The sequence below is a fragment of the Actinokineospora sp. PR83 genome (assembly GCF_021056305.1).
Lineage (GTDB): Bacteria > Actinomycetota > Actinomycetes > Mycobacteriales > Pseudonocardiaceae > Actinokineospora > Actinokineospora spheciospongiae.
On record NZ_JAJCXD010000038.1, the window covers coordinates 1 to 55,798 of the forward strand.

56 protein-coding genes and 3 pseudogenes (1 of these 59 cut by a window edge) are annotated in these 55,798 nt (G+C 72.7%); 36 read left to right on the forward strand and 23 right to left on the reverse strand.

What is annotated here, in order from left to right:
- The 6 genes from pssA to glp all read right to left on the reverse strand — a co-directional run.
- The coding region (gene pssA / locus L6E12_RS12985) for a CDP-diacylglycerol--serine O-phosphatidyltransferase (RefSeq protein WP_374201867.1) at positions 1-821 on the reverse strand (821 nt) is incomplete at its 3' end.
- Positions 822-877: 56 nt separating this feature from the next.
- A complete protein-coding gene (locus L6E12_RS12990) occupies positions 878-1,579 on the reverse strand; it encodes a phosphatidylserine decarboxylase (protein WP_236228159.1) in 702 nt (233 codons plus the stop codon).
- An 80-nt stretch (positions 1,580-1,659) separates the two neighbouring features.
- Positions 1,660-1,872, reverse strand: coding sequence for a hypothetical protein (locus L6E12_RS12995; protein ID WP_236228160.1), 213 nt, complete (start codon positions 1,870-1,872; stop codon positions 1,660-1,662).
- Positions 1,869-2,498: a DUF433 domain-containing protein gene (locus L6E12_RS13000; RefSeq protein ID WP_308074809.1), complete on the reverse strand. Its 630-nt coding sequence runs from the start codon at positions 2,496-2,498 to the stop codon at positions 1,869-1,871. The genes L6E12_RS12995 and L6E12_RS13000 overlap by 4 nt, the downstream gene beginning before the upstream one ends.
- A gap of 92 nt (positions 2,499-2,590) precedes the next feature.
- Positions 2,591-2,872 (reverse strand): GlsB/YeaQ/YmgE family stress response membrane protein, encoded by a 282-nt coding sequence (locus L6E12_RS13010; RefSeq protein WP_035286792.1) that lies wholly within the window; start codon positions 2,870-2,872, stop codon positions 2,591-2,593.
- A gap of 16 nt (positions 2,873-2,888) precedes the next feature.
- Positions 2,889-4,085 (reverse strand): gephyrin-like molybdotransferase Glp, encoded by a 1,197-nt coding sequence (glp, locus tag L6E12_RS13015; protein ID WP_374201865.1) that lies wholly within the window; start codon positions 4,083-4,085, stop codon positions 2,889-2,891.
- Positions 4,086-4,173: 88 nt separating this feature from the next.
- On the opposite strand from glp, the gene L6E12_RS13020 reads away from it, so the two are divergent.
- The 6 genes from L6E12_RS13020 to L6E12_RS13045 all read left to right on the forward strand — a co-directional run bounded on the left by L6E12_RS13020 (position 4,174) and on the right by L6E12_RS13045 (position 11,318).
- The gene (locus L6E12_RS13020; protein WP_110079137.1) at positions 4,174-4,803 is read left to right on the forward strand and encodes an AIM24 family protein; all 630 of its coding nucleotides are present in this window, start codon (positions 4,174-4,176) and stop codon (positions 4,801-4,803) included.
- Between the two features lie 86 nt (positions 4,804-4,889).
- Positions 4,890-6,158 carry a serine/threonine-protein kinase gene (locus L6E12_RS13025; RefSeq protein WP_236228162.1) on the forward strand — a complete coding sequence of 423 codons (1,269 nt, stop codon included), beginning with the start codon at positions 4,890-4,892 and terminating at the stop codon, positions 6,156-6,158.
- 197 nt (positions 6,159-6,355) lie between these two features.
- Entirely contained in the window at positions 6,356-7,978 is a 1,623-nt protein-coding gene (gene groL / locus L6E12_RS13030; RefSeq protein WP_236228163.1) for a chaperonin GroEL, read from the forward strand.
- A 225-nt stretch (positions 7,979-8,203) separates the two neighbouring features.
- The gene (locus L6E12_RS13035) at positions 8,204-8,725 is read left to right on the forward strand and encodes a hypothetical protein (protein WP_236228164.1); all 522 of its coding nucleotides are present in this window, start codon (positions 8,204-8,206) and stop codon (positions 8,723-8,725) included.
- Complete coding sequence (locus L6E12_RS13040) at positions 8,722-8,925, forward strand: hypothetical protein (protein WP_236228165.1); 204 nt, start codon at positions 8,722-8,724, stop codon at positions 8,923-8,925. Before L6E12_RS13035 ends, L6E12_RS13040 begins: the two co-directional genes overlap by 4 nt.
- Positions 8,926-9,116: 191 nt before the next feature.
- Entirely contained in the window at positions 9,117-11,318 is a 2,202-nt protein-coding gene (locus L6E12_RS13045) for an ATP-binding domain-containing protein (protein ID WP_236228216.1), read from the forward strand.
- A gap of 36 nt (positions 11,319-11,354) precedes the next feature.
- Here the strand turns inward: L6E12_RS13045 and L6E12_RS13050 are convergent, their stop codons facing one another.
- Both L6E12_RS13050 and L6E12_RS13055 read right to left on the reverse strand, forming a co-directional pair.
- Positions 11,355-11,840 carry an SRPBCC family protein gene (locus tag L6E12_RS13050; protein ID WP_236228166.1) on the reverse strand — a complete coding sequence of 162 codons (486 nt, stop codon included), beginning with the start codon at positions 11,838-11,840 and terminating at the stop codon, positions 11,355-11,357.
- Positions 11,824-12,177 carry a helix-turn-helix transcriptional regulator gene (locus L6E12_RS13055; RefSeq protein ID WP_236228167.1) on the reverse strand — a complete coding sequence of 118 codons (354 nt, stop codon included), beginning with the start codon at positions 12,175-12,177 and terminating at the stop codon, positions 11,824-11,826. Before L6E12_RS13055 ends, L6E12_RS13050 begins: the two co-directional genes overlap by 17 nt.
- 114 nt (positions 12,178-12,291) lie before the next feature.
- Here L6E12_RS13055 and L6E12_RS13060 point away from each other — a divergent pair, with 114 nt between their 5' ends.
- From L6E12_RS13060 to L6E12_RS13090, 7 genes are all read left to right on the forward strand, one after another.
- Positions 12,292-12,519: a PspC domain-containing protein gene (locus tag L6E12_RS13060; protein ID WP_236228168.1), complete on the forward strand. Its 228-nt coding sequence runs from the start codon at positions 12,292-12,294 to the stop codon at positions 12,517-12,519.
- A 105-nt stretch (positions 12,520-12,624) separates the two neighbouring features.
- Positions 12,625-12,942: a hypothetical protein gene (locus L6E12_RS13065; protein WP_236228169.1), complete on the forward strand. Its 318-nt coding sequence runs from the start codon at positions 12,625-12,627 to the stop codon at positions 12,940-12,942.
- Positions 12,943-13,017: 75 nt separating this feature from the next.
- Entirely contained in the window at positions 13,018-13,311 is a 294-nt protein-coding gene (locus L6E12_RS13070; RefSeq protein ID WP_236228170.1) for a protease inhibitor I42 family protein, read from the forward strand.
- Positions 13,312-13,451: 140 nt separating this feature from the next.
- The gene (locus L6E12_RS13075; RefSeq protein ID WP_236228217.1) at positions 13,452-14,048 is read left to right on the forward strand and encodes an RNA polymerase sigma factor; all 597 of its coding nucleotides are present in this window, start codon (positions 13,452-13,454) and stop codon (positions 14,046-14,048) included.
- Between the two features lie 5 nt (positions 14,049-14,053).
- Complete coding sequence (locus L6E12_RS13080; protein WP_236228218.1) at positions 14,054-14,530, forward strand: carboxypeptidase regulatory-like domain-containing protein; 477 nt, start codon at positions 14,054-14,056, stop codon at positions 14,528-14,530.
- 215 nt (positions 14,531-14,745) lie between these two features.
- The gene (locus L6E12_RS13085; RefSeq protein WP_236228219.1) at positions 14,746-15,186 is read left to right on the forward strand and encodes a helix-turn-helix domain-containing protein; all 441 of its coding nucleotides are present in this window, start codon (positions 14,746-14,748) and stop codon (positions 15,184-15,186) included.
- Between the two features lie 75 nt (positions 15,187-15,261).
- Complete coding sequence (locus tag L6E12_RS13090) at positions 15,262-15,849, forward strand: PIN domain-containing protein (protein WP_236228171.1); 588 nt, start codon at positions 15,262-15,264, stop codon at positions 15,847-15,849.
- Between the two features lie 127 nt (positions 15,850-15,976).
- Here L6E12_RS13090 and L6E12_RS13095 read toward each other — a convergent pair whose 3' ends face one another.
- Together L6E12_RS13095 and L6E12_RS13100 are read right to left on the reverse strand one after the other, a co-directional pair.
- Positions 15,977-17,293, reverse strand: coding sequence for a M1 family metallopeptidase (locus L6E12_RS13095; protein WP_236228172.1), 1,317 nt, complete (start codon positions 17,291-17,293; stop codon positions 15,977-15,979).
- Between the two features lie 12 nt (positions 17,294-17,305).
- Positions 17,306-21,190, reverse strand: a complete 3,885-nt coding sequence (locus tag L6E12_RS13100) for a Pls/PosA family non-ribosomal peptide synthetase (RefSeq protein WP_236228173.1) — start codon at positions 21,188-21,190, stop codon at positions 17,306-17,308.
- Positions 21,191-21,447: 257 nt separating this feature from the next.
- Between L6E12_RS13100 and L6E12_RS13105 the strand changes: the two genes are divergently transcribed.
- Positions 21,448-21,753 carry a PadR family transcriptional regulator gene (locus tag L6E12_RS13105; RefSeq protein WP_236228174.1) on the forward strand — a complete coding sequence of 102 codons (306 nt, stop codon included), beginning with the start codon at positions 21,448-21,450 and terminating at the stop codon, positions 21,751-21,753.
- 23 nt (positions 21,754-21,776) lie between these two features.
- On the opposite strand, the gene L6E12_RS13110 is transcribed toward L6E12_RS13105, so the two are convergent.
- Positions 21,777-22,454: a Crp/Fnr family transcriptional regulator gene (locus L6E12_RS13110; RefSeq protein ID WP_236228175.1), complete on the reverse strand. Its 678-nt coding sequence runs from the start codon at positions 22,452-22,454 to the stop codon at positions 21,777-21,779.
- Between the two features lie 443 nt (positions 22,455-22,897).
- Here L6E12_RS13110 and L6E12_RS13115 point away from each other — a divergent pair, with 443 nt between their 5' ends.
- Both L6E12_RS13115 and L6E12_RS13120 read left to right on the forward strand, forming a co-directional pair.
- Entirely contained in the window at positions 22,898-24,004 is a 1,107-nt protein-coding gene (locus tag L6E12_RS13115) for an XdhC/CoxI family protein (RefSeq protein ID WP_236228176.1), read from the forward strand.
- A gap of 730 nt (positions 24,005-24,734) precedes the next feature.
- Complete coding sequence (locus tag L6E12_RS13120) at positions 24,735-25,760, forward strand: CapA family protein (protein WP_236228220.1); 1,026 nt, start codon at positions 24,735-24,737, stop codon at positions 25,758-25,760.
- On the opposite strand, the gene L6E12_RS13125 is transcribed toward L6E12_RS13120, so the two are convergent.
- Complete coding sequence (locus L6E12_RS13125) at positions 25,747-26,688, reverse strand: o-succinylbenzoate synthase (protein ID WP_308074797.1); 942 nt, start codon at positions 26,686-26,688, stop codon at positions 25,747-25,749. The two genes, L6E12_RS13120 and L6E12_RS13125, sit on opposite strands and share 14 nt — an antisense overlap.
- Before the next feature lie 51 nt (positions 26,689-26,739).
- On the opposite strand from L6E12_RS13125, the gene L6E12_RS13130 reads away from it, so the two are divergent.
- A complete protein-coding gene (locus tag L6E12_RS13130) occupies positions 26,740-27,171 on the forward strand; it encodes a PPOX class F420-dependent oxidoreductase (RefSeq protein ID WP_236228222.1) in 432 nt (143 codons plus the stop codon).
- A 55-nt stretch (positions 27,172-27,226) separates the two neighbouring features.
- Positions 27,227-28,027 carry a serine hydrolase gene (locus L6E12_RS13135; protein WP_236228177.1) on the forward strand — a complete coding sequence of 267 codons (801 nt, stop codon included), beginning with the start codon at positions 27,227-27,229 and terminating at the stop codon, positions 28,025-28,027.
- 23 nt (positions 28,028-28,050) lie between these two features.
- On the opposite strand, the gene L6E12_RS13140 is transcribed toward L6E12_RS13135, so the two are convergent.
- Positions 28,051-28,224, reverse strand: a complete 174-nt coding sequence (locus tag L6E12_RS13140) for a hypothetical protein (protein ID WP_236228178.1) — start codon at positions 28,222-28,224, stop codon at positions 28,051-28,053.
- Between the two features lie 37 nt (positions 28,225-28,261).
- Positions 28,262-29,923, reverse strand: coding sequence for a DNA repair helicase XPB (locus L6E12_RS13145; RefSeq protein ID WP_236228179.1), 1,662 nt, complete (start codon positions 29,921-29,923; stop codon positions 28,262-28,264).
- Positions 29,924-30,044: 121 nt separating this feature from the next.
- Between L6E12_RS13145 and L6E12_RS13150 the strand changes: the two genes are divergently transcribed.
- Positions 30,045-30,632, forward strand: a complete 588-nt coding sequence (locus L6E12_RS13150) for a hypothetical protein (protein ID WP_236228180.1) — start codon at positions 30,045-30,047, stop codon at positions 30,630-30,632.
- A gap of 180 nt (positions 30,633-30,812) precedes the next feature.
- Entirely contained in the window at positions 30,813-31,718 is a 906-nt protein-coding gene (locus tag L6E12_RS13155; RefSeq protein ID WP_236228181.1) for a hypothetical protein, read from the forward strand.
- Positions 31,719-31,797: 79 nt separating this feature from the next.
- On the opposite strand, the gene L6E12_RS13160 is transcribed toward L6E12_RS13155, so the two are convergent.
- Genes L6E12_RS13160 through L6E12_RS13175 form a run of 4 tightly spaced genes read right to left on the reverse strand, consistent with a single transcriptional unit; the run spans position 31,798 to position 35,181 of the window.
- Positions 31,798-32,574 carry an ABC transporter ATP-binding protein gene (locus L6E12_RS13160; RefSeq protein ID WP_236228223.1) on the reverse strand — a complete coding sequence of 259 codons (777 nt, stop codon included), beginning with the start codon at positions 32,572-32,574 and terminating at the stop codon, positions 31,798-31,800.
- 14 nt (positions 32,575-32,588) lie between these two features.
- Entirely contained in the window at positions 32,589-33,371 is a 783-nt protein-coding gene (locus L6E12_RS13165; protein WP_236228182.1) for an ABC transporter permease, read from the reverse strand.
- Positions 33,368-34,150, reverse strand: a complete 783-nt coding sequence (locus L6E12_RS13170; protein ID WP_236228183.1) for an ABC transporter permease — start codon at positions 34,148-34,150, stop codon at positions 33,368-33,370. Before L6E12_RS13170 ends, L6E12_RS13165 begins: the two co-directional genes overlap by 4 nt.
- Positions 34,147-35,181: an ABC transporter substrate-binding protein gene (locus L6E12_RS13175; protein WP_236228184.1), complete on the reverse strand. Its 1,035-nt coding sequence runs from the start codon at positions 35,179-35,181 to the stop codon at positions 34,147-34,149. Before L6E12_RS13175 ends, L6E12_RS13170 begins: the two co-directional genes overlap by 4 nt.
- A gap of 578 nt (positions 35,182-35,759) precedes the next feature.
- Here L6E12_RS13175 and L6E12_RS13180 point away from each other — a divergent pair.
- Genes L6E12_RS13180 through L6E12_RS13195 form a run of 4 tightly spaced genes read left to right on the forward strand, consistent with a single transcriptional unit; the run spans position 35,760 to position 40,762 of the window.
- Positions 35,760-38,936: a nitrate- and nitrite sensing domain-containing protein gene (locus L6E12_RS13180; protein ID WP_236228185.1), complete on the forward strand. Its 3,177-nt coding sequence runs from the start codon at positions 35,760-35,762 to the stop codon at positions 38,934-38,936.
- Entirely contained in the window at positions 38,933-39,358 is a 426-nt protein-coding gene (locus tag L6E12_RS13185) for a roadblock/LC7 domain-containing protein (protein WP_035289023.1), read from the forward strand. Before L6E12_RS13180 ends, L6E12_RS13185 begins: the two co-directional genes overlap by 4 nt.
- Before the next feature lie 59 nt (positions 39,359-39,417).
- Entirely contained in the window at positions 39,418-40,173 is a 756-nt protein-coding gene (locus tag L6E12_RS13190) for a DUF742 domain-containing protein (protein ID WP_236228186.1), read from the forward strand.
- On the forward strand, positions 40,154-40,762 hold the full coding sequence (locus tag L6E12_RS13195) for an ATP/GTP-binding protein (protein ID WP_035289027.1): 609 nt from the start codon (positions 40,154-40,156) through the stop codon (positions 40,760-40,762). The genes L6E12_RS13190 and L6E12_RS13195 overlap by 20 nt, the downstream gene beginning before the upstream one ends.
- 411 nt (positions 40,763-41,173) lie before the next feature.
- Here the strand turns inward: L6E12_RS13195 and L6E12_RS13200 are convergent, their stop codons facing one another.
- On the reverse strand, positions 41,174-43,441 hold the full coding sequence (locus L6E12_RS13200) for a helicase-associated domain-containing protein (protein ID WP_236228187.1): 2,268 nt from the start codon (positions 43,439-43,441) through the stop codon (positions 41,174-41,176).
- A 77-nt stretch (positions 43,442-43,518) separates the two neighbouring features.
- Between L6E12_RS13200 and L6E12_RS13205 the strand changes: the two genes are divergently transcribed.
- From L6E12_RS13205 to L6E12_RS35695, 5 genes and pseudogenes are all read left to right on the forward strand, one after another.
- Complete coding sequence (locus L6E12_RS13205; RefSeq protein WP_236228188.1) at positions 43,519-43,722, forward strand: hypothetical protein; 204 nt, start codon at positions 43,519-43,521, stop codon at positions 43,720-43,722.
- 105 nt (positions 43,723-43,827) lie between these two features.
- Positions 43,828-45,234 (forward strand): NAD-dependent malic enzyme, encoded by a 1,407-nt coding sequence (locus tag L6E12_RS13210; protein ID WP_236228189.1) that lies wholly within the window; start codon positions 43,828-43,830, stop codon positions 45,232-45,234.
- Between the two features lie 62 nt (positions 45,235-45,296).
- Positions 45,297-45,773, forward strand: a complete 477-nt coding sequence (gene moaC / locus L6E12_RS13215; protein WP_236228190.1) for a cyclic pyranopterin monophosphate synthase MoaC — start codon at positions 45,297-45,299, stop codon at positions 45,771-45,773.
- A pseudogene (locus tag L6E12_RS35690) lies at positions 45,770-46,258 on the forward strand (molybdenum cofactor biosynthesis protein B); the annotation flags it as partial. The gene moaC and the pseudogene L6E12_RS35690, both read left to right, overlap by 4 nt.
- A gap of 435 nt (positions 46,259-46,693) precedes the next feature.
- Positions 46,694-47,074 (forward strand): annotated as a pseudogene (locus L6E12_RS35695) (molybdenum cofactor biosynthesis protein MoaE); the annotation flags it as partial.
- 219 nt (positions 47,075-47,293) lie between these two features.
- On the opposite strand, the gene L6E12_RS35095 reads toward L6E12_RS35695, so the two are convergent.
- The 3 genes from L6E12_RS35095 to moaA all read right to left on the reverse strand — a co-directional run bounded on the left by L6E12_RS35095 (position 47,294) and on the right by moaA (position 49,735).
- The gene (locus L6E12_RS35095) at positions 47,294-47,974 is read right to left on the reverse strand and encodes a transglycosylase family protein (protein WP_304523880.1); all 681 of its coding nucleotides are present in this window, start codon (positions 47,972-47,974) and stop codon (positions 47,294-47,296) included.
- A gap of 453 nt (positions 47,975-48,427) precedes the next feature.
- Positions 48,428-48,688: a MoaD/ThiS family protein gene (locus L6E12_RS13235; protein ID WP_236228191.1), complete on the reverse strand. Its 261-nt coding sequence runs from the start codon at positions 48,686-48,688 to the stop codon at positions 48,428-48,430.
- A 3-nt stretch (positions 48,689-48,691) separates the two neighbouring features.
- Positions 48,692-49,735 carry a GTP 3',8-cyclase MoaA gene (gene moaA / locus L6E12_RS13240; protein WP_236228226.1) on the reverse strand — a complete coding sequence of 348 codons (1,044 nt, stop codon included), beginning with the start codon at positions 49,733-49,735 and terminating at the stop codon, positions 48,692-48,694.
- A 112-nt stretch (positions 49,736-49,847) separates the two neighbouring features.
- Between moaA and L6E12_RS13245 the strand changes: the two genes are divergently transcribed.
- The 6 genes and pseudogenes from L6E12_RS13245 to L6E12_RS13270 all read left to right on the forward strand — a co-directional run.
- The gene (locus tag L6E12_RS13245) at positions 49,848-50,240 is read left to right on the forward strand and encodes a molybdopterin-binding protein (RefSeq protein ID WP_236228192.1); all 393 of its coding nucleotides are present in this window, start codon (positions 49,848-49,850) and stop codon (positions 50,238-50,240) included.
- Positions 50,241-50,261: 21 nt separating this feature from the next.
- Positions 50,262-51,002: a molybdate ABC transporter substrate-binding protein gene (modA, locus tag L6E12_RS13250; protein WP_236228193.1), complete on the forward strand. Its 741-nt coding sequence runs from the start codon at positions 50,262-50,264 to the stop codon at positions 51,000-51,002.
- Positions 51,003-51,031: 29 nt separating this feature from the next.
- Entirely contained in the window at positions 51,032-51,796 is a 765-nt protein-coding gene (locus L6E12_RS13255) for an ABC transporter permease (RefSeq protein WP_236228227.1), read from the forward strand.
- Positions 51,793-52,890 (forward strand): sulfate/molybdate ABC transporter ATP-binding protein, encoded by a 1,098-nt coding sequence (locus L6E12_RS13260; RefSeq protein WP_236228194.1) that lies wholly within the window; start codon positions 51,793-51,795, stop codon positions 52,888-52,890. Before L6E12_RS13255 ends, L6E12_RS13260 begins: the two co-directional genes overlap by 4 nt.
- A 10-nt stretch (positions 52,891-52,900) precedes the next feature.
- Positions 52,901-53,686 (forward strand): HAD-IIA family hydrolase, encoded by a 786-nt coding sequence (locus tag L6E12_RS13265; protein ID WP_236228195.1) that lies wholly within the window; start codon positions 52,901-52,903, stop codon positions 53,684-53,686.
- 66 nt (positions 53,687-53,752) lie between these two features.
- A pseudogene (locus L6E12_RS13270) lies at positions 53,753-54,556 on the forward strand (metallophosphoesterase family protein); the annotation flags it as partial.
- 325 nt (positions 54,557-54,881) lie between these two features.
- On the opposite strand, the gene L6E12_RS13275 reads toward L6E12_RS13270, so the two are convergent.
- Positions 54,882-55,286 (reverse strand): YccF domain-containing protein, encoded by a 405-nt coding sequence (locus L6E12_RS13275; protein WP_236228196.1) that lies wholly within the window; start codon positions 55,284-55,286, stop codon positions 54,882-54,884.
- Positions 55,287-55,379: 93 nt separating this feature from the next.
- Here L6E12_RS13275 and L6E12_RS13280 point away from each other — a divergent pair, with 93 nt between their 5' ends.
- A protein-coding gene (locus tag L6E12_RS13280; protein ID WP_236228197.1) for an AMP-binding protein crosses the window boundary here: on the forward strand, positions 55,380-55,798 show its 5' portion. It continues 1,222 nt past the right edge of the window; only the first 419 of its 1,641 coding nucleotides appear in the window; the start codon lies at positions 55,380-55,382; its stop codon lies off the right edge, out of view.

Genomic DNA, 55,798 nt, shown 5'->3' on the forward strand with positions numbered 1-55,798 from the left:
CCCGCGCGCAGCGGCCTGCGCACCGCGCGCCGCGCCGCCCCGGCGACCCGGCGCAGCGGCGGCCGCAGCCCCAGCCTGCGCCGGTAGCCGCCGCCGTGCGCCCGGCGGATCGCCCGGCGCTCCTTGGCGGGCACGTCCCACGCCTCCGGGTGGTCGGCCAGCCAGCGCTTGCGCCGCACCGCGTACGGGATGTGCGCGAGGTAGAGGACCAGCAGGACCGCCAGCGCCACCATCGGGTAGGTGATCACCACGGCGGCCAGCAGGCCCACCCCGACCAGCAGCGGCGCCACCATCCGCGCGGGCACCCGCACGGTCTTCACCGACAGCGTCGGGATGCGGCTGATCAGCAGCGCGGCCATCAGGATGGTCCACACCATCACCACCGGCTGCGACTGCCACCAGTGGCCGTTGTCGCCGTACTCGATGGTCAGGATCATCGGCAGCAGCGCCAGCAGGCCACCCGCGGGCGCGGGCACGCCGACGAAGAACTCCTTGGCGTACACCGGTTGGTCGGTGTCGTCGAGCAGGGTGTTGAACCGCGCCAGCCGCAGCACGATGCACACGGCGAAGATCAGCGACACCACCCAGCCGACCCGGTCACCGCCGAAGCGCCAGGTGTAGAGCACCAGCGCGGGCGCCACGCCGAAGGAGATGGCGTCGGCGAGCGAGTCCAGCTCGGCGCCCATCTTGCTGGTCGCGTCGAGCATCCGGGCGATGCGCCCGTCGAGGCTGTCGAGCACCGCCGCCACCGCGATGGCCGCGATGGCCGCCGCGAGCTGGCCCTTGAGGGTGAACTGCACCGCCGACAGGCCCGCGCACATGGCCAGGACGGTGATCGCGTTCGGCAGCAGCCGCACGCCCGGCGCGGTCGCCACGGTCAGGCTCCCGGCAACTCGGCCAGGACGGTCTCGCCGCCGATGGTCCGCTGCCCCGGCTCCACCAGCACCCGGCTGCCGAGCGGCACGTACAGGTCCACCCGCGACCCGAAGCGGATCAACCCGTAGGTCTTGCCCGCCTCGACCTCGTCCCCGTCGGACACGTCGCAGAAGATGCGCCGCGCCACCAGACCGGCGATCTGCACCACGGCCAGGTCGTGCCCGTCGCGGGTCCGCAGGTGCACGCTGTTGCGCTCGTTGACCTCACTGGCCGCGTCCAGGTCGGCGGAGAGGAACTGCCCGGCCTGGTGCACGGCCTTCACGACCCGCCCCGGCGCGGGAATCCGCTGCACGTGCACGTCGAACACGGACAGGAAGGCGCTGACCCGCAGCATCGGCTCCCCACCCAACCCCAACTCGGCGGGCGGCACGGCCTCCACCACGTGCGACACGGTCCCGTCGGCGGGCGCGGTGGCGATCCCCGGCCGCTGCGGCGTCACCCGCTGCGGCTCCCGGAAGAACCAGGCCAGCCACGCGGTCAGGATCCCGCCGCCGACCCCCACCCGCTTGGAGAACCGCCGCACCAGCAGCGTGGCGCCGAGTCCGGCCAGGACGAACGGGCGCCCCCCCGGGTGCACCGGCGGGATGATGCTCCTCGTCAGCTCGACGAGGTGCTTGAGCGTGGACTGCGGGGCGGCGCTCATCGGTTGGCTGTTTCCTCGCGTCTCGACCGGATTTGCGGCACACGGTACGCGAACCGGCTCGCTCACCGGCGTGGCGCTGGTCAGACGAGCCGCAGCGGGATCGGCCTGACGCGCTGTTCCCGCTGGTGGGGAACGGCCTTGAACAAGTACGCGCACTGCGTTCGCGACACCAGGGCGGGCAGGATGAATTGCCAGACCTTCATCCTCACGCACGAGAACGCGTGCTCGCGGTTGAGTGCGGCAACGTCGGGGATCAGCCTCGGGCTGAGGTTGTGGTCGATGAAGAACCTCATGCCGAGTCGCGGACCAACCGGTCGAAGTCGACGGCGTCCCGAGCTGCGGCTGCTGACACGCCCGGGTAGAAGTACGCCACGCGCTCCAGCGACACATCGCCACCGGAGACCAGGGACGCGACCGTGTCGTAGCCGATGCGGGTGTCGGCGATGGTCGGCCAGCCGCCCAGCCTGCCCGCTCGGACCTCCAGGTGGCTGCGCGGACGCAGGAAGTCGACCACCTGCTCGCCACGGCGGTTCTCGAACGCCCCGAATATCTCGGCGAGGCTGAGCACCTCGTACTGCCCCGGCTTCCCGACGAGGTCCACGGCGTTGCCTGCCTCGTCGATCAACCCGATCGTCCTCCCGTCGGTGCCGAAGCGGTACCTGGACGGGTGCTCGGTGAGGTCGAGCGCGGGCATGTTCTCGAACGCCCGGCGGATGTTCTGCAGCGATGTGCTCGCCCGCAGCCGCACCACTGTGCGCAGCGCGACGACATCGCGGAAGGAGTAGAGCAGACGGGGCTCGGTGGCGATCTCCGGTGAGAACAGGCCGGTCGAGTGCCAGTGGCGGAGCCGGTCACGCGAACGAGACAGGAACGGGGCACCCGGCCGACGCCTGCGTCCCCCGACGACGCAGGCGTCGATCGGATGCCCCGTTCTGGAGCGGTTTGAAGTCTACGTGTCGGGCGTCCGGTCGGGCAATGGAGTACGAACGGTCCTGCATGGTGGGAAATTCTCTATCTGCGACCACGTCGGGTCGGGCGGCCCTGGACGGCGCGCAGGACCGCCAGCAGCACGACCGCGCCCAGGGCGGCGACGCCGAGGCTGGGGAAGTCGAACTCGAAGGTCATCTCGCGGCCGGTGAGCAGCCGGTGCAGCAGGCCGCCGAGGGCGGCGCCCACGACCCCCACCAGCACGCTGACCAGGCAGCCCTGCCGCCGCCGGTCGCGCCCGCCGACCACCAGGTTGGCCGCCCAGCCCGCGATCGCGCCGAACACGACCCACGCGAAGAAGCCCATGCGGCCAGCGTACGGGTCAGTCGAGCAGGACCACGTCCACCTCGGCCCCCTCGGCCACCTCCGTGACGTCCTCGGGGATCTCGATCAGGCAGTTGGACGCGGCGAACGAGGCCAGCAGGTGCGAGCCGGGCCCACCCACCGGGACGACCGCCACGCTCCCCGAGTCGTGCCTGCCCCGCCGGTACTGCACGCGGCCCGCTGGCGAGGTCATGGCCGCCGCCGCCCGCGCCGTGGCCCGGGGGCGGTCGACGGTCCGGTGGCCCAGGGCGCCGAGCAGCGCCGGGCGCAGGAACAGCTCGAACGACAGCGCCGCGCTCACCGGGTTGCCGGGGAACGTCACCACCGGCAGCCCGTCCACCCGCCCGAGGCCCTGCGGCCCACCCGGCTGCACCAGCACCCGCACGAACTCCACCCCGTGCCCGGTGAGGGCGTCCTTGACCACCTCGTACGCCCCCGCGCTCACCCCGCCCGAGGTGACCAGCACGTCCGCGGACCCCGCCCGCGCCGCCACCACCGACCGGAACTCCTCGACGTCGTCCGGCACGAACCGCAGCACCTCCGCGACCCCGCCGACCTCCTCGACCCCCGCGGCGATCAGCACGCTGTTGGACTCGTAGATCTGCCCGAACTCCAGCTCCCGCCCCGGTTCCACCAGCTCCGACCCGGTGGACAGCACCAGCACCCGGGGTCGGCGGCGCACCGGCAGCGCCGCGGCGCCGACCGCCGCGGCCAAGCCCAGTTGCGGCGGGCCCAGCACCGTCCCGGCGCTCAGCACGACCGTCCCGGCCACCACGTCCTCACCGACCAACCGCAGGTGCCTGCCCGCGGGCACGGCCGAGCTGACGGCGACGACCCCGGTCCCCCCGTCGGTCAGTTCCACCTGGACCACCGCGTCCGCGCCCGGCGGCAGCGGTGCCCCGGTCATGATCCGGTGCGCCGTGCCCGGTTCCAGCGGTCGCACGTCGGTGCGCCCGGCCGGGATGTCGTCGGCCACCGGCAGCACCACCGGGGCACCCGCGACGTCGGCGGCGCGCACCGCGTAACCGTCCATCGCGGAGTTGTCGAACGGCGGCAGCGACACCGCCGCCACCAGGTCCTCGGCCAGCACCAGCCCCCGGCACCCGGCGAGCGGTGTCACCTCCACCGGCAGCGCGGGCAGCAGCGCCGCCACCTCGGCCTGGTACTCCCGCACGCTGTAGGTCCGTTTCGCCACGGTCCCATCCTGCCCTGCCGCCGCCGTGCCAGACTGCCACCCTGTCCCGGCCGGACGAGCCGGCCAGGGCGGGAGGAAGGGGACGCGCGTGCAGGTCCGCACCCGGCACACCCCCGCGTTCGGGGTGGCCCGTCTGCTGCTGGCCCCGGGCGAGGCGGTGCAGGCGGAGTCCTCGGCGATGCTGGCGACCAGCTACGGCGTCCACGTCGAACCCAAGGGCCGCGCGGGCCGCGGCCGGTCGGTGCCCGCCGTGTTCACCGCGGGCACCGAGGGCGGCTGGGTCGACATCGCCCCCGCCTTCCCCGGCGACGTCCACACCATCGACCTCGACGGCACCGCGGGCTGGTGCGTCTCCCGCGGCAGTTGGCTGGCGGTCACGGCGACCCTGCGCGCGGACGCCCAGTGGCCCGGCTTCCACTCCCTCTTCGGCGCCGAGCACGGCTTCCTCGAACACGCCACCGGCACCGGCTCCCTCGTCCTGGCCTGCTGCGGCGCCCTGGACACGGTCACCCTGGCGGCGGGCGAGTTCATCACCGTCGACCCCGCCCACCTCCTCGCCTACAGCGACGAGACCCAGGCCCGCCTCCGCGCCGTCTCCCAGTCCGGCCCGCAGTCGGTCCGCACCGGCGAGGGCCTGATCCTCGACTTCGCGGGCCCGGGGACACTCCTCACCCAAACCCGCACCCCCCGCGCCATGGCGGCCTGGCTGGGCCGCTAGTCCGAGGCCACCCCCCAGAGAGGTGAAACGCGCCGGTTGCGGTGACCGGGCGCGGAACCCGCAGCGCGGGCGTTAGGCTCGCCAGCGTGTCGGAGGACCTCACCGGGCGTCGCCTAGGCCATTACCGCATCGACGGGGTGCTGGGTAAGGGCGGGATGAGCGTCATGTACCGGGCCACCGACGTCAGGCTCGGGCGCCGGGTGGCGCTGAAGGTCATCGCCGAGCACCTCACCGAGGACCCGGAGTTCCGCGAGCGCTTCGTCGACGAGGCGCGCAACACCTCCGCCATCGACCACGCGAACGTCGTCCCGCTCTACGACTTCGGCGAGGTCGACGGGCTGCTCTACATCGCCATGCGGCTGGTGGACGGCTCGGACATGGCGGGCCTGGTCAAGGAGGGGGCGATGGCCCCGCAGCGGGCGCTGAGCCTGCTCGGCCAGGTCGCCGAGGCGCTGGACAACCTGCACGAGCGCGGCCTGGTGCACCTCGACGTGAAACCGGCGAACGTGCTGGTCACCACGCGCGAGTCGGCCGGGGAGCACATCTACCTCGCCGACTTCGGCCTGACCCGGCGCGGGGCCACCGGCCACCGCACCCGCGGCGGGGACTTCCTCGGCTCGCCGACCTACGCCGCCCCCGAGCACCTGCGCGGCGAGCCGGTCGACGGCCGCACCGACCAGTACTCGCTTGCCTGCGTGCTGTTCGCCTGCCTGTCGGGCCGCCCGCCGTTCCAGGGGCAGGTGCCCGAGGTCATCCAGGGCCACCTGAACCGGGAGCCACCCGCGGTCACCGAGCACGTGCAGCTCCCGCCCGCGATCGACGACGTGATCCGGCGCGGCATGGCGAAGTCGCCGACCCAGCGCTACGCGACCTGCCGCGAGTTGGTGGCCGCCGCGCGCGCCGCGCTGACCAACGTGCCGCGCAGGCCACCGCCGCCGCGCGGTCCGCAGGGCACGATGATGGGTCCCGCGGGCGGTCAGCCCCCCGGTCAGCAGCGCCCGCCGCAGCAGCAGCGGCCCCAGCAGTACCAGCCGGGCGGACCCCGGTCGCTGCCCTCGCAGGCCGAGCCGGTGCGGCTGCGCCCGCCGGTGCCCGCGGGCAGCACGGCCTTCGGCGCGGAGAAGTCGGGCAACCGGTGGATCGCACCGGTGCTGGTGGGCGCGGTGGCGATCGCCGCGATCGTGCTGGCCGTCGTCTTCCTGACCGGTGACTCCGGCGGTGGGAGCGGCACGCCGGAGCCGACCGCCCCGTCGATCCAGGTGGGTCCGGAGGAGACCGGCGGCGGGTCGACGACCGCGCCGTCGAGCACCCGCCGGACGCTGCCGCCGTCGATCTCCATCGTCCCGGCACCCTGATCGGGGACGTCACCGGCTGTTCCGACCTGCTCTTCTTGCACTCGACCCCGTCGAGTGCTAAACACGTATTGGCACTCGGGGTCCCCGAGTGCCAGCGACAGAGGTCGGGACAGGTGAGGCCGGCAGGATGCCGGTCGTCCGTCGCGGGCACCGCCTGGCCGTAGGTGTTTCCAATCAAGCCGGAGGACCACACCGCAATGGCCAAGTTGATCGCGTTCGACGAGGAAGCGCGTCGCGGCCTCGAGCGCGGACTGAACATCCTCGCCGACGCCGTGAAGGTGACGCTGGGCCCGCGTGGCCGCAACGTCGTGCTCGAGAAGAAGTGGGGCGCGCCCACCATCACCAACGATGGTGTGTCGATCGCCAAGGAGATCGAGCTCGAGGACCCCTGGGAGAAGATCGGGGCCGAGCTGGTCAAGGAGGTCGCCAAGAAGACCGACGACGTCGCCGGTGACGGCACCACCACCGCCACCGTGCTGGCGCAGGCGCTCGTCCGCGAGGGCCTCCGCAACGTCGCCGCAGGCGCCGACCCGCTGTCGCTCAAGCGCGGCATCGAGCAGGCCGTCGAGGCCGTGATCGAGCAGCTGCACAAGCAGGCCAAGGAGGTCGAGACCAAGGAGCAGATCGCCGCCACGGCGTCCATCTCCGCGGGCGACACCACCATCGGCGAGCTGATCGCCGAGGCGCTCGACAAGGTCGGCAAGGAAGGCGTCATCACCGTCGAGGAGAGCAACGCCCTCGGCATGGAGCTCGAGCTCACCGAGGGCATGCGCTTCGACAAGGGCTACATCTCCGGTTACTTCGTGACCGACCCCGAGCGCCAGGAAGCGGTCCTCGAGGACCCGTACATCCTGCTGTTCGGCTCCAAGATCTCCTCGGTCAAGGACCTGCTCCCGCTGCTGGAGAAGGTCATGCAGTCCGGCAAGCCGCTGCTGATCATCTCCGAGGACGTCGAGGGCGAGGCCCTGGCCACCCTGGTCGTCAACAAGATCCGCGGCACCTTCAAGTCCGTCGCGGTCAAGGCGCCCGGCTTCGGCGACCGCCGCAAGGCGATCCTGCAGGACATCGCGATCCTGACCGGCGGCCAGGTCATCTCCGAGGACGTGGGCCTCAAGCTGGACAACGCGGGCATCGAGCTGCTGGGCAAGGCCCGCAAGGTCGTCGTCACCAAGGACGAGACCACCGTCGTCGAGGGTTCGGGTGACGCCGAGCAGATCCAGGGCCGCGTCAACCAGATCCGCGCCGAGATCGAGAAGTCGGACTCCGACTACGACCGCGAGAAGCTCCAGGAGCGCCTGGCCAAGCTCGCGGGCGGTGTCGCGGTCATCAAGGCCGGTGCCGCCACCGAGGTCGAGCTCAAGGAGCGCAAGCACCGCATCGAGGACGCGGTGCGCAACGCCAAGGCCGCCGTCGAGGAGGGCATCGTCGCCGGTGGTGGCGTCGCGCTGCTCCAGGCCGCCGAGGCCGCCTTCGCGGGCCTGAAGCTGACCGGCGACGAGGCCACCGGTGCCAACATCGTCAAGGTCGCCGTCGAGGCCCCGCTCAAGCAGATCGCGATCAACGCCGGTCTCGAGGGTGGCGTCGTGGTGGAGAAGGTCAAGGGCCTGCCCCAGGGCCACGGCCTCAACGCCGCCACCGGCGAGTACGAGGACCTGCTCGCCGCGGGCGTGCCGGACCCGACCAAGGTGACCCGCTCGGCCCTGCAGAACGCCGCGTCCATCGCCGCGCTGTTCCTCACCACCGAGGCCGTCGTCGCCGACAAGCCGGAGAAGGCCGGTGCCGCCCCCGCGGGCGACCCGACCGGTGGCATGGACTTCTGATCCACGCCAGCTCCACTGCTTTTCCCGGAAGGCCCGGGCCGCGATTCGCGGCCCGGGTCTTTTGTTTCCCGGTTTGAAATGCCCATTTCATTGTTTGAAATAAGGGGTCGCCCATTCGTGGAAAGCGGCCGAACGTATGTTTGCCCGGTGAAATCAAATGCCCTCACCGTGTGGCGGGGGGACCGTTCCCGTAGGCTCGACCGCCTCGTGGCCGCGCATCATCGAATGCTCGAAGCCGAGGCCCTCGACGAGCGGGAAGCGGATGAACTCGCCCACGTCGTACTCCTCCGCTTGGCGGCGGAGTTCCAAGGCTTCTGCCGAGACCTGCACAACGAGTGCATCGATGTGATCTTCGGGGAGTTCGCGGCCCCCAACCGGCGGCTCGAACTCCTCGTCAGCAACCAGAACATGAGGTACGGGCGGCGCCTGGACACCGGCAACGCCACCAAGGACGGCATCGGCAGCGACTTCCTCAGGCTGGGCCTGCGGATGTGGGTGGTGCTGGAATCCGCCTTACGCGATCAGGTGCAGGAGTGGTTGCTGACCGTGCACCTGCTCAACGCCGCGCGGAACGCGATCGCGCACAACGTGGACGCCAAGCTCGACCAGCTGCGGCAGGACGGTCATTCCCTGTCGCTGTCCACAGCGCTGCGGTGGCGTTCTTCGCTGGACGCGCTCGCCGTCGGGATGGACACTGTGTGCAACGCGCACCTGCGGTTCTTGCTGCCGGAGGTGACGCCGTGGTGAAGGGAGTCGGTATGGCCGAGGACATCAGGGTGGGCGACCGGGTCGTGGCACCACTGGGGGTGGACGAGGTCGAGGGGGTGGTGCTCCGGGTCTCTTCGCCCGGAGTCCGCCCGATGCTCACCGTGCAGCTGGACCTCGCGGAACTGGACGAGCCCTTCGTGACCTCGTTCCCGACGGAGGTCGTACGGCTCGCCGCCTGAGCCCACTGAGCCGGGGGAGTGCGTCCACCGCGATGCGCTCCCCCGCTGTTTCGCCCTGCGCCCGTTCAACGCTATATTGGGAGGTCCTTGCGCACAAAAAAAGACGCCGTTGTCGGCGTCGTGTAAACGATTTTACGCCACGTGGAGGGCGATTGTCAACCGAGATCGGCGTCGAGCAGGAATACGTCTCGATGTTGTACGCGCGGCTCGACGGGTTGCGCGCGGACAGCGGGGCGCGGTTGGCCCGGACGCTGCGGGAGACCAGCAGCAGCCCCACCGCCATGACCCACCGGGACGCCGAGACCGCGCACCACAGCGCGGCGCTGGCGCAGTACGGGGCGGTGGAGAACGGGTTGTGCTTCGGCAGGCTCGACTTCGCCGACGGCGGGCGCGGCTACATCGGCAGGCTCGGGCTGTTCGACGAGTCCGGCGACCACGAACCGCTGCTGATGGACTGGCGGGCCCCCGCCAGCAGGCCCTTCTACCTGGCCACCGCCGCCTCCCCGGACGGGGTGCGCAGGCGCAGGCACATCCGCACCTCCCGGCGCCGGGTCACCGCCGTCGACGACGAGGTGCTCGACCTCACCGCCGGGCGGGACGCGCACGAGGGTGTGACCGGTGAGGCCGCGCTCCTCTCCGCGCTGAACGCCTCCCGCACCGGCCGCATGTCCGACATCGTCGAGACCATCCAGGCCGAGCAGGACGAGATCATCCGCTCCGGCCTCAACGGCGTCCTGGTGGTCCAGGGCGGTCCCGGCACCGGCAAGACCGCCGTGGCCCTGCACCGCGCCGCCTTCCTGCTCTACACCCACCGCGAGCAGTTGTCGCGGCGCGGTGTGCTGGTGATCGGGCCGAACGCGACGTTCCTCAAGTACATCGGGCAGGTGCTGCCCTCCCTCGGGGAGACCGGTGTGCTGTTGCAGACCGTGGGGGAGCTGTACCCGGGTGAGCGCGGCGTGCGGCCCGAGCCCGCGCGGGCGGCGGAGATCAAGGGCCGCCTGGACGCGGTGGACGCGCTGCGCCGCGCGGTCCGCGACCGGCAGGTGGTGCCGGACGAGCCGATGACGCTCGTGGTGGAGCGCGAGGAGCTGACCCTGGACGGGCCGACCGTGCTGGCCGCGCAGGAACGGGCGCGGCGCTCGCGCAAGCCGCACAACGCCGCCCGCCCGCTGTTCGCCGAGGCCGTCGTGGCCGCCCTGACCCGGCAGGAGGCCGAGCGCCTGGGCGCGGACTTCCTGGAGGAGGGCGACCTGGCCGACATCCGCCGCGAACTGGCCGCCGACGACGAGGTGCGGGCGGCCATCGAGGAGCTGTGGCCGCTGCTGACCCCGCAGGCCCTGCTGTCGGACCTCTACGCCAGCCCCGACCGCCTGGAGGTGGCGTTCCCGGACCTGTGCGAGGACGAGCGGGCGCTGCTGCTGCGCTCCCCCCGCCTCGGCTGGACCGCCGCCGACGCCCCCCTCCTGGACGAGGCGGCCGAACTCCTGGGCGTCGACGACCGCCTGGAGCGCGCCAGGGCCGACCAGCGCAGGCGCGACGAGCAGGACTACGCCCAGGGCGTCCTCGACATCCTGCAGTTGGAGGACGAGGCCGACCCCGACATCCTCACCGCCTACGACCTGATCGACGCGAGCCGCCTCGCCGAGCGCAACGACGAGGAGGACCACCGCACCGCCGCCGAGCGCGCCGCCGCCGACCGGGACTGGACCTTCGGCCACGTCATCGTCGACGAGGCCCAGGAGCTGTCCGCCATGGCCTGGCGCGTCCTCATGCGCCGCTGCCCCTCCCGGTCCATGACCCTGGTCGGGGACGTGGCGCAGACCGGTGACCTGGCGGGGGCCACGGCGTGGTCGGACGTCCTCGGCCCCTACGTCGAGGACCGCTGGCGCCAGACCGAGCTGACGGTCAACTACCGCACCCCGGCGGAGATCATGGCGGTGGCCGCGTCCGTCCTGGCGGAACTGGGGACCGAGCTGACCCCGCCGTCCTCGGTCCGGGAGACCGGTGAGGACCCGTGGCGGGTGCGGACGACCGACCTGGCGGGGACGGTCGCCGCGCTGGCCGCCGAGGGGTCCGCGCACCCGGGCACCCTGGCGGTCCTGGTGCCGGAGTCCCTCGTGGACCAGGTGGGCAAGGCCGTCGCCGCCCGGTTGCCCGACGCGGCGATCGGCGAACACCCGGAATTGGAGAGCGAGGTGGCGGTGTTGACCGTCCGCCAGTCCAAGGGCCTGGAGTTCGACGGGGTGCTGCTGGTCGAGCCCGCGCGGGTGGTGGCCGAGTCCCCGCGCGGCCGCAACGACCTGTACGTGGCGCTGACCCGGGCGACCCAGCGGCTCGGGATCGTGCACACCGAGCCCGTGCCGGAGGCCCTGGGCGGCATCGCGGAGCGGTGATCCTCCGGCGCTGCCAACGGTGTCGGCGCCGAAGGGTCAGAGCAGGGACAGAGAGACCTCGTCGAGGTGGTTCATGGAGGTCTGCATGCCGACCTCCATGCCCGAGTCCACGTGCGCGTCCCGGTGCTCCTTGCAACTGTGCTGCACCAGGACGCTCAGCGTGGTGCGGCCGCCCTGCTCGGTCAGCGTCAGCGTGTTGACCGCCTCGCCGTCGGGGGCGCCCTCGTAGACCTCGGTGGCGACGATGCGCTCGTTCTCGGTGATCTCGCGGTACTCGCCGTGGAAGCCGACCTCGAAGTCGCCGTCGGCCACCATGACGTAGCGCCAGGTGCCGCCCACGCGCAGGTCGACCTCGACGGACTTGACCTCGCCCATGTCGCCCGCCCACCAGCGCTTGATCAGCTCGGGGGTCGTCCACGCCTTGTAGACGAGGTGCTTGGGGGCGTCGAACTCGCGGGTGATCAGGATCTGGGTGTCGCTGGGGAGCGTCACGACCGCGGTGCCCTTAGTCGCCAGTGCCATTGTCTTCTTCCTCCTGCTTGAGTTCTTCGAGGACGTCGTCGAGCGCGTCGAAGCGGCTCGACCACGTGCGTTCGTACTGCCTGACCCAGTCGTGGATCGGTTTGAGCGGTTCGCCGTTGAGGCGGTAGAGCCGTTGTCGCCCTTCCTCGCGGACCTCGACCAGGCCCACTTCGCGGAGCACCCGCAGGTGCTTGGACACCAGCGGCTGCACCACCCCGAGCGCCTCGACGAGGTCGGTCACGGACCGCTCCCCGACCGCCAGCAGGTCCAGGATCTGCCTGCGCCGGGGTTCGGCCACCGCGTTGAACGCGTCCGTCGTGGTCGCTGCCCTCGCCATGCCGAGAAGATTACATACCCATATGGGTATGCGTCAATCCCGGGGTTGACCCTGAGCCGGTTTTCCGGGTCGATCCCCGATGTCAGACCGGCGCTGACCAGCCAAAGTAGGGGCATGACGAACTTCGGAGAGACCGAGACCAAGGTCCGCAAGCTGCGCCGCAGCCGCACCGACAAGATGCTCTCGGGTGTCTGCGGCGGCATCGCCAAGGCGATCGGCGTCGACGCCGCGCTGGTGCGCATCGGCCTGGTGGCCGCCACCCTGCTCGGGTTCGGCGCGGGCGCGCTGATCTACGTGGCCTGCTGGATCCTGATGCCGGAGGAGGACGCGCCCGCTTACTAGGGGGACATCGGCGGGACTGGTCGTCGGCGGGGTGGCGCAACGCTGCCAAGGCGTAAATTCGCCGAAACGTGGACGTATCCCTGGTGGCGGGTCGGGCTCTTACAGATGTCCGGAACAACCGACCACCCGGGGGAGGAAGCCATGTGCGTCAGCACCTCGACGCCCGATTTGACGGTGCGGGTGCGGGACGTGGCGGTTGCCGGGCCCGGTCGGTGGGTGCGGGGGCGCACGGTCGCGCGGCTCTGGTCGCACGACGCGTCGACCGGGGTGTGGGTGTGGGTCGAGGGGGTCGGCTGGAAGCGGCTGGCCCCGGGGGTGGGGCACACCCGCCTGACCGCTTCGGCGGTGGAGGCCGTGCACGGCGGCCGTCCGGTGGACTACCGCGAGGACGCGGTGGGCCGTATCGAACAGATCCTGGTGTGAGCGCGGGGGTCGGCGGTGGCGGAACGGGCGCAGGGGAGCCGTTCCGCCACCTTCCGCCGGGTGGAGGAGCGGGTGATGGCGTTGGTGAGGCTGTCGGTGGCGGACGCCGCCGGGCTGACCGGGCTGTGCAGCGGGGACACCGTCGAACTCCGGTTGCCGGAGTCCCCGACGACGACTGCCGGTTACCGGTGGCGGTGGCTGCTGCCCGAGGCGCTGCGGATGGTCGCGGACGTGCCGGGCGCGGGCGGGGGGCACACCCTGACCTTCGACGTCACCGCGTGCGGCAGGCACGAGCTGCGGGCGGAGCTGGCCAGGCCGTGGGAGGAGCAGGCCCGGCAGGCGTTCACTTTCGTTCTGGACGCGTCCTAGGGACACTCAGGGGGGACAGCCGGTTCGGCGGTCCGGGCACGATGGGCCGCGCGGGGGCGCGGCCGGTCCGCCCGGGCCGGTGCACCGGGTACCACCAGGGAGAACGACCCCGGACGACGAAGAGTGGGGTGGAAGCGGTGATCCGCACGGTTGGGACCAATCCGCCATGGGAGGGCCTGCAGGGCGCCGATCGCCACGCGGCGTGCGTGCTCGCGGCCAGAGCGGGCGACAAGTCCGCCCTCGACGTGATCGTGGCGGAGCTGTCCCCGCTGGTGTGGCACATCTCGCGCGGCGTCGGCCTCGACCGCACCGCCGCCGAGGACGTGGTGCAGACGGTGTGGCTGGCGCTGCTGCGCAACCTCGACAAGGTCGCCGAGCCCAAGGCGCTCGTCGGCTGGCTGGTGATCACGACCAAGCGCGAGGCGGTGCGCACCCGCAGGCGCGGAACCGCCCAGGGCGACCTCCCGCAGGAGGCCGCCGAGCACGTGCACAGCACCGAACCGATGCCGGAGGCGGAGGTCCTGCGCGACGAGCGGGACCACCGGCTGTGGAGCGCGTTCCACCGGCTGCCCGCGCGCTGCCAGGAACTGCTGCGGCTGACCGTGCTGCAGGGCCGCGCGAACTACCAGATCGTCGCCGAGGCGATGGAGATGCCACGCGGCAGCATCGGCCCGACCCGCGGCCGGTGCCTGCAGAACCTGCGCGACCTGTACGAAGATGGGGAGGGTGGCAGATGAGGACCATGGACGGACACGAGATGGAACCCGCCGAGCACGACTACTGGATGGGCGAGGTCGCCCGGCTCATGGACGAGCTGGACCCGGTGCCCGAGGGCCTGGTCGAGCGTGCCCGGTTCGCCCTCGCCATCGAGGACATCGACGCCGAGGTCGAGCTGGAGGCCGCCCGCTGGGCCGACCAGCGCGCCCTCGCGGGTGTCCGCGGCGGCGGCACCGGCACCATGACCTTCTTCGTCGGCGACCTCACGGTCATGGTCAACGTGACCCGCACCGGGGAGCGCCAGCGCATCGACGGCTGGCTCGTCCCGGCGGGTGAGCACGGCGTCGAGGTCCGCGTCGCCGACCACGACACGGCCAAGACCGTCGCGGACGAGGGTGGCCGGTTCGTGCTCACCGAGGTCCCCCGGGGCACCACCCAGATCTGCGTCCGGATGAACGGCGGCAAACCGCGCACCGTGGTCACCCCGACCGTCGACCTCTGACCACTTCTCCCCCTCGCGGTGAGGCTTGCAGCCTGACGCCGGATCCACCGATCGCCGCAGCGTCCACGCCGCGCTCAGCATGCCCAGCCCGCCGATGGTGTGATGCGCACCTTGAGAGTGAATCCACTCGACCGGTATGGCTCCATCGACTAAGGTTGCACATATAGGTGAAAGCTGGTTCAGTTGCAACTGTAAGTGTTGGGGAGGGAGTGGTGATGGTGTCGAGGCTGGTGGCCAGGAGTGATCGTGATGTCCTGTTGGCGGACGAACGCGATCAGCGGCAGGCGCAGGCGTTGATGAACTCGCTGCCCTCACACGGCGCCCGGTTCACCGCCGAGGTCGAGGGAGAAGGCTCCGCGGTTCGAGTGCCGGATGAGTTGTCGGCGATGATCGCTCAGGTTGTCCACGCTGTGGCGCGTGGGCATGCGGTCACCATCAGCTCGATGCCCGAAGAACTGACGACCACTGCGGCCGCTCAACTGCTGGGCGTGTCCCGACCCACGTTGATGCGCAAGGTCAACTCCGGTGAGATCCCCTCGCGCAAAGTCGGCTCGCACACCCGCCTGCGCACAGTTGACGTGCTGCGCGAACAACACGCCCGCAGGCAACGTCAACTGGCGGCGTTCAACGAACTGCGGGCATTGGAAGACGACTGATTCGGCTCGTCATGTCCACCGGCCGGTCTTGGACGGCTGTGCCAAGCCGGTGGATACCCTCTCGCGGTGGTCTCAATGAGAGTGTTCACCGACGCGAACGTGTTCTACTCCCGCACCCTGAGGGATTGGCTCGCGTTGTTGCAGCTCCAGGGCGGCACGTACACGGTCTACTGGACTGAGGACGTACTCGCGGAGACGGTATACCGCCTGCGGCGGAGACACCCGGACTGGAATGGTGCGAAGATCACCGCGATACGGGATCGGATCGCGGGAACCTTTGAAGGGGGGCGAGTCGATGACTTCACCATCGACGGCTCGTTCCCCGGCGGTGACGTCGACGACCAGCACGTGCATGCCGCGGCTCTGGCCTGTCAGGCAGATTTCATCTTGACCTGCGACAACGGCTTTATTGTCGCAGGTCAAGATGTCGATTCGATGCCTTACGAGGTTTACCGACCTGATGACTTCTTCGTGTTGGTCGATGACAGCGCACCCCACGTTGTGCGACAGGTGACTTACGACCAGACCCTCTACTGGGTCGGCCGGACTGGTCGTGCCGACTTGGCGAGCAAGCTGAGCGATGCGGGGTGCCCCGAGTTCGCTGAACGGGTTCGGGACCACCAAGGGCGGTTGTCGTTCCCCGTCAACGCTGATCACTCCTGAGCGGGAGTGCTGGTCACGTCGGCTGGACTCGCCGACTTTCCCGAAGCGCGAATTCACACGCGCCGCAGTGGTATCGGCTGTGGACGGGTCGGCCAGGCGAGGTGCGGGTTGTGCTCGCTGACCCCGGTCAGGTGGGGAGGGCGGGGAGGGCCGCGCGGTACAGCCAGCGGGTGAACAGCGCCGTCAGCGGGCCGGAGGCATGGGTTTCGGCCAGGGCGATGAAGGCGTCGGTGGTCACCGTGCTGTGGTGGTGGGTGGTGGTCCAGGTCTTGAGCAGGGTGAAGAAGGCCGGGTCGCCCAGGATGGACCTGAGGGCGTGGAGGGTGAGGGCGCCGCGGAGGTAGACGCGGTCGTCGAAGAGGTTCTCGGTGGTGGGGTCGGCGAGGACGAGGTCCTGGGGTTGGGCCGCGAGGGTCCGCCAGGCCCGGCGGGCGTGGGTGTCGATCGGGACGCCGTCGGCGGCGGCCGACCACAGCCACTCGGCGTAGGTGGCGAAGCCCTCGTTGAGCCAGATGTGCTTCCACTCGGCGACGGTGAGGCTGTTGCCGAACCACTGGTGCGCCAGTTCGTGGGCGACCAGGTACTCCGACCCGCGCCTGCCGTCGACGTGGTTGGTGCCGAAGACCGACAGCGACTGGGCTTCCACCGGCGCGTCCAGTTCCGCGTCGGCGATGACGACCGCGTAGCCGGGGAACGGGTAGGGGCCGAAGAGGCGGGAGAACTCCTCGATCATCCGGCCCTGGCGGCCGAAGTCGTGGCGGGCGGCCGAGGTGATCCGCGTGGGGGCGGCGAAGCGCTGCGGGACGGGGGAGTTCACCGCGAACGCACCGTACCGTCCGATTTGGACACTCACCAGGTAGGTGGGGGTCGGCGCCGCGAGCACGTACTCCCAGGTGCTGGTGCTGGCCGCCGAGCGCAGGGACGCCAGTTGCCCGGTCGCCTCCACCAGGTACGCCGACGCGGTGGTGACCGACAGCCGGTAGGTGGCCTTGTCCGACGGGTGGTCGTTGCACGGGAACCAGGACGGGGCGCCGACGGGTTGGCTGGCGACCACCACACCGTCGTCGAGGTAGTCCCAGCCGATCTCACCCCACCGGCTGGGAACCGGGGTCGGCGAGCCCAGGTAGCGGACCTCCACCACGAACGCCACCCCGGCCTGCACCGGGCGGGCCGGGGTGACGTGCAGCTTCGCCCCGCGCTGGACGTAGCGGGCCGCCCGGCCGTCCACGGTGACCCGGGCGGTGCGCAGGCCGCGGAAGTCGAGGCTCAGCCTGGACAGCGCCTGCGTGGACACCGCCGAGATCCGCGCCCGGCCGGACAGCCTGCCCGGCCCGACCCGGTAGTCCAGTTCCAGGTCGTAGTGGCTGACCCGGTAGCCGCCGTTGCCGTTCTGCGGCAGGTACGCGTCGTGGGAGGTGCTGGCCCCCGGCTCCCCTGCCTTCATGCCCCCATTCAATCAGCGACCGGCGGGCCACGCCGAGATCGGGTTGCCCAACCAGCGCGTCCCGGCGGGCACCGACTCGCCGCGCATCACCAGCGACGCCGGGCCGACCGTGGTGCGGTCGCCGACGGTCGCGCCGGGCAGGGCGATGCCGTGCGGGCCGAGGGTGGCGCCCGCGCCCAGGGTCACCGGGGCCATGCTCATGATCCGGTCGTGGAACAGGTGGGTCTGCACGACGCAGCCGCGGTTGACCGTGGCGCCGTCGCCGATGTGGACCAGGTCCGACTCGGGCAGCCAGTACGTCTCCACCCACGCGCCGCGACCGATCCGGGCACCCATCGCCCGCAGCCACACCGACAGCAGTGGGGTGCCCTGGGTGGCCGGGACGGACCACGGCACCGCCAGCACCTCCACGAACGCGTCCGCCAGCTCGGTGCGCCACACGAACGAACTCCACAGTGGACGCTCCACCGCGCGGAACCGGCCGACCAGCAGCCACTTCGCCGCCACCGACACCGCGCACGCGGCCACGCCCGCGCCGAGCAGCAGCACCCCGCCCAGGGCCAGGCCCAGCCACGGGCCGAGCCGGAGGAACCCGGCCGCGGCCAGCACGGCCAGTGCCGCCGACGCCATCACCGGGACCACCCGGCACAGCTCGACCAGGGCGCGCGCCACCATCAGCCGCTTCGGCGGGTCGAAGGTGGTGCTCTCGTCGCCGGTCTCGACCGTGCGGGGCAGCTTCATCGGCGGCATGCCCAGGTAGGACGAGCCCGCCTTGGCCTTCTTGGGCGTGGAGGACAGCACCCCGACCAGGCCGCGGTTGGGCACCGAGCGGCCCGGCGCGGTCATCCCCGAGTTGCCCAGGAACGCGCGCTTGCCGACCTTGGCCGGTTCGATCCGCAGCCAGCCGCCGCCCAGCTCGTAGGTGCCGATCATGGTGTCGTCGGCGAGGAACGCGCCGTCGCCCACGGTGGTCATGCTGGGCAGCGCCAGCACCGTCGACGCCTCGACCCGGCGGCCGACCTTCATGCCCAGGGCGCGCAGCCACACCGGCGTCGCCAGGCTGGCGTAGAGGGGGAACAGCCCGACCCGGGCCAGCCCCATGATCCGCTCGGTGGCCCACGCCTGCCACGCGACCCGGCTGTGCACCGGGTGCAGCCCCGCCCGCAGCCCGATCGACAGCGCGCGCACCGACACCAGCACCAGCAGCGCGTACGCCACCAGCCAGGTGACCGTGGCCGCGGGCACGCCGAGCAGCGCGGAACCCAGGGCGGCGGACAGGTCCGCCGAGCCGGAGACGAACGCGCCGAGCACCAGCAGCGCCGGGATGGCCGCGAGCACCGGGAACAGGCTCAGCGCGAACGACGTCGCCGCGTACACCGCGACCCAGCGGCGGCGGCGCGGCGGCCGCACCACCCGGTGCGGCGCCTTGCCGGTGCGGCTGGCGGGCGACCCGCCCCACCGCTCCCCGGCCGGGACCACGCCCACCACGCCGGAACCGGGCGCCACGGCGGCGCGCTTGCCGACCCGGGCGCCGGGGAACAGCGTGCTGCGCGAGCCGACGGTGGCACCCGCGCCGATCTTGACCCGGCCGATGCGCAGGACGTCGCCGTCGAGCCAGTGCCCGGACAGGTCCACCTCGGGCTCCACGGCCGCGCCCCGGCCCAGCTTGAGCAGGCCGGTGACCGGGGGCAGCGAGTGCAGGTCGACGTCGTCGCCGATCTTGGCGCCGAGCGCGCGGGCGTAGTGCGTCATCCACGGGGCGCCCGCGAGGTTGGTGGCACCGGTCAGGTCGACCACCCGCTCCGCGGCCCACAGCCGCAGGTGGACGCTGCCGCCGCGCGGGTAGTCGCCGGGGGTGACCCCGCGCAGCAGGACCCGGGCGGTGCCCGCGGCCAGCGCCATCCGGCCCACGGGGCTCAGGAACAGCAGCCACCCCACCGCGACCAGCCACCAGGACGTCGTCGGCGCCCAGCTCAGCGCACCGGTCAGCGCCAGGACGTTGCTCAGCGCGGCCACGGTGACGGCCCAGCGCGCGCCGACCAGGGTCAGCATCGGGACGGTCGCCAGGGCCTGGACGACCTGCGCCCGCCGCGGCATCGGGGCGATCACGCGGTCGCTCTGCACGCTCGCGGCGGCGGCGTCGACCAGCTCGGCCAGCTCACCCAGCGTCGAGTTCTGGTACAGGTCGCTGACGGCGATGCCCGGGTACTCCGCGCGGATGCGGGAGACGAGCTGCGCGGCGGTCAGGCTGCCGCCGCCGTGCTGGAAGAAGTCGGCGTCCGGGCTGCCCACCGGCACGCCCAGGATGTCGCGCCACAGCCCGGCCAGCCAGGTCTGGGTGCCGGTCAGCGCGGCGGCGTCGACCTCGGTGGTGTCCAGGTCCAGCGGCCACGGCAGGGCGTTGCGGTCGACCTTGCCGGAGGTGCGGGTGGGCAGCGTGTCGACCTCGGCCAGCAGCGGCACCAGGGCGGCGGGCAGCGCGGCGCGCAACTGCTCCACGGCGGCCTTGGCGTCGAACCCGGGCTTCGGCACGAGGTAGCCGACCAGGAGCTGGTTGCCCGCGGCGGTGGTGCGCACCGCCGCGGCGGCGCCCGCCACGTCCGGCAGGGCTTGGAGGGCGGCGTCGACCTCGCCGAGCTCGATCCGGCGCCCGCCCAGCTTGACCTGCTCGTCGCCGCGGCCGAGGAACAGCAGGCCCTCGGGGTCGGCGGTGACCAGGTCGCCGCTGCGGTAGGCGCGGTCCCAGGACAGCGCGGGCAGCGGGGCGAACTTCTCCGCGTCCTTGGCCGGGTCGAGGTAGCGGGCCAGGCCGGCGCCGCCGATGACGAGCTGGCCGCTGGCCCCCATCGGCACCAGCTTCCCCGCCTCGTCGACCACGGCCAGCTCCCAGCCGTCCAGCGGCAGGCCGATGCGCACCGGGCCCGCGCCGGTCAGCCGGGCGGCGGTGGCCACCACGGTCGCCTCGGTGGGGCCGTAGGTGTTCCACAGCTCGCGGCCGGGCACGGCCAGCCGGGCGGCCAGCTCGGGCGGGCATGCCTCGCCGCCGAAGATCAGCAGCCGTACCTCGGCCAGCGCCTCCGCGGGCCACAGCGCGGCCAGCGTCGGCACGGTGGACACGACGGTGATCTCGCGCTCGACCAGCCACGGGCCCAGGTCGACCCCGGTGCGGACCAGGGCGCGCGGGGCGGCGACCAGGCAGGCGCCGTGGCGCCAGGCCAGCCACATCTCCTCGCAGGAGGCGTCGAAGGCCACCGACAGCCCGGCCAGCACCCGGTCGTCCGGGCCGATCGGCTCGTCGGCGAGGAACAGCTCGGCCTCGGCGTCGACGAACGCGGCGGCGCTGCGGTGGCTGACCGCCACGCCCTTGGGCTTCCCGGTCGACCCGGAGGTGAAGATGATCCACGCGTCGTGGTCCGGCGTCGGCCTGCCGGGGGCGTTTCCGCTGCTCGCGCGGGTGGTGATGGTGTGCCCGGCGCCGAGGACGGCGGTGACGGCGGCCTCGCCGAACACCAGCTCGGCCCGCTCGTCGGGGTCGTCGAAGTCGACCGGCACGTAGGCGGCGCCCGCGGCCAGCACGCCCAGGACGCCGGTGTAGAGGTCGACGGTGCCCGAGGGCACGCGCACGCCGACCCGGTCGCCGAGGCCGACGCCCGCGGCGTGCAGGGCGGCCTTGACCGAGTCGACCTCGGCCAGCAGCGCCCGGTAGGTCAGGACGGTGGTGCCGTCGTCCACCGCGTCGGCGTCGGGGTGCCGGGCGGCGGTGGCGGCGAGGACGTCGAGGAGGGTGCACGGGGCGCTCTCCGGGCCTGCCCGGAAGACGGCCAGACCGCGCGCGGCGGCCTCGGCGAGCGGGTCGGGAGCGTGGAGCAAGGACGGTGGGGAATCCATGACCGTCATCGCTTCGTTCGCATTTCTCACCTTTTCGGACCAGGGCTTGCGGTGCGTTGCCCGGTGAACGTTACCCCTGGTCACCGGCGTCCGGTCGCTCCGCCGGGGGGCTTCGTGTCATGTTTCACACGTGTGAGTTACGTGTAACGCTCCTTTTCTGCAAGCGACCCCCGGTATCGCATCACGATATCGGGATGAATCATGTTGTCCCGCAGGGAAGTCCACTGATTTCGTCTCCCGATATCGGATACTGATATCCTCGACCGATGGATGTGGTCCAAGACTTCCGCAACGGGGCGCTGCGCCTGCGCGTCCTGCACCTGGCCACCCGCGACGAACCCCACGGCGCCGTCCTCACCACCCACTTGGCGGACGCTGGCCACCGGGTGTCGCCGGGAACGCTGTACCCGCTGCTGCACCGCCTGCAGGAGGCCGGGCTGCTCAAGTCGCGCACGGAGGTGGTCGACGGCAGGCGGGTCCGCCGCTACCGGACGACGAAGAAGGGCCGCCGCGCCCTCGCCGACTGCCGGGCCGTGCTGGCGGACCTGGTCGAGGACGTGACCCCCGAGTAGCGGGCCCACCGGGGGCGGGGAGGTCACCGGGCGGCGCGGCGGAGGGCCTCCACGTCGTGGATGACCAGGCGCTGCCTGCCGGTGCTGAGGACACCCCGGTCGCGGAGGGGGCGCAGGGCCCTGGTCACCGCCTCGCGGGAGGCGGAGATGAGGCCCGTCAGGTCGCTCTGGGTGACCCGGAGGGTGATGGTGACGCCGTCGGGTGCGCGGCGGCCGTAGCGGTCGTGCAGCTCCAGGAGGAGAGCGGCCAGCCTGCGGGCGGTGCCCGCGTCGGCGTGGTCCATGCGGCGCTGGTTGGCGTAGCGGAGCCTGCTGGTGACGATGCGCAGCAGGATCGCCGCGACCGCCGGGTGGTCCACCAGGAGGGCGCTGAACCGCTCCCCGGGAACGTGCAGGCCCACCACCGGCTCCACCGCGGTCACGGTCGCCGACCGGGGGCTGCCGTCCAGGGCCGCCATCTCCCCGAGGATGTCCCCGGGGCCGCGCACGGCCAGCACCGCCGCGTGCCCCGCCGGACCCGCCGCCACGACCTTGACCCGCCCCGAGGCCAGCACGAGGACCCAATCACCGCGGTCCCCCTCCCGGATGAGCACGTCACCGGGCTCGAAGCGCCGGGCGGTGGCGGCGGCGCGCACCCAGCCGCGCTGCTCGGGGTCCAGCAGGGCCCAGAAGGTGCCCTCGTTCGCTTCCCGGATGTCCACGCGGAACCTCACCTGACCGGCCGTTGCCTCGGGTTGACGGACGCCCGTCCGATGGTAGGCACCCGCCCGCCCCACCGACCGGCGCAGCGCCGTGCGCACCACCACCCGGAACACGGCGGGGTCGGTGGGAGAAATGATTCCGCGGGTTGTTCCGCGTTGTGAGTCATCGTACGCGGAACGCACCCGAGGATCGTGTGAACCTTTCGGCACGGCCAAGGAGGCCGGCGCCGGGAACGGATTCCCCGGCGTTCGGGAAATACCGGGAGGAGGTTTCGCAATGGAACCGCACTTCATCCTGACCGTGCTCGGTTGGCTCGCCGTCCTCGGCGGCTGACGCGCTCGCGGGGACGGGGCGGCCGCGGACCCCTGTCCACGCGGGAGTGCTGTGGGGTGTGGCGTTCGGTGGTGGGGTGGTGCTTGGCTGGTGGCCGAGGGAGGTGCGCGTGCGGGACGTGCTGGAGGAACTGGTGCGCCACCACGCCGGGGGGCGGGCGGTGGCGGTGGCGACGGTGGTGGCGACCTTCTCGTCGGCGCCCCGGGGAGCCGGGGCGGCGATGCTGGTGGCCGAGGACGGGAGTGTCGCCGGGAGCGTGTCCGGGGGGTGCGTCGAGGGCGCGGTCTACGAGTCGGGGCGGGAGGTCCTGGAGACCGGCAGGCCGGTGTTGCAGCGCTACGGCGTCAGCGACGACGACGCGTTCGCCGTGGGGCTGACCTGCGGGGGGATCATCGACATCTTCGTCGAGCGGGTGGACCCGGTCGGCTACCCGGAGTTGCCCGCGGTGGTGGAGTCGGTGCGGGTGGGGGAGCCGGTGGCGGTGGCGACGGTGATCACCCACCCGGCGCTCACCGGGCGGCGGATCGTCGTGCGGGCGGGGGACCACGTGGGGGGCACGGGGAACGCCCGCATCGACGCCGCTGTGGTCGACGACGCGCGGGGGCTGCTGGCCTCCGGGCGGAACGCGACGTTGCACTACGGGGTGGACGGGCAGCGGCGGGGGGAGGGGCTGTCGGTTTTTGTCAGTTCGTTCGAGCCGCCACCTCGGATGCTCGTGTTCGGGGCGATCGATTTCGCCGCCGCGATGGCGCGGATGGGGACTTATCTCGGATATCGGGTGACGGTGTGCGATGCACGGCCGGTCTTCGCCACCGCATCGCGTTTTCCCGGGGCGCACGAGGTCGTGGTGGATTGGCCGCACCGGTACCTCGCCGCGGAATTGGCGGCGGGGCGGGTGGACGGGCGGACGGTTGCCACCGTGCTGACGCACGACCCGAAATTCGACGTGCCGGTGTTGGAGGTGGCGCTGCGCGCGGGGCTCGGTTACGTGGGGGCCATGGGGTCTCGGCGCACGCACGAGGACCGGGTGGCGCGGTTGCGCGCCGCGGGGGTGAGTGAGGTGGAGCTGTCGGCGTTGGCTTCGCCGATCGGGTTGGACCTGGGGGCTCGGACGCCGGAGGAGACCGCTGTGTCGATCGCGGCGGAGATCATTGCGTTGCGGTGGGGGCGGGGTGGGGAGCGGCTGACCGAGCGGTCGGGGCGGATCCACGGGTAGGTGGTGTTCTGTGGCTGGTCTGCTCGGCCGTGGCGTTGGTTTACAAGCCCGGTCGTTTGTTGGTGGTGCCCGGGTGGGTGGATCTGCTTGGGCGGGGCCTTGCCGCGTGCTTCGGCTCAAGCGCCGGGATTTTCGTTGGCGTGCCCGGGTGGGTGGATCTGCTTGGGCGGGGCCCCTACAGCGATCATGTGCCCAGTGTGACCGAGTGGGGCTGAAGGGATGCCCCACAGCCCGGGCAGGCTTGCACATGATCGCTACCCCCACCCAAGCAGATCCACCCACCCGGGCATTGGCGTAGCCGGGCCGGCGGTTTTCGGGGTGGTCGGCAGCTGCGCGCGGTGGGGTTCGGGGTGGCTGGTTGGTGGGCTGGCGGTTGGTGGGGTGGCTGGTTTTCGCTGCGCCTTGGTGGGGTTGCGGGGGCTGGCCGCCGGGGCGGCGGTTTCGGGGTGGTCGCCTGCTGCGCGCGGTGGGGTTTTGGGTGGTTGGTCGCCCTGCTGGCGGGTGGCGGGGGTGGCTGGTGGGTGGTCGGGCGGCTGGCCGCCAGGTCTGCGCTTGGTCGGGTGGTCGGCGGCTGTGCCCGTGGGATTGTGGTCCTTGGGCGAACGGGTGACACCCGATGGTGGGTTAGGGTCGCTGCGTGTGGAAGCGGGTGGTGGGGGGACTGGCTTGCGGGGTGTTCCTCGCGGGGTGCACGGGTAATCCGACCGTCGGTGAGGTGCCGCCCGACCCGATGGCGGGGGCGGGTGGTCTTCCGGTCACCAGTGGTGCGCCGAAACCGCCCGGGTTCACCCTGGTCGCCGGTGGGGATGTGTTGATCCACCCCGCTTTGAGCGAGCAGGCGCGGGCCGATGGGGGTTTCGCGCCGCTGTTCGGTGGGGTCAAACCGGTGTTGGACCAGGCGGATGTGGCGGTGTGCCACCTGGAGGTGCCGATTGCGGCGCCCGGGGGTGCGGCTGAGGGGTACCCGCGGTTCATCGCGCCCAACGAGCTGGCTCCCGGGTTGGCCGCCAGTGGCTTCGACACATGTTCCACCGCCTCCAACCACACCCTTGACCAGGGTGCTGGCGGCGTGACCTCCACCCTGGATGCGCTGGACGCCGCTGGGGTCACCCACACGGGGTCGGCGCGGACGGCGGAGGAGGCGGCCAAGCCGTTGGTGCGGGATGTGGCCGGGGTCAAGGTGGGGTTCGTGTCCTTCACCTTCGGGCTCAACACCGGTACCCGCACTCCGCCGGGCAGTCCGTGGATGGTCAACACCCTCGACAGCGCCGAGGTCGTCGCCGCCGCGCGGGCGGCCAGGGCGGCGGGGGCCGAGGTGGTGGTGGCCAGCCTCCACTGGGGGACCGAGGGGCAGCACGAGGTGACCGCGAGTCAGCGCCGGATCGCCCGGGAAGTCCTCGCCGACCCGGCCGTGGACGTGATCATCGGGCACCACGCGCACGTGGTGCAGCCCTTCGAGCAGGTGGGGGGCAAGTGGGTGGCCTACGGCCTGGGCAACCAGGTCGCCAAGCACGAGGAGCCCAAGGGGGTGACCGAGGAGGGGGTGATGGCTCGGTTCCACTTCGCCAAGGGGGCGGGCGGGTGGGCGGTCGACAAGGCCGAGTACATCCCGACCGTGGTGGACCTCGGGCCGCCCATCCGGCTGCGCGACCTCACCGCCGACGCCGCCGCCCCGCGCCGGGCGGAGTCCCTGGCCCGCACCGACGGGGTCGTCCTGAGCCTGGGAGCGGGCCAAGCGGGGCTCACCCGGCCCTGAGCCGCTCCACCCGTGCCAACCGGTCCAGCCAGCGGGCCGTGGTGTCCGCGTCGGCCGTCGCGGTGGGGTCCGGGGTGGGGGGTGTGCGCGGGACCGGCAGGTGGCCGTCGACCGGGGTGAACGAGGTGGGCGTGGTGTCCCCCTCCAGCAGGGCCATCGTCGCCAGGCCGCAGGCGTGTTCCAGGTTCGGGAGGGCGCCTGCCAGGGCCAGGCCCGCTGCCAGGCCGACGCTGCTCTCCACCGCCGAGGACACCACGCACGGCAGCCCGCACGCCTCCGCCACCGCCAGTGCCCGCCGCACCCCGCCCAGGGGGGCCACCTTGAGCACGGCGATGTCCGCCGCGCCCGCGACCGCCACCCGCAGGGGGTCCTCCGCGCGGCGGATCGACTCGTCCGCCGCGATCGGCACCGCCACCCGCCGCCGTACTGCGGCCAACTCCTCGATCGTGCGGCACGGCTGTTCCACGTACTCCAGCCCGCCCGCCGCCCTGGCCAGCGCGCCGATCGCCGCCACAGCCGTGTCCAGGTCCCACGCGCCGTTGGCGTCCACCCTGATGTGCCCGCCGGGGCCCAGGGCCTCGCGGACGGCGGCGACCCGGTCCAGGTCGGCCGACAGCGGGGAACCCGGGTCCGCGACCTTGACCTTCGCCGTGGTGCAGCCCGACGCGGTCACGATTTCCGCGGCGCGGGCGGGGGGAACCACGGGGACCGTGCAGTTGACCGGGACGTGGTCGCGCACCGGCTCCGGCCAGCCCTCGTCGGCGGCCTCGTGGGCGCTGGCCAGCCACGGGATCGACTCGGTGTCGTCGTAGTCGAGGAACGGGCAGAACTCGCCCCAGCCGTGCGCACCCTCCAGCAGCAGTCCCTCGCGGACGGTGATGCCTCGGAAGCGGGTGCGCATCGGGATCGCGTAGACCAGAGGGGGCACCCGGCCATCCTGGCACTGCGCCACCGCCGGGCCTTTGGGAGGCTGGTGGACATGCACAAGATGGACCGGGCCGAGTGGCTGGAGTTCGTCCACCACGGCACCCGCACCGGCAAGCTCGCCACCGTCCGCTCCGACGGCAGCCCGCACGTCGCCCCGATCTGGTTCGTCGTCGACGAGGACAGCGACCGGCTGGTGTTCATGACCGGCGCCGACACCGTCAAGGGCAAGGCGCTGCGCCGCGAACCCCGGTTCGCGCTGTGCGTGGACCTGGAGAAGGAGCCGTACGCCTACGTGCAGTTCCAGGCGGTCGCCGAGATCTCCGAGGACCCGGACGACCTGCTGCGCTGGAGCACGGTGATCGCCCGGCGGTACATGGGCGAGGAGCGGGCCGAGGAGTACGGCAGGCGCAACGCAGTGCCGGGCGAACTGCTGGTCTACGGGCGCATCACCAAGGTCATCGCCTTGGCCGCCATCAGCGACTGACGGCCGCGCCGACCTGGGAGCCGCCGCCGCACGGGGCGAACGTAGGGTCAGGGCCATGCGCTTGATCGAGGACTGGCCGGTCGACAACGCCTCCGCCGCCGTGGTGGCCGGGGGGCGGGTGCGCGAGCACCACGGCGACCAGGAGCGGCGGTACCCGCTGGCCTCGGTCACCAAGCTGCTGACCGCCTACGCCGTGCTGGTGGCCGCCGAGGAGGGCGCGGTCGAGTGGGACCAGCCCGCCGGGCCGCCGGGGGCGACCGTGCGGCACCTGATCGCCCACACCGCCGGGTACGCCTTCGACTCGCGGGACGTGCAGGCGCAGCCGGGGACACGGCGGATCTACTCGAACGCGGGCTTCGAGGTGCTCGCGGAGTCGGTGGCCGAGTCCTCCGGGATCGCCTTCCCCGACTACCTGGCCGAGGGGGTGCTCAAGCCGCTGGGCATGGGGTCGACCGCGCTGGAGGGGTCCGCCGGGTCGGGGGCGGTGTCGACGTGCGCGGACCTGGCGCTGTTCGCGGCGGAGTTGCAGGCGCCGACGCTGGTCAGCGGGGAGCTGTTCGCCGAGGCGACGACCGTGGTGTTCCCCGGGCTCAACGGCGTGCTGCCCGGGTACGGCAGCCAGCGGCCCAACGACTGGGGACTGGGGTTCGAGCTGCGGGACGGCAAAAGTCCACATTGGACCGGATCGGCGAACTCGCCGCGCACGTTCGGCCACTTCGGACAGTCCGGAACGTTCCTGTGGGTCGACCCCGCTGCGGGGCTGGCCTGCGTGGCGCTCGCCGACCGGGCGTTCGGGCCGTGGGCGGTCGAGGCGTGGCCGCCGTTCAGCGACGCCGTGCTCGCCGACCACCGCTGACCCGCGGTGGTCGGCGACCGGGGTCAGCCGGGCAGGCCCGGGCGCTCGGGGCCGTCGGCGTCGGGAACGGGGTCGGGCTCGGCGTGGTCGCCGATCGCCTCGTCGGCGGCCTTCTTCGCCTCGTCGAGGGTCTGCCTGCTGTGCTCGGCAAGCTGCCCGGTGGTGTCGTGCTCGCTGAAGTCGACCGGTTCGCTCATACCCCTGGATTAACCCGACGCGTCCCGAGTGAAACCCTCAGCCGATTTCGGGAATGGGCGGACCCAGCAGGTCGTCGGCGTCGCAGATGCGGTAGGCGTAGCCCTGTTCGGCGAGGAAGCGCTGGCGGTGCGCGGCGTAGTCGGTGTCCAGGGTGTCGCGGGAGACCACCGAGTAGAAGTGCGCCTGGCGGCCGTCGCCCTTGGGGCGCAGGAGCCTGCCCAGGCGCTGGGCTTCCTCCTGGCGCGAGCCGAAGGTACCGCTGACCTGCACGGCGACCGAGGCCTCCGGCAGGTCGATGGAGAAGTTCGCCACCTTCGACACCACCAGCGTCCGCAGCTCCCCCTTGCGGAACGCGTCGAACAGGACCTCGCGCTCCTTGTTCTTCGTCGAACCCTGGATGACCGGGGCGTCCAGGGCCGCGCCCAGCTCGTCGAGCTGGTCGAGGTAGGCGCCGATGACCAGGGTCGGCTCGTCGGGGTGCTTGGCCAGGATCTGCTTGACGACCGGGATCTTCGTCTGCGCCGTGGAGCACAGCTTGTAGCGCTCCTCCGGCTCGGCCACCGCGTAGGACAGCCGCTCGCTGTCGGTGAGCGTCACCCGGACCTCGGTGCACTCCGCCGGGGCGATCCAGCCCTGCTGCTCGATGTCGCGCCACGGCACGTCGTAGCGCTTCGGGCCGATCAGGGAGAACACGTCGCCCTCGCGGCCGTCCTCGCGCACCAGGGTGGCGGTCAGGCCCAGGCGGCGGCGCGACTGGAGGTCGGCGGTCATCCGGAAGACCGGCGCGGGCAGCAGGTGCACCTCGTCGTAGACCACCAGGCCCCAGTCGCGGGAGTCGAACAGCTCCAGGTGCCGGTACTCGCCCTTGGACTTGCGGGTGATCACCTGGTAGGTGGCGATGGTGACCGGGCGGATCTCCTTGCGCTCGCCGGAGTACTCGCCGATCTCGTCCTCGGTCAGCGTCGTGCGCGCCACCAGCTCGCGCTTCCACTGCCTGCCGGAGACGGTGTTGGTGACCAGGATCAGCGTGGTCGCCTCGGCCCTGGCCATCGCCGCAGCGCCGACCAGGGTCTTGCCCGCCCCGCAGGGCAGCACGACCACCCCGGAGCCGCCCGCCCAGAACGAGTCGGCGGCCATCCGCTGGTAGTCGCGCAGTTGCCAGCCGTCCTCGCGCAGGGCGATCGGGTGCGCCTCGCCGTCGACGTACCCGGCGAGGTCCTCGGCGGGCCAGCCGACCTTGAGCAGCATCTGCTTGAGCCGACCGCGCTCGCTGGGGTGCACGACCACGGTGTCGTCGTCGATGCGCTCGCCCAGCATCGGGCCGATCTTCTTGTTGCGCAGCACCTCCTCGAGCACCGCGCGGTCGTTCGAGGCCATCGTCAGCCCGTGCACCGGGGAGTTCTGCAGCGTCAGCCGCCCGAACCGGCCCATGGTGTCGACGATGTCGATCAGCAGCGGCTGCGGCACCGGGTAGCGCGAGTACGACGACAGCGCGTCGACCACCTGCTCGGCGTCGTGCCCGGCGGCGCGCGCGTTCCACAGCGCCAGCGGGGTGATCCGGTAGGTGTGCACGTGCTCGGGGGCGCGCTCCAGCTCGGCGAACGGCGCGATGGCGATCCGCGCGTCGTTCGAGCTGGCGTGGTCGATCTCGAGCAACAGCGTCTTGTCGGACTGCACGATCAGCGGGCCGTCGGTCACGGTGCGGTCGCTCCCTACGCTCGACTGGGGATCCAGTCTGTCAAACGCCGTCGGGTGCCTGCTTACTCCCACCCTCCCCGGCCCGCTACCGTCGCAGGCCCCGGAGTGCGAGAGGCCACGCATGGACGAGCAGAAGGACCACGACCCCGACGGTGAGCCCCACTTCATCCCCGCGATGTCGGCCGAGCCCGACACCGGTTCCGGGGACGGCGGATCGTCGGCCCGCGCGCCGCGCAAGCGCTTGCCCGCGTGGGCGGTGGCGGCCGTCGCGGTGGGCATCTTCGCGGTGGCGTTCCTGTTCCTGCGGTACGTGGCCCCCGGGTCGAGCGCCGACGCCGGGAACTGCGCCTCGGTCACCGGCGACGACGACAGCGCCGCGTTCACCCCGCTGTCCTGCGACGACGACGAGGCCACCTTCCGCGTCGCGTCCACGAAGGACGGCGCGGCGGGCTGCCCGGAGGGCGCCTACCGGGAGCTGCGCGACGGCGGCGCGCTGCGCTGCCTGATGCCGAACTTCCGCGAGGGCGGCTGCTACGAGCCCGACGACGAGAACCGCGCCTTCCGCCTGGCGGACTGCACCGCGGTGGAGGCCATCCGGGTGACCCGGGTCATCGAGGGCTCCTCCGACCCGGCGCCCTGCCCCGGCGGCAACGGCCTGGGCTACCCGGAACCGCCGGTCGTCTACTGCCTGGAAACGCCGGGGACCTGAGCCCGCGCGCACCCTCGCGTTCGGACGCTCACCGTCGGTGACCCGCATCCGGTTTAGCCGGTTCGTGTCATGCCCGCGCGATCCGCACGTTAGATTGCGACGCCCGTGCGGTCCGCGTCTTGGGGGCCCGTGACCGGGCGGCCCCGCGAACTCCTGTTGATGAAGCGCATGAGGTGCACGATGTCGAACCCGCAGCAGCCGGGTCAGCCCGGTCCCCAGGGCCAGCCGCCCCACGGCCAAGGCCCGGGCACCCCGCCCGGGGGACAGCCGCAGTACGGGCAGGCCCCCGGCACCCCGCCGGGCGGTCAGCCCCAGTACGGCCCGGGCACCCCGCCCGGTGGGCAGCCGCAGTACGGGCAGGCCCCGGGTACCCCGCCGGGCGGTCAGCCGCAGTACGGCCAGGCCCCGGGCGGTCAGCCCCAGTACGGGCCGGGCACCCCGCCCGGTGGGCAGCCGCAGTACGGGCAGGTCCCGGGCACCCCGCCGCAGGGCGTGCCCGGCCAGCAGCCGCCGCCCCCGTTCGGCCAGCAGCCGGTGCAGGTGGACGCGATGCCGCCCGGCCCGCCGCCCACCCCGCCGAAGAAGAGCAAGGGCCGCCTGATCGGCCTGGCCATCGTGGCCGTGGTCGTGGTGGTGATCGGCATCCTCGCCGTCGTCAACCTGACCAAGAGCCCGGCCAGCGCGGACGCCGGGGACTGCATCAAGGTCAACAACGCCAGCACCACCGACGCCGACGTCGAGAAGATCGACTGCGGCAGCGCCGAAGCCGTGCTCCAGGTCGCCAAGAAGCTCGACAGCGCCTCCGCCAAGTGCCCCGAGGGCAACTACCAGCAGTACACCAGCGAGGGCCGCGGCTCGGACTTCTCGCTGTGCCTGATGCTCAACGCCAAGAAGGGCGAGTGCTTCAACGACCTGGACTCGGTCGCCAAGGCGCGGAAGGTCGACTGCGCGGGTGCCCAGACCGAGGTGCTCGACGTCGTCGAGGGCAAGTCCGACCAGGAGGCGTGCGCGGGCGCCCCGAACACCAACAACGGCCGCCTCTACACCGAACCCGCCAGGGTGATCTGCCTGGAGGACAAGCAGTAGCCGCGGCTGTCGACACGCGCTCCACCAACGGGGAGGCCCCGGCGGACCACCCGCCGGGGCCTCCCCGTTCGCGAGCGGCCTAGGGGGCGACCGGTTCCGTCTGCGGCACGCCCTGCAGCAGCCCGGCCACCTTCGCCCGCAGCTCCACGAACTCGTCGCCCGCGCGCGTGGTGATCTGGTCGCGGTGCTCGCCCAGGTTCACCGGGAGCTGCGCCACCACCGACGCCGGGGACTTCGACAGCACGAGCACCCGGTCGCCCAGGTACACGCTCTCGTCGATGTCGTGGGTGACCAGCAGGATGGTGGTGTCCTGCTCGCGGCGCACGCGCAGCAGCAGGTCCTCCAGCTCGAAGCGGGTCTGCGCGTCCACCGAGGCGAACGGCTCGTCCATCAGCAGCAGCGCCGGGCGGTAGGCCAGCGCGCGGGCGATCGCCACCCGCTGCTGCATCCCGCCGGAGAGCTGCCACGGGTACTTGCGGCCCGCCCGCTCCAGGCCCACCGCGGCCAGCGCCTCGGCCGCGCGGGCCGCCCGCTCGGCCCTGGGCAGCCCGCGCAGCGGGAACTCCACGTTCCGCTGCACGGTCAGCCACGGGAACAGCGAGCGGCTGTAGTCCTGGAACACCACCGCCAGGTCCTCCGGCACCCCGTCGACCGGGGTGCCGTGCAGGCTGACCGAACCCCGGGTGGGGCGGATCAGACCGGCGATGGTGCGCAGCAGCGTCGACTTGCCGCACCCGGACGGGCCGACGACGCAGACCAGCTCACCGGCGGCCACGGTGAAGCCGAGCGCGTCGATGGCGTCGTACGGGCCGTCCTTGGACTGGTAGGTGTGGCCGAGGTCGGTGACCTGCAGCATCGTCGGGGTCACGGTCATCCTCCGGTCGCCAGGGACTGCGCTTCGAGTGAGTGCCGCGGCTGCCACGCCAGGGCGCGCAGCTCGGCCAGCAGCAGCAGGGTGTTGAACAGGTAGCCGAGCACGCCGAGCAGCACGATCCAGGCCCACATGGTCGGCAGGTCGTAGTCGCGCTGCGCCTGCACAAGCTGGTTGCCGATGCCGTTGATCGAGCCGACCAGCTCGGAGATCACCATCAGGATCAGCGAGATGGACAGGCTCAGCCGCAGGCCCGCGAAGACCTTCGGCAGCGCCGAGGGCAGCACCACGCCCAGCAGCCACTGCGGCCCGCTGAGCCGGAACGCCCTGGCCGTGTCGACCTTGGTGTCGTCCACCGCGCGGGCGCCGTCGACGGTGTTGAGCAGCACCGGCCACACCGCGCCGAAGACGATCGTCGGCAGCTGCATCGAGGTGACCCCGATGGTCGCGGCGAAGAACGGCACCAGCAGCGGCGGCGGGATCGAGCGCATGAAGGTGAACGTCGGGCCGAGGTAGGCCATCGCGGTGCGGGAGCGGCCGAGCAGGATGCCCAGCGCGACCCCGATGACCCCCGACAGCGCCCAGCCCAGCAGCATCCGGCCGACGCCGGGCACCACGTGCTCGCCGAACAGCGGCGAGAACCAGACCTGCCCGGCCGCCTCGGCGATGGTCGTCGGCGGCGGGAAGAACACGTCGTCGGCCGCGCGGGTCACCAGCTCCCACAGCGCGACCGCGACCACGAACACGACCCAGCGCTGGGCGGTCCCCTTCAGCAGGTTCACCGCTCACCCCCGCGCGCGTTCCAGGCGAAGAGCCGGTTGTTCAGCCGTTCCAGGCCCGCGTTGGCCCCGTACCCGATCAGCCCGGCCAGCACCGTCGCGGCCAGCACCTCGTCCATCTGCGAGGCCCCCGAGCTGGCCTCCAGGATGAACTGCCCGAGCCCGACGGTGCCACCGGCGAACAGCTCGACGCTGACCACGACGGCCAGCGAGATGGCGAAGGTGAGCCGGACGCCGGTGAGGACGAACGGCGCCGCGCTGGGCAGCGCCACCCGCCCCAGCACGCCGAGCCTGCCGACGCCGAAGGCGCGGGCGGTCTCCACGTGCAGCGGGTCGAGTTCGTCGAGCGCGTACATGGTGTTGAACAGGATCGGCCACAGCCCGCCGTAGACCGCCAGGGCGATCTTGGTGTCCGGGCCGGTGCCGAAGGTCAGCAGCGCCAGCGGGATCAGCGCCACCGACGGGATCGGCCGCAGGAACTCGACCAGGGTCATCACCGCCCGGCGCACCCAGGTGACGCTGCCCAGCAGCAGCCCGGCGGGCACCGCGACCGCCACGGCGACGGCGACGGCGATCAGCGTGGCGAACACGGTGGCCACCAGCGCCCGCAGGAACCCGGTGTCGCCGAGCAGCCGGACCGCGGTGGGCAGCACGACCGACGGGGGGCGCAGGTAGTACGCCGGGACCAGGCCGGTCCGGCTCGCCACCTCCCAGACCAGGAAGGTGCCGACCAGACCGACCAGCCCCGCGGCGGCCCGCGAGCCCGTCCGCTGCCCGGTCACTTGCCGGTGGTGCCCGCGTTCGGGATCATCGAGGCCACGTCGAGGTCGCCCTTGATCACCCCGAACTCCTTCATCAGGTTGGCCACCCGCTGGATGCGGTTGGCCTCCAGCGACGTGGAGTAGGTGGAGATCGTGACGAGCTGCGCGGTCTCCTTGTCGATCTTCGCGTACTTGACGAACATCTGCTCCATCTTCGGCCGGTCGGTGGCCTGGGCCTGGGCCTTGCCCAGGGCGCGCTGGAACGCCGCGATGGTGTTGGGGCTGGTGGTGGCGAACTTGCCGTTGCCGCTGACCGCGACGAAGCCGGACATCGGGATCTCGGCCGTGGGACCGGAGGCGGCGTCGAACACCGGGGTCGCGCCGAGCTGCTTCTCCGCGATGGTCACCCAGGGCTCGGCGGTGACCGCGCCGTCGACCTCGCCGTTCTGCATGGCGGTGATCATGTTCGGGAAGGACATCTCGACCCACTGGACCTGGTCGTAGGCGACGCCCTCGGTCTTGAGCACCGACATCGGGGCCAGGTCCGTCATGCTGTTGCGCGCGGTGATGGCGATCCGCTTGCCCGGCGCGTCGGCGGGCTTCTTCAGCGCCGAGTTCGGCGGGGCGACGACCACCAGGTGGCCGGGCTTGGCCGCGAGCGCGTCCGCGACGATCTTGAAGTCGGCGACCTTGGTGCTCTGCGCGAGCAGCGGCGCCGGGTACGAGGTGAAGGCGATGTCGAGGTCGCCGTTGAGGATGCCGCTGATGGCCGCGGGGCCCGAGCCCATCACCACGGGCTCGACGTCGAGGCCCTCCTCCTTGAAGTAGCCCTGCTCGACGGCCAGGTAGAACGGCGCGACGTCGACGACGGGCAGCACCCCGACCTTGACCTTGGTCTTCTCGATCGACCCGCTGCCCGACTGGGCGGCGGAGTCCCCGGAGTCGTCCCCGCCGAGCAGGCCGCAGCCGCTGACGGTGGCGGCCAGGGTCATCGCCATGGCGGCGACGGACAGGCGGGTGCGGGCCCGTCCGCTGGTAAAGCGTCGAAGCATTGGAGCCTCTCCTCGTAGGAGCACGTGGTTTGCCGAGGTGCAGTTCCCCCTGGACCGAGACGCACTGTAGAGACTTGCCATGCGGGTCACAATGAGTGCGCACCAGGTATCTGCTGGTGAACTCTCTCACTGAATCGGGCGGTTCTGTTGGCCCGTCTGGGCGAACTCGATACGGCATCTGACCTGGGGTTTACCGTAAGTAACTTTTTTCTGGGGTTGTCCCGCGCGTTAGCGCCAAACGGGTGAAACGACCCCTAAAGTAAACCGCGTTTACCTAACACATCAGAGTGATCGACTGGGCTAACGGTCGGCCACTCCCTGTGACGATGCCCTGGAAGGGTTACATCGTGACGTGGACTTCGCTACCTTCTGTGTCCACAGCCAGGGGTACGCTCTGCCGAGCAGCACGGAGGCGCTGGCGCGGTACCGGTCGGTAACCCGGATTCGGTCGAATCCGGCGCGGCGGGGCTCGCGTCAGGAGTCGGTGACGCGACCGTCCCCCTGCTGCGAAGTTGTCCGTGCGAAGCCGGCCACCGACTCGACGGGCTACTGGCTCAGATGCAGGGAGAGTGCTGGCAGTGCCCGACCACACCGGTGGGCCCACCACGTCCGAGGTAGAGGCGGGCGCGGCGGCCAAGGCGAGAAGCTCCGGTCGCAAGATCGTCGAGGGCGGCTCGCGCTGGCGGCTGCGCAACTGGCGGCTGCGCACCAAGCTCATCGCCGTCCTGCTGGTCCCCATCATCACCGCCATCGCCCTCGGCGTGCTGCGCGCGGCCGGTGAACTCGACCGCGCGTCCACCTTCGACGACGCCTCCACCAGCATCACCGCCACCCTCGACGTCGTCGCCCTGGTGCACGACCTGCAGGGCGAGCGGAACATGGTGGTCGCGTTCGTGGCGGGCAACCGCACCGGCGACACCGCCCCCATGCAGGGACAGATCCAGCGCACCAACGCCAGCCTGAACAAGCTGACCCAGGCCGCCGCCGCCAGCTCCACCACCAACGGCGAGCTGCTCGCCGAACTCGCGGGCCGCCTCGGCGCCGTCGGCGCGGTGCGCAACGCGGCGCTGTCGACCGCGAGCTTCTACCCCGACGTGGCCGTCTACCGGGCCTACAGCGCGCTGCTGGAGAACGTGCTGGCCGCGGGCGCGGAGTTCACCTCCACGCTGGCCCAGTCGGAGATCTCCCGGCTCGGCGCGACCTCGCTGGCGATCGTGCAGGCCAAGGAGTTCCTCAGCAGGCAGAACGCCATCCTGTTGATCGCCTCGGCGCGCGGCGGCTTCCCGGCCGGGATGCAGGAGCAGGCCAGGGCCGCCGAGGCCAGCTACAACGCCGCGATCGGCAACTTCCGCGCCAACGCCGACCCGGTGGAGGCCCAGTTCTTCGCCGACACCTTCTCCGGCTTCGAGGTCGACGACCGCGCGCGGGTCGTGGAGACCGCGCTGAACAACGCCGACCAGGGCAAGCCGCTGCAGATCGACGGCGCCCGGCTGATCAACGACGCCAAGGTCACCGCCGACTCGATGCGCCGGGTCGAGATCTCGCTGCTGGAGAAGCTGCGCGGCCGGGCCCAGCAGTCCGCAGACGACGCCGCCTTCAACGCCTGGCGCGACGCGGCCATCGTGCTGCTGGCCATCCTGCTCGCCCTCGGCGTCACCGTCCTGGTCGCCCGCTCGCTGCTGGTGCCGCTGCGCGTGCTGCGCCGCGACGCCCTGGACGTGGCGAACCGGCGGCTGCCGGAGACGGTGCAGCGCATCCTCGCCGACCCCGACCCGGTGGAGGCGTCGAAGAACGCCGTCGACCCGGTCCCGGTGTTCACCCGCGAGGAGACCGGCCAGCTCGCCCGCTCCTTCGACGCGGTGCACGACCAGGCGGTCCGGATGGCGACCGAGCAGGCGCTGCTGCGCGACAACATCAACTCGATCTTCGTCAACCTGTCCCGCCGGTCGCAGACCCTGGTCGAGCGCCAGCTGTCGCTGATCGACCGGCTGGAGCAGGACGAGCAGGACCCCGACCAGCTTGCCAGCCTGTTCGAGCTGGACCACCTGGCGACCCGGATGCGGCGCAACTCCGAGTCGCTGCTGGTGCTCTCCGGCTCCGGCCTCAGCCGCCAGCTCTCCCGGCCGGTCCCCGCCGCCGAGGTCGTCGGCGCGGCGGTCTCGGAGGTCGAGCAGTACGCCCGCATCGAGGTGCTCTCGGCCCCGGAGATCTCCGTGCAGGGCCGCGCGGTGTCCGACCTGGTCCACCTGATCGCGGAGCTGCTGGACAACGCGACCTCGTTCTCCGAGCCGGAGAAGAAGGTCTACGTGCGGATGGCCATGACCCGCAAGAAGGAACTGGCCATCCAGATCACCGACTCCGGCGTCGGCATGACCGCCGACGAGATCGAGGCCACCAACGCCCGGCTCGCCGACCCGCCGGACCTCGACGTCGCGGTGACCCGCCGGATGGGCCTGTACGTGGTCGCCCGGCTGGCCAAGCGGCACGAGATCAAGGTGCGGCTGCGCGACAACGAGGACATCGAGGGCGGGCTGATCTCGCGGATCACCGTCCCGGCCGCGCTGGTCTCCACCGGCGCGGGCGGCAGCGTCATCCAGCAGACCGCCGGGTTCGGCGACACCGCGGTCAAGGCCAGCGGCATCGCCGGTGCCTTCGGCGGGGCCAACCGCGACCGCACCCCCAAGGCCGAGGGCGGCATCCTGGCCGAGTCCCCGGTGGAGCGCTCCGCCGACGACCTCGCGGGCTTCCCGGCCTTCGAGCCGCAGTTCGGCGTGCGCGACAGCATCGAGGACACCGGCGGCTGGGGTCCCCCGGCCGACCCGGAGGAGGTCAGCGCCCGGCTCAACGGCCACGGCTTCGACTTCTCCGGCACCGACATCTCCACCTTCGGCCGCTCGGCCGCCCAGGACCCCGAGCCGGAGCCGGACCGCGGCCCCGGGGTCGAGGACAGCGGCTACGACCTGTTCGGCTCGCTCCCGGTCTCCGAGCCCGAGCCGCAGGAGCGGACCGACACCGACCTCAACGGGCACAGCACCGGCTTCGGCCGCGACGGCGGCTTCGACGCCTACGCGCCGTTCACCCGCCGCGAGGACAGCCCGGCCCCGCAGCCGGTGGACCGCGGCGACCTCGACGCCCCGACCGAGCGGCTGCCGATCTACGAGGCCGTGCTCTCGCAGTGGTTCGAGGCGACCGACTCCGGCTCCACCCCGCACCCGCTGGCCGGGCTCGACGCCCCCGGCGGCTCGGGCAACGGCTCCGGCGGTTCGGCGAACGGCTCGACCAACGGTGCCCACGACCCCGCCGCGAACGGCGACGGCGGGCACCCGGACCCCCAGGACGCCTCGGACCATTACGCCGAGGACGAACACCGCGACGCGGTCGACGAGGTTCCCGAGGACGCCGAGGCCGAGCGGATCTCCTCGGCCAGGGCCGCCGCCTGGCAGTCGCCTGGCGACGACGGGTGGCAGCGGGCCAGGGCCCTGCTGGACACCACCTCGGACACCATGACCACGGCGGGCCTGCCGAAACGCGTTCCCAAGGCACACCTGGTGCCCGGGTCGGCGGCCCCCAGGGAGGAGACCGCGGAGCAGTCCGCCGCGGCGCCTCCGCTCCCGCCCCGCACCGCGGACGCCGTCCGCGGTCGCATGTCCAGCTTCCAGCAAGGCGTGAGGCGGGGGCGGCACGCCCTCGTCGACGCCTACCCTGGAGACCAGACCGGTTCTGACGAGAGCCGCCAAGACGAGGAGCAGGAGTGACGACCGCGTCCGTACACCAGCCCGGTAGCTTCGGGTGGCTCATCACCGATTTCGTCCGTCAGGTCCCCGGCGCGGCGCACGCCGTGGTGGTGTCCGCCGACGGGCTGCTGCTGGCGGGCTCGCAGGGCCTGCCCCGCGACCGCGCTGAACAGCTCTCCGCCGTCGCCTCCGGGCTGGTGAGCCTCACCGCGGGCGCGGCGCGCTGCTTCGAGGCGGGCGGGGTGAACCAGACCGTGGTCGAGATGGACCGCGGCTACCTGTTCCTCATGTCGATCTCGGACGGCTCCTGCCTGGCCGTCCTGGCCGCGCCGAACTGCGACATCGGCCTGGTCGCGTACGAGATGACCCTGCTCGTGGAGCGGGTCGGCCAGCAGATGACCCCCGAGCTGCGCGCGCAGTTGCAGGGCACGCAGCGCCGGTGACAGTGCCGATGACGGAGTACTGAGCGGGTGGAGACGGTGGCGAGACGGGTGGGCGAGCGATGAGCACGGGTCGGCGCGCGGCCGGGCGGCGGGAGCTGTTCGAGCCGGACCGGGACATCGACGATCCCCGGGACCAGCTGATGGGTGAGCCTGAGCGGAGGCAGACGACCATGTCCGAGCGCGGGTGGGAGGACCTCTCCGACACCGAATTCGGTGAACCACCGAACCGGTTCGACATCGACGGCTTCCGGGCCAGGCTGTTCGGCGGCCCGAGCGCCACCCTCTACGGCGACTCCGGCGTCGACGCGGGCATCCCGTCCCAGTCAGATTGGGACAGCAAGGAGATCCCCGCGGTGGCCGACCTGGACCCGGAGCCAGAACAGCCCGACTTCGCCGCACCGGCGGCCTTCACCGACTTCGGCGCGCGAGCCGACTTCGCCGGGCACGGCGACTTCTACGATTCGGCACCGCACGAGACCGGGTCGCTGGTCCGCCCGTACACCAAGACGGGCGGGCGCACCCGCTCCGACTACGATCTGGCGATCGAGGCGCTGGTCTCCACCAGCGACCGGGGCCGGGTACCCGACGCCGCCGTCCGTCCCGAGCACAGGTCCATCTGCGGCCTGTGCCTGGACACCCGCTCCGTCGCCGAGGTCGCCGCGCACCTGCGGCTGCCCCTGGGCGTGGCGCGGGTGCTCATCGGCGACATGGCGGGCATGGGCCTCGTCTCGATCCACCAGAGCGGCATGGTCGTGGGCGACCGGCCGTCGATCGAATTCATGGAAAGGGTGCTCAGTGGGCTCCGCAGGCTCTAGTCCCCTCAGCGCGCGCGGCGGCGCATCCCCGCAGCCGACGACCTCGGCGAAGATCGTCGTGGCCGGTGGGTTCGGCGTGGGCAAGACGACCCTGGTCGGTTCGGTGTCGGAGATCGTCCCGCTCACCACCGAGGCCGTCATGACCGAGGCCAGCGTGGACGTCGACGACCTGTCGTCGACCCCGAACAAGGTCACCACGACCGTCGCCATGGACTTCGGGCGCGTGTCGCTGGACTCCGACCTCATCCTCTACCTGTTCGGCACCCCCGGGCAGCACCGGTTCTGGTTCATGTGGGACGACCTGGTGCGCGGCGCCATCGGCGCCATCGTGCTGGTCGACACCCGGCGGCTGGCCGACGCGTTCGCCTCCATCGACTTCTTCGAGGACCGCGGGCTGCCTTACGTGATCGCGCTGAACTGCTTCGACCGGGTGCTGCACCACCGGATCGACGACGTGCGGGACGCGCTGACGGTCGAGCCGTCGGTGCCGATCGTGACGACCGACGCGCGGGACCGGGACTCGACGAAGGAAACGCTGATCACGCTGGTGGAGCACGCCATGCAGCAGCGGATGTCGCGCGCGGGCTGACCTGCTGCTTGCTGCTTTCTTGGCTGCTCGCTGCGCCTCTGGGGGCTTGTGGCTGCGCGGCCTGTGGTGGCTGGGCGGCTGCGCCTTTGAGGTGCTTGTGGCGGGGTTGGGGATCTGACCCTGGGAGGCCGCGATTGTTCAGCTCCGCGAACTCGGCGTCAAGGGCGCCTTCGGCGTCGGCTTCGCCGATGGCCTACGGCCACCCTTGACACCGAGTTCGCGGAGCTGACTGCGGCCGGGAGTGGGTCAGGTCTCCCCCTGGTCAGGTTGGGTGGGTGGGGGCGTTGGGTGGCAGGGCGGCGGTTTCGTTGCAGACCGACGAGTTGGGGGAGTGAAGCCCGGGCGAGGGGGCTCGTCCGGGCTTTTGTTTGTGGTTGTCGGCTTGGTTCTCTGATTCGGTCGGGGCTGGGGCTAGCTCTCTGACTCGACCAGGGCTGCGCTGGTGATGCGGTGGAGGGGAAGGCGGCGGATTTCCTCGCTGGTGGGGTCCTTGCCCTCCAGGATGCCGCCGCCGATGCGGAGGGGTTCGATCACCCGTTGGCTGGCCACGCCGTGGGCGTCGACCAGGCCGATCCAGACCGCCTGTTGGGCTCGGGTGGCCTCTTGGAGGAGGGCGAGGGTTTCGGCTGTGTTGGCGCCGGAGCCGGAGCCGGACTTCGCCGACACCGTGCGGCCGCGCCTGCTGTCGGCTGCCCGGTCGCCCGCTCGCATGGCGGCGACCATGTCGGTGAGCTGGTCGGGGCCGGGGGTGCGGGCCACCGCTCGGCGCAGCGCCTTGGCGGGGGTTTGGATTCGGCGGCCGGTGGGGCGCAGGTCGACGACCTGGCCGTCGGCGCCCTCGGCGGCGGGGGCGAAACCCGCTGCTCGGAGGTCGTCGAGGATTTCCAGGAGGGGCAGGGGGCTGACCAGGACCGTGGGGGCGATCTTGCGCAGTTGCAGGGTGGCGGCGGCGGGGCTGGCGGCCACCTCGGCGATCAGGGCGGGGTCGTCGCAGCGCAGGAACGAGGTGGCGGCGCCTCCCCGGAGGCGGCCGTGGCGGCGGGCGACGTCGTCGATGAGGTATTCGAGGGACTGGGGGACGGGGGTCTTGGACTTCGTCGTGAAGAGTTCGTGCAGGTCGGCCGCGGAGCGGCCCGCGTCCAGGGCTCGGCGGATGGAGGACTCGCTGACCCGGTAGACCGTGGCGCTGCCCGCCGACTCGACGTCGGCCGTCTCGGTGATGCGGGCGGCCAGGTGGGGTTCCAGGGGGCCGGGGGCGACCACCGTCAGGTCGGCCTGGACCAGGACGTGGTCGATGGGGTCGGGCAGGGCCTCGGCCATGCGCTTGGCCGCCGGGGCCGCGCCCTCCGCCACCAGGGTGCGGCCGGGGCCGCTGAGGGCACCCAGGGCGACCAGGCCCAGGGTGGTGGCCTCGGCGAGGGTCCAGCGGACCATCTCGTCGCGCAGCCTGCCGCCGCGGCGGGGGGCCCGCCAGGCCAGGACCGCGGCGAGGTCGTCCGGGTCGGTGACACCGGTGCCCGCGCGCAGCCCGGCCAGCACGTCGAGCACCCGCAGGCGCTCCACCGGGGCCGCGGGCCTGCGCAGCTCGTCGGACAGCGGCGCCAGGATGCGGTCCTTGGCGTCGCGCAGACCGCCCAGGCCGGGGAGGCGGGGCAGGTCCAGCCAGGCCGTGGCGAGGGTGGCCCAGCGGTTCGCCGGGGTGGCGGCCGACCACAGGTCGGCGTGGTTGGTCGGGACCCACTCCGGGGTGGCCGCCTCGTTGTCGGCCACCAGGGCCGCCGCGGCGGCCACCTCGACCAGCAGGGTGGCGTCCCGCTCGGACAGCTCGGTGACGCGGGCGACCTTCTTCAGGTCGCGGACCCCCAGGCCGCCGGACTTGAGGACCGGTGGCGGCTCGGCCGACCACAGGCGGACCAGGGTCTCGACGTGGCGCACCAGCTCCAGGGCGGCGCCCGCCGCGGTCGAGTCGACCAGGGCGGCCTTGCGGGTGGTGGTGCGCAGCTCGGGTTCGGTGACCGCCACCGACGTCGGGGTGCCGCGCAGGACAGCGCCGACCTGGCCGGGCAGCTCCACCGTCTCCGCGTCCAACCGGGTCAGCAGGCCCCTGGCCAGCAGGCGCTGGATCGGGGTCTTGGCCTGCGCCAGCGGCAGCACGGTCGCCGCGTCGCGGGTGCGGCCCACCGGGCGACCGCCCGCCAGGGTCGCCAACACCTTGCGCTCGTCCTCGGGCAGGGCCTCGACCAGCGCCGGGACGTCCGCGTACTCCAGGGCGGGCGCGGGCCTGCCCAGGGCCGCGGTGGGGCCGCCCGCCTCCCTGGCGGCCGGGGGCAGCGCGAGCGCGTCGTCCTCGCCCCAGGCCAGGGCCAGGGCGCGCATCCGGTCGACGGCGGCGCGGACGGCCTCCTCCGGGGTGCCCGGGGGGAGGTGCTCGACCACCCGCCGCAGCGGCACCGGGGCGCGGTCGGCGTCGGCGGCGAGCAGGGCGTCGAGGACGGCCAGGGTGAACGTGTCCAGGCCCTCCGCGGCTCTGGCCACCGACGCGCGGGAGCCCGCGCGGGTGGCCAGCACGGCGGTGTCCGCCGGTCGGGGGGTCGCCAGGTCGGGGCGGGCGCGCAGCACGGCGGCCAGCGTCTCGTCGTCCCTGGCGCGGAGCCAGTCGGTGAGCGTGGGGCCGGACACCCTGACCACGGTATACGCACGGTGGTTCCGGTAACCTCGGTACTCGCCGGAACCGCAGTGCCAACCGAGGAGGAGCCGTGGCGAAGGTCGCCAAGAAGGACCGCGTCAAGCACCGCATCGACCCCGAGTGGCGCGGCGACGACAACGGGTCGCACCCGGTCACCGAGCTGCACTCGGACCGCCAGGGCGCGCTGTCCCCGTTCGGCGACACCACGTTCCCGCTCGACTCGGTGCCCTACGTGCACCCGGTCACCGAGATCAACCGCCAGGACGCCCCCTAGGCCCGGTCGCTCACCGCCGGACAGGTTCGCCCGGTGGGATTTGTGACCACCGGACAGGGCTAAGCTGCGCTCGTTCCTCGATCGCCGAAGTTGGAGCGCAGCGACATGCCCGTCCCCGGTCCCGGTTACTCCATCACCGTCCGGGTCGAAGCGCCCCCGTCCGCCGGGGCCGCGGGTGACCTCACCAGCGCGGTCGGCCGGGTCGGCGGCGTCATCACCGCGTTCGACGTGGTCGAGTCGCACACCGACCGGGTCGTGGTCGACATCACCTGCAACGCGATGTCGGCCAACCACGCGCGCGACATCTCCGACACCCTCGGCGCGCTGCCCGGGGTCGAGGTGCGCAAGGTCTCCGACCGCACCTTCCTGATGCACCTCGGCGGCAAGATCGAGGTCACCGCCAAGGTCGCGCTGCGCAACCGCGACGACCTCTCCCGCGCCTACACCCCCGGCGTGGCCCGGGTGTGCACCGCGATCGCGGAGAACCCGGACGACGCGCGGCGGCTGACCATCAAGCGCAACACCGTCGCCGTGGTCACCGACGGGTCGGCGGTGCTCGGGCTGGGCAACATCGGCCCCGCCGCCGCGCTGCCGGTGATGGAGGGCAAGGCGGCGCTGTTCAAGAAGTTCGGCTCGGTCGACGCGTGGCCGGTGTGCCTGGACACCCAGGACACCGAGGAGATCATCCGCACGGTGGAGCTGATCGCCCCGGTCTACGGGGGCATCAACCTGGAGGACATCGCCGCGCCGCGCTGCTTCGAGATCGAGGCCCGGCTGCGGGAGAAGCTCGACATCCCGGTGTTCCACGACGACCAGCACGGCACCGCCATCTGCGTGGTCGCCGCCCTGCGCAACGCGCTGCGGGTCGTCGGCAAGGACCTGTCCGACTGCAAGGTCGTGGTCTGCGGCGTCGGCGCGGCGGGCTCGGCGATCATCCGCCTGCTGCTGCAACGCCACACCGGCGACAAGCTCGGCCCCGCCGACATCCTGGCCGTCGACGTCGACGGCATCGTGCACGGCGACCGCGGCGACACCGACGCGAACCTGCGCTGGGTCGCCGCCAACACCAACCGCGACGGGGTGTCCGGTCGGCTGCACGACGCGCTGGTCGGGGCGGACGTGTTCATCGGCGTGTCCGCGCCCAACCTGTTCGGCGCCGAGCAGGTCGCCACCATGGCCGCCGACCCGGTGGTGTTCGCCCTGGCCAACCCCGACCCGGAGATCGACCCGCTGGAGGCCCAGCGGCACGCCGCGGTCGTCGCCACCGGCCGCTCGGACTACCCGAACCAGATCAACAACGTGCTGGCCTTCCCCGGCGTCTTCCGCGGCCTCCTCGACGCCCAGGCCCACACCATCACCGACGAGATGCTCCTCGCCGCCGCCGACGCCATCGCCGACGTGGTCGACGGGGAGCGGCTCAACGCCTCGTTCATCGTGCCCAGCGTCTTCGACGCCGCCGTCGCCCCGGCTGTCGCCGACGCCGTCCGCAAGGCCGCGACCGCCCCGGCCTAGTCCGGGGTGTTCCGGTCGGCACTGCCCCCGTCGGCCGGGCCGCCGGGCCGTAGCATCGGCACGTGGGTGAACTGAGCCATGTGGACGCCTCCGGCGCCGCCCGGATGGTCGACGTGTCGGAGAAGGCGGTGACCGCCCGGGTGGCGGTCGCGTCCGGGGTGGTGCGCACCACCGAGGAGGTGGTGGGGCTGCTGCTGCGCGACGGGCTGCCCAAGGGGGACGCGCTGGCCACCGCCCGGATCGCCGGGATCATGGGCGCCAAGCGGACCCCCGACCTCGTCCCGCTGTGCCACCCGATCGCGCTGACGGGGGTGGAGGTCGACCTGGAGGCGTCCGGGTCGGAGGTGCGCATCACCGCCACCGCCCGCACCGCCGACCGCACCGGGGTCGAGATGGAGGCGCTGACCGCCGTGGCGGTCTGCGGGCTCACCCTGCACGACATGATCAAGGCCGTGGACCCCGCCGCCGTGCTGGACCAGGTCCGCGTCGACCGCAAGGACGGCGGCAAGACCGGCACCTGGAGCAGGGGAGAAGCATGAGCGACCGCACCGGCCGGGTGATCACCGCCTCCAACCGGGCGGCGGGCGGGGTCTACCCGGACAGGACCGGGCCGCTGATCGCCGCCTGGCTCCGCGACCGCGGCTTCGCCACGCCCGACCCGGCCGTGGTCCCCGACGGCGCCCCGGTCGAGGCGGCGCTGCGCGCGGCCGTGGCCGACTCGGTCGACGTCGTCCTCACCACCGGCGGCACCGGCATCAACCCCACCGACCGCACCCCCGAGGCGACCCGCGCCGTGCTCGACCACGAGGTCCCCGGCCTGGCCGACGCCATCCGCGCCGCGGGCCTGCCGGGGGTGCCCACGGCCGTGCTGTCGCGCGGCCTGGCCGGGGTCGCCGGTCGCACCCTGGTGGTCAACCTGCCCGGCTCCACCGGCGGCGTCCGCGACGGCCTCGCCGTCCTCGACGGCGTCCTGGCCCACGCCGTCGACCAACTCCACGGCGGCGACCACCCGGCCCCCACCGCGCAGCACCACGCCGACCCCGCCGCGCCGCAGCGGGCTGGCTTCACCGCGCAGCAGCCGGTCGGTCCTGCCGGGCAGCAGCAGGCCGGCCCCGCCGGGCAGCACCACGCCGACCCCGCCGCGCCGCAGCGGGCTGGCTTCACCGCGCAGCAGCCGGTCGGTCCTGCCGGGCAGCAGCAGGCCGGCCCCGCCGGGCAGCACCACGCCGACCCCGCCGCACCGCAGCAGGCTGGCTTCACCGCGCAGCAGCCGGTCGGTCCTGCCGCGCCGCAGCAAGCCGGCCTCGCCGGGCAGCCCCAGGCCGATCCCGCCGCGCAGCAGTCCGGCCACCGGGTCGGGGTGTCGGACGTCGGGCGGTCGTCCGGTGGGCACCCGGACCCGTCCGCCGGTGTGCCCGCTGCGGTGCTGCGCGCCGAGGTGTCCGGGGACGCGCTGTCGGTCGACGAGCACGCCGCCCTGGTCGACCACCGCGCCGCGGGCGCCGTGGTGACCTTCGCCGGGGTCGTGCGCGACCACGACGGCGGGCGCGGCGTCGCGTCCCTGACCTACGAGGGCCACCCCAGCGCCGGGGACGTCATCACCGAGGTCGCCGCGGACGTCGCCGCGTCCTCCCCGGGGGTGCGCGCGCTGGCGGTCTCGCACCGGGTCGGCGACCTGGCGATCGGGGACACCGCCCTGGCCGTCGCCGTCGCCGCCGACCACCGGGGCGCCGCGTTCGCCACCTGCGCGCGGCTGGTGGACGAGGTGAAGGCCCGGCTGCCGATCTGGAAGCACCAGCGGTTCATCGACGGCACCGACGAGTGGGTCAACTGCCCCTGATCGCAGGCTCTGCCCCCTGGGCCTGCCCGCCGCCCCTGACCGCAGGCCCTGACCACTCTGCCCCTGACCGCTGGCTCTGCCCGCCGCCCCCACTCCCGCCGGCTCTGGCCGCTACCCCTGACCGCAGGCCCTGATCGCGGGCGCCTGCCCCGAGCACGACCGAGCCCCCGCCGCCCGGAACGGACGGCGGGGGCTCGGGAGCACTCGGCGCGGGAGAACCTACTTCGTGGCGATCTTCTGGCCCACGAGGATCAGGTTCGGGTCGCTGATGAAGTTCTTGTTCTTCTCGGCCAGCGACTGCCACCCACCGGCGACGTTGAGCTGGTTGGCGATCTTCGACAGCGTGTCGCCCGCGAGCACGGTGTAGTCACCGGCCGGGTTCGACGTGCTCACCGCGGCGACCGGGGCGGTGGGGGCCGCCTTCTTCGTGGTCGCCTTCGGGGCCGCGGCCTTCGTGGTGGCCTTGGGTGCGGCCTTCTTCTGCGCGGGGGTCGCCTTCTTCGACGTCACCGGCTTCTTCGCGGCGGCGGTGGCGGGCTTGGCGGAGCTGCCCGACTTCTTGCCGCACACCGGCCAGGCACCGATGCCCTGGGTCTTGAGCACGTTCTCCGCGACGCGGATCTGCTCCTCGCGGCTCGCGTTGTGCGCGGAGCCGCTGCCGCCGTTGGCGCGCCAGGTGCTCGGACTGAACTGGAGGCCGCCGTAGTAGCCGTTACCGGTGCTGATGCCCCAGTTGCCACCGCTCTCGCACTGCGCGATCGCGTCCCAGTTCACGGTGTCGGCCGAGGCCGGGGTCGCGGCGACCGCCATCGGGGCGCCGACCGCGACACCCGCGACGACGACGCGGGCGATGGCGCGCTTGGTGGTGGACGGCTTGCGGTGCTTGCCTCGGTAGGACATTTAAGTATCTCTGGCTCCCGTGCCTGCGTGATCAACGCTGCGGGTCGGGCCCGTGGTGCGGCCCGGCCGGTGGTGGTCACCCGGCTCCACTGCGGTCCCGGTTGCCCGTGACCGTCCGTGGTCCCTCGCCCCTGTCCGAGAGTCGCTTTCGCTCGGGGTTGATTCCCGAGAGGCCGCCGGACAGGGTTCGGCACTACGGACTCCCGGGTACTGCGTGGTCGGTTTCGGGTCCGACCGAAAGCGACGGTACGTAACCGCGAGGGCTTACGGAAATCGGAAGGGGCGTGACCGTCATCACAGTAACGCCGCGCAACCTCAAACGATCCCCCAGGTTTTTGCTGTTGAGAGGGGTAACCCGGGCCGTTATTCCGCTGTGTCCTCCCCGAGATAATTCACCGAGGGTGAGACCTGCCTTACGCCGAACCCACGTCGTTGGGCCGTTCGGGAAGCCCCTCAGCCGCCCGCGAAAGGGGGCAGAACGTCCAAACCGGTGACATCGGGCAGCCGGATGTCGCGGTCACGGACAGCGACGCCGTCCAGCAGGAAGCTCGCCGCGGGCAGCACCCGCGCCAGCGCCGCACCGTGCCGGGCGCCCAGGGCGGCCACCGCGTCGGCCACGGTGGCGCCCGCGGGCAGGCGCACTGTCTCCTCCCGCACGCCCGCGGCCGCGCGCGCGCCCGCGAAATACCGCACCCGCACCTCGGTCTCGACCACCGGTCAGCCCCCGATCGCGCTCATCGGCCGGTCGGGCTGGGCGAAGCCCGTGTTGTTGATGCCGTGCCCGGCGAGCTTGCCCCACATCGCCGCCCGCCACCGGTCGGCGATCTCCGCGTCCGCCGCGCCCGCGCGCAGCGGGCCGCGCAGGTCGGTCTCGGTCGTGCTGAACAGGCACGACCGCAGCGCCCCGTCCGCGGTGAGCCGGGTGCGGTCGCAGTCGCCGCAGAACGGCCGGGTCACCGAGGCGATCACGCCGACGTCGGCCGGTCCGCCGTCGACCAGCCAGCGCTCGGCCGGGGCGGCCCCGCGCGCGGTCGGCGACGGGGTCAGCGCGAACTCCGCGCCCAGCAGCTCCAGGATCTCCGCCGCGGTCACCATCTCCGAGCGGTCCCAGCCGTGCTGCGGGTCCAGCGGCATCTGCTCGATGAACCGCAGCGCGTACCCGTGCTCGACGCAGAACCGCAGCAGGTCGGCCGCCTCGTCGTCGTTGACCCCGCGCAGCAGCACCGCGTTGACCTTCACCGGGGTCAGCCCGGCGGCGCGGGCGGCGGCGAGGCCGTCGAGGACGTCGGGGAGCCGGTCGCGGCGGGTCAGCTCGGCGTACCGCTCCCGGCGCACGGTGTCCAGCGAGACGTTCACCCGGTCGAGCCCGGCGGCGCGCAGCGCGTCGGCCCGCCTGGCCAGGCCGACGGCGTTGGTGGTCATCGAGATGCGCGGACGCGGCCGCAGGGCCGCGACGGAGGCGATCAGCTCCTCCAGGCCCTTGCGCAGGGTCGGCTCGCCGCCGGTGAACCGGACGTCGGTGACGCCCAGGTCCTCGACCGCGATCCGGATCAGCCGACCCAGTTCCGCGTCCGACAGCATCTGCGAACCGGGCATCCAGTCCAGGCCCGCGGCGGGCATGCAGTAGGTGCAGCGCAGGTTGCACCGGTCGGTCAGCGACACGCGCAGATCGGTGGCGACCCGGCCGAAGCCGTCCACCAGCCGGGGGTTGTCGGGGCGTCCGGCGACGCTCGGCACGACGGGCAATCCGAGATCGACCATGCTCACCGGTTCGAGGGTAGTCGCCGGGCGGATGGGGTCGCCGGGGCAGCAAAAGCCGATACCTCGGGTTTCTCCAGCACGAAACCGCAGATGCGGCACTATGGTCTGTTCCATGCCGCACTATCGGTTTTCCGACGCCGCACGCCTGCTGGGGGTCAGCGACGACACCGTCCGCCGCTGGGTCGACGCGGGCCACCTCACCGCCGGGCTCGACGCCTCCGGCCGCAAGGTGGTCGACGGCGCGGTGCTGGCCGAGTTCGCCCGGTCGCAGGCCGAGGCGGCGCCCGACCCCACCGGTGTCGGGCGCTCGGCGCGCAACCGGTTCGTCGGCCTGGTCACCGCGGTCGTGCAGGACACGGTCATGGCCCAGGTCGAGATCCAGTGCGGCCCGCACCGGGTGGTGTCGCTGATGAGCAGCGAGGCCGTCCGCGAGATGGGCCTGGCGCCCGGCTCGCTGGCGGTCGCGGTCGTCAAGGCGACCCAGGTCATCGTCGAAACGCCCTGACCCCTCCCGAGGAGATCCCGCATGCGCAAGCTCGTCGCCCTGGCTGCCGCTGCCCTCGCCCTGGCGGGCTGCGGCACCGGCTCGGACCCGGGGGGCGGGGTGCTGACCGTCTTCGCCGCCGCTTCGCTCACCGAGTCCTTCACCGCGCTGGCGGACCGGTTCGAGGCCGAGCACCCCGGCGTCGACGTCCGGCTCAACTTCGCCGGGTCGTCCGCCCTGGCCCAGCAGATCGCCAACGACGCCGCCGCCGACGTCTTCGCCTCCGCCGACACCGCCACCATGGAGAAGGTGCAGGCCCTGCTCGCCGCCCCCGCGGTGGTGTTCGCGACCAACAAGCTCACCATCGTCACCCCGCCGGGCAACCCGGCGAAGGTCACCGGCCTGGCCGACCTGGGCCGGGAGGGCGTGACGGTGGTCGTGTGCGCACCGCAGGTGCCGTGCGGGGCCGCGGCGGAAAAGGCCGCCGACACCGCCGGGGTCGCCCTCCGGCCCGCCAGCGAGGAGCAGGACGTCAAGGCGGTGCTCACCAAGGTGCGGGCAGGCGAGGCCGACGCGGGCCTGGTCTACGTCTCCGACGCCAAGGCCGCGGGCGACGCGGTCACCGCGGTCGGGTTCCCCGAGGCGGACGAGGCCGTCAACGACTACCCGATCGCCGTGCTCAAGGCTGCCCCGCAGGCCGACCTCGCCGGGGAGTTCGTGGACCTGGTGCGCGGCCCCGGCGGTCGGGCGCGACTGGCCGAGGCCGGGTTCGGCACGCCGTGAGCACCCGGGACCGGCGGGTCCGCACCGGCCTGCCTGCCCTGCTGTGGGTGCCCGCCGCGGTCGCGCTGGCCCTGGTGGTGCTCCCGGTGGTCGGGCTCGTCGCGCGCTCGGACCTGTCCTCGCTGCCCACCAGGGTCACCAGCCCCGGCGCGGTGGCGGCGCTCGGCCTGTCGCTGCGGACCGCCGCACTGTCCACAGTGCTCTGCCTGCTGCTGGGCGGCCCGCTCGCCGTCGTGCTCGCGCGGTCGCGGGTACCGGGGGTGCGGGTGCTGCGGGCGGTGGTGCTGCTGCCGCTCGTGCTGCCGCCGGTCGTGGGCGGGCTCGCGCTGCTGTACCTGCTGGGGCGCGGCGGCCTGCTCGGCTCGCACCTGCCGGGCGTCCGCATCCCCTACACGACCGCCGCGGTGGTCATCGCCCAGGTGTTCGTGGCGATGCCGTTCCTCGTCGTCGGCCTGGAAGGGGCGCTGCGCACCGCGGGGGAGCGGTACGAGGCGATCGCGGCGACGCTCGGGGCGCGGCCGTGGACGGTGTTCCGGCGGGTGACCGTGCCGCTGGTGCTGCCCGCCCTGGGCTCCGGCCTGGTGCTCTCGTTCGCCCGCGCGCTGGGGGAGTTCGGCGCGACGATCACCTTCGCGGGCTCGCTGGAGGGCGTCACGCGGACCCTGCCGCTCCAGGTGTACCTGCTCGCCGAGACCGATGTGGACGGTGCGGTGGCGCTGTCGCTGCTGCTGGTGGTCGTGGCCGTCGCGGTGATCGCCGCGGCCCGGCCCCGCGCGCTGCGGGGACAGCGGTGACCGGGCTGTCCGCGCGGGTGCGGGTGGCGCGGGACCGGTTCACCCTGGACGCCGCGGTCGAGGTGGCGGCCGGGGAGGTCGTCGCCGTCCTGGGCCCCAACGGCTCCGGCAAGTCCACGCTGCTCGACGTCCTCGCCGGGCTGCTGCTGCCCGACCACGGCCGCGTCACCGTCGACGGCCGGGTGCTGACCGACACCGCCACCGGCGTCCGAGTGCCCCCGGCCCGGCGCGGCGTCGGGCTGCTGGCGCAGGACGCGCTGCTCTTCCCGCACCTGACCGCCCTGGCGAACGTCGCCTTCGGCCCCCGCGCCGCCGGGGCGCGGCGCGGGCGCGCGCACGAGGTGGCCCGGCACTGGCTGGCCGAGGTGGGCGCCGCGGAGTTCGCCGCCCGCCGACCCGCCGCGCTCTCCGGCGGCCAGGCGCAGCGGGTGGCCCTGGCCAGGGCCCTGGCGGCCGAACCGGGGCTGCTGCTGCTCGACGAACCCTTCGCCGCCCTCGACGTCGACGCCACCCCGGTCCTGCGCGGGGTCGTCCGCCGCGTGCTGGCCGCGACCGGGCGCACGGCGCTGCTGGTCACCCACGACCCGCTCGACGCCCTCGCCCTCGCCGACCGCGTCCTGGTCCTCGCCGACGGCCGGGTCGTCGAGGACGGCCCGACCCGCGCGGTGCTGTCGCGCCCGCGCACGGCGTTCACCGCCCGCGTCGCGGGCCTCAACCTCGTCTCCGGCACCGGCGACCCGGCGGGCCTGCGCACCCCCGACGGCACCCTCGTCGCCGCGGCGGCGGGACCGCCCGGCGAACCGGCCGTCGCCGTCTTCCGCCCCGCCGACGTCGCCGTCTACACCAGCCCGGCCCAGGGCAGCCCCCGGAACGTCTTCCCCGCCGTCGTCGCCGCACTCGAACCGCACGGCGACACCGTCCGGGTCCGCGCCGCCGCCACCCCCGGCGGCCCGCCCTGGGTCACCGGCCTCGCCGCCGACCTGACCCCCGCCGCCGTCGCCGACCTGGCCCTGGAACCCGGCACCCCCGTCCACCTCAGCGTCAAGGCCGCCGCCGTCGCCGTCCACCCGGCCGGGACCGCCGCGGCTGGGTAGCGTCTGCGCCATGGTCTGGACGTACCTGATGGACATGGACGGCGTGCTGGTGCACGAGGAGCACCCCATCCCGGGAGCGGCCGAGCTGATCGCCGAGCTGACCGCCGCGGGAAACCCCTTCCTGGTGCTGACCAACAACTCCATCTACACCCCGCGCGACCTGCGCGCCCGCCTGCTGCGCACCGGCCTCGACGTGCCGGAGAAGTCCATCTGGACCTCCGCGCTGGCCACCGCCCGCTTCCTCGACAGCCAGCGCCCGCACGGCTCGGCGTACGTGATCGGCGAGGCGGGCCTGACCACCGCCCTGCACGAGATCGGCTACACCCTCACCGACCGCGACCCGGACTACGTCGTGCTCGGCGAGACCCGCACCTACAGCTTCACCGCCATCACCCGCGCCATCCGCCTGGTCGAGCAGGGGGCCCGGTTCATCGCCACCAACCCCGACGCCACCGGCCCCAGCCGCGAGGGGTCGCTGCCCGCCACCGGCGCGGTCGCCGCCCTGATCGAGCGGGCCACCGGCCGCGCCCCCTACTACGTGGGCAAGCCCAACCCGCTGATGATGCGCTCGGGCCTGCGCGCGCTCGGCGCCCACTCCGAGAACACCCTGATGATCGGCGACCGGATGGACACCGACGTCCGCAGCGGCCTGGAAGCGGGCCTGCGGACCATCCTGGTGCTGACCGGCATCTCCGGCCTGGACACCGCCGACCGCTTCCCCTACCGGCCCACCCGGGTGATCGAATCGGTGGCCGATCTCGTGGGCCGAACGGCCGAACCCTTTCCCACCGGGTGAACACCCCAGGTCACCACGGGGACCATCGCTGCGCACGCGTTTCACCCCTCGCCTATCGTCAGTGGTGTGGAGCACGACCCTGTTGAGCCCGTCGCGACCTACGTGGTCGGCGATGTGCACGGCCACCGCGACGAACTGGTGGCCGCACTGCACGAGGTAGGCCTGGTCGACCCCGGTGGGACCTGGACCGGCGGCACCGCCCACCTGTGGTTCCTCGGCGACTTCGTCGACCGCGGCCCGGACGGCATCGGCGTGATCGAGCTGGTCATGCGGCTGTCGGCGGAAGCGGCGGCGGCGGGCGGCCGGGTGGAGACCCTCCTCGGCAACCACGAGATCCTGCTGCTGGGGATGCACCGGTTCGGCGACACCGACGTCCCGTCGGACTTCGGCCCGCGCAGCTTCGCCAGGAGCTGGGAGATGAACGGCGGCCTGCTGTCGGACCAGGAGGCCCTGACCCCCGCGCACGTCGACTGGCTCACCGACCGCCCGGTGGTGGCCCTGGTCGGCGAGGACCTGCTGATGCACTCCGACACCCTGGAGTACCTCGGCTGGGGCGAGGACCTGGAGACGGTGAACGCCTCGGTCCGCGAGATCCTGCACTCCGACGACCTGGTGCAGTGGTGGGAGCTGTGGCGCCGGATGACGACCAGGTACGCCTTCCGCGGCCCGCACGGGGAAGAGGCGGTCGACCGGCTGCTCGGCGCCTACGGCGGGCGGATGGTCATCCACGGCCACAGCGTCATCGCCGACCAGCTCGGCCTGCCCCCGGCGCTGATCGAGGGCCCCTACGAGTACGCGGGCGGCAAGGCCCTCGGCGTCGACGCGGGCCTGTTCGTCGGCGGCCCGTGCCTGGTGGTCAAGCTGCCGTGGTCGTCCACAGCCGCCGACGAGGCCGACTTCGACGCCGCGATCGCCGAGGCCGAACGCGCCCGCGAAGCCGCCGAGGCGACTCCGCCGGAACCCGAGTCCGCCGAGCCCGAGCCCGCCGAGCCGGAGGCCACTGATTCCGAGGCCACCGAGGCCGCGGCCGAGTCCGCCGAGTCGGGGGAGTCCGCTCAGGTCGCCGACTCGGCGCAGACCGCCGAACCGACCGACGCCGGAGCAGCCGCGGCCGAGCCCGCCGAGCCCGCCGAGTCCGCTGTGGACGCTGAGCGGGCCGGGTCCGCCGACCCCGCCAAGGGGTAGCTCGGCGGGGTCAGCGGGCGTACGTGGCCGGGTAGTAGCGGTCCGGGGTCGGGACGATGCGGGTGCCGAGCGGGATCAGGCTGACCGGGATGAGCTTGAAGTTCGCGATGCCCAGCGGGATGCCGATGATCGTGACGCACAGCGCCACCCCGGTCACCAGGTGGCCGATGGCCAGCCACCAGCCCGCGACGACGATCCAGATGATGTTCCCCAGCAGCGAGGCAGCCCCCGCGTCTCGGCGCGATTCGACCGTGCGCCCGAAGGGCCACAGCGCGTAGTTGGCGATGCGGAACGAGGCCAGCCCGAACGGGATCGTGATGATCAGGATGCAGCACAGGATGCCCGCGACGAGGTAGCCGAGGGCCATCCAGAAGCCGCAGAGGATGAGCCAGATGAGGTTCAGGATCAATCGCACACCACCCAGTGTCCAGGAAAGCTCGAAATCCCGTCGGGTCCGCGCGGGGAACTAGGGTGACGGGGAGCACACCGACGGCGGAGGAGACCCTCGATGACGCCCGCACTGCCCAGCTACGCCTCCGGCACCTCCGACGTCCCGCTGCTCGGCGACACCATCGGCGCCGACCTCGACCGCGCGGTCGCCGCCCACGGCGACCGGGAGGCGCTGGTCGACCGGGGCACGGGCAGGCGCTGGACCTACGCCGAGTTCGCCGGGGACGTCGACGCCGTGGCGCACGGCCTGCTCGGCCTCGGGGTGGGCAAGGGCGACCGGGTGGGCATCTGGGCGCCGAACTGCGCCGAGTGGGTGCTCACCCAGTACGCCACCGCCAAGGTCGGCGCGATCCTGGTCACCATCAACCCGGCCTACCGGGTCCACGAACTCCAGTACGTCCTCAACCAGGCGGGCATCCGCACCCTGGTCGCCGCCGAGAGCTTCAAGACCTCCGACTACGCCGCGATGATCGAGGA

What these genes read in the sequence shown, in the direction of transcription:
- L6E12_RS12990 (WP_236228159.1), bottom strand. Translation starts at nt 1,579, where the DNA reads ATGAGCGCCGCCCCGCAGTCCACGCTCAAGCACCTCGTCGAGCTGACG.
- L6E12_RS12995 (WP_236228160.1), bottom strand. Translation starts at nt 1,872, where the DNA reads ATGAGGTTCTTCATCGACCACAACCTCAGCCCGAGGCTGATCCCCGAC.
- L6E12_RS13010 (WP_035286792.1), bottom strand. Translation starts at nt 2,872, where the DNA reads ATGGGCTTCTTCGCGTGGGTCGTGTTCGGCGCGATCGCGGGCTGGGCG.
- groL (WP_236228163.1), top strand. Translation starts at nt 6,356, where the DNA reads ATGGCCAAGTTGATCGCGTTCGACGAGGAAGCGCGTCGCGGCCTCGAG.
- L6E12_RS13035 (WP_236228164.1), top strand. Translation starts at nt 8,204, where the DNA reads ATGCTCGAAGCCGAGGCCCTCGACGAGCGGGAAGCGGATGAACTCGCC.
- L6E12_RS13045 (WP_236228216.1), top strand. Translation starts at nt 9,117, where the DNA reads ATGTTGTACGCGCGGCTCGACGGGTTGCGCGCGGACAGCGGGGCGCGG.
- L6E12_RS13050 (WP_236228166.1), bottom strand. Translation starts at nt 11,840, where the DNA reads ATGGCACTGGCGACTAAGGGCACCGCGGTCGTGACGCTCCCCAGCGAC.
- L6E12_RS13055 (WP_236228167.1), bottom strand. Translation starts at nt 12,177, where the DNA reads ATGGCGAGGGCAGCGACCACGACGGACGCGTTCAACGCGGTGGCCGAA.
- L6E12_RS13060 (WP_236228168.1), top strand. Translation starts at nt 12,292, where the DNA reads ATGACGAACTTCGGAGAGACCGAGACCAAGGTCCGCAAGCTGCGCCGC.
- L6E12_RS13065 (WP_236228169.1), top strand. Translation starts at nt 12,625, where the DNA reads ATGTCCGGAACAACCGACCACCCGGGGGAGGAAGCCATGTGCGTCAGC.
- L6E12_RS13070 (WP_236228170.1), top strand. Translation starts at nt 13,018, where the DNA reads ATGGCGTTGGTGAGGCTGTCGGTGGCGGACGCCGCCGGGCTGACCGGG.
- L6E12_RS13080 (WP_236228218.1), top strand. Translation starts at nt 14,054, where the DNA reads ATGGACGGACACGAGATGGAACCCGCCGAGCACGACTACTGGATGGGC.
- L6E12_RS13085 (WP_236228219.1), top strand. Translation starts at nt 14,746, where the DNA reads ATGGTGTCGAGGCTGGTGGCCAGGAGTGATCGTGATGTCCTGTTGGCG.
- L6E12_RS13090 (WP_236228171.1), top strand. Translation starts at nt 15,262, where the DNA reads ATGAGAGTGTTCACCGACGCGAACGTGTTCTACTCCCGCACCCTGAGG.
- L6E12_RS13095 (WP_236228172.1), bottom strand. Translation starts at nt 17,293, where the DNA reads ATGAAGGCAGGGGAGCCGGGGGCCAGCACCTCCCACGACGCGTACCTG.
- L6E12_RS13100 (WP_236228173.1), bottom strand. Translation starts at nt 21,190, where the DNA reads ATGACGGTCATGGATTCCCCACCGTCCTTGCTCCACGCTCCCGACCCG.
- L6E12_RS13105 (WP_236228174.1), top strand. Translation starts at nt 21,448, where the DNA reads ATGGATGTGGTCCAAGACTTCCGCAACGGGGCGCTGCGCCTGCGCGTC.
- L6E12_RS13120 (WP_236228220.1), top strand. Translation starts at nt 24,735, where the DNA reads ATGGCGGGGGCGGGTGGTCTTCCGGTCACCAGTGGTGCGCCGAAACCG.
- L6E12_RS13130 (WP_236228222.1), top strand. Translation starts at nt 26,740, where the DNA reads ATGCACAAGATGGACCGGGCCGAGTGGCTGGAGTTCGTCCACCACGGC.
- L6E12_RS13135 (WP_236228177.1), top strand. Translation starts at nt 27,227, where the DNA reads ATGCGCTTGATCGAGGACTGGCCGGTCGACAACGCCTCCGCCGCCGTG.
- L6E12_RS13140 (WP_236228178.1), bottom strand. Translation starts at nt 28,224, where the DNA reads ATGAGCGAACCGGTCGACTTCAGCGAGCACGACACCACCGGGCAGCTT.
- L6E12_RS13150 (WP_236228180.1), top strand. Translation starts at nt 30,045, where the DNA reads ATGGACGAGCAGAAGGACCACGACCCCGACGGTGAGCCCCACTTCATC.
- L6E12_RS13155 (WP_236228181.1), top strand. Translation starts at nt 30,813, where the DNA reads ATGTCGAACCCGCAGCAGCCGGGTCAGCCCGGTCCCCAGGGCCAGCCG.
- L6E12_RS13160 (WP_236228223.1), bottom strand. Translation starts at nt 32,574, where the DNA reads ATGCTGCAGGTCACCGACCTCGGCCACACCTACCAGTCCAAGGACGGC.
- L6E12_RS13175 (WP_236228184.1), bottom strand. Translation starts at nt 35,181, where the DNA reads ATGCTTCGACGCTTTACCAGCGGACGGGCCCGCACCCGCCTGTCCGTC.
- L6E12_RS13190 (WP_236228186.1), top strand. Translation starts at nt 39,418, where the DNA reads ATGAGCACGGGTCGGCGCGCGGCCGGGCGGCGGGAGCTGTTCGAGCCG.
- L6E12_RS13210 (WP_236228189.1), top strand. Translation starts at nt 43,828, where the DNA reads ATGCCCGTCCCCGGTCCCGGTTACTCCATCACCGTCCGGGTCGAAGCG.
- L6E12_RS35095 (WP_304523880.1), bottom strand. Translation starts at nt 47,974, where the DNA reads ATGTCCTACCGAGGCAAGCACCGCAAGCCGTCCACCACCAAGCGCGCC.
- moaA (WP_236228226.1), bottom strand. Translation starts at nt 49,735, where the DNA reads ATGGTCGATCTCGGATTGCCCGTCGTGCCGAGCGTCGCCGGACGCCCC.
- L6E12_RS13245 (WP_236228192.1), top strand. Translation starts at nt 49,848, where the DNA reads ATGCCGCACTATCGGTTTTCCGACGCCGCACGCCTGCTGGGGGTCAGC.
- modA (WP_236228193.1), top strand. Translation starts at nt 50,262, where the DNA reads ATGCGCAAGCTCGTCGCCCTGGCTGCCGCTGCCCTCGCCCTGGCGGGC.
- L6E12_RS13265 (WP_236228195.1), top strand. Translation starts at nt 52,901, where the DNA reads ATGGTCTGGACGTACCTGATGGACATGGACGGCGTGCTGGTGCACGAG.